Genomic DNA, 57671 nt, shown 5'->3' on the forward strand with positions numbered 1-57671 from the left:
TGCGCGGGGGCGACGCCGACCAGCGACGGCGTGACCTGTGCCGCGCGGATCACGTCGAGACCGAGCAGGGTGACGGGCCGCCTCCCGATCGTCGCGCGCAGGATGACGACCGGGCTTGCGTCCGCGACGCCGGCCGCGGTCGCGACTCTGGGATAAAGCGCCTCGTCGAAGCCGAGCGGGCTGGTCGCGTTGACCTGAAGATCCGCGCTACCCTTGACGGTGCGCAATGCGCCTTCGAACGACGACAGCGCCGATCCGTTGACGAGGTGGACCGCGAAGCCGAGCGCGACACCGATGGCGATCGCGATCGCGGTGAGGGCAAGCCGCGCGGGATGGGCGCGCCACTCGCCACCGATCATCCAGCCCAGCGCGAGCCGCGCCGACAGGATGCTCATCGCGCGTGTTCCAGCCCGCTTGCGGTCAGCGTCAGACGTCGTCGGCGATCGCGGCGGCGGCCGCCGAGTGGGTGACGATGATCGCGGCGACGCCCTGTTCGCGAACCGCGTCGGAAAACAGCGTCAGTATCTTCGCGGCGGTGTCGGGGTCGAGATTGCCCGTCGGCTCGTCCGCGAGGATCAGCGCGGGACGATGGACGAGCGCGCGCGCGATCGCGACGCGCTGCAGCTCGCCGCCCGACAGGTCGCGGGCATAGCCGTCGCCGCGGGTGCCGAGCCCGACCCGCGCGAGCATCGCCTGTGCCTGGTCGGCGATCGCGCGGCGGTCGGTCGACACGAGCGCGAGCGGGAGCGCGACGTTCTGGCGCAGGGTCAGATAGGGCAGGACGTGGAAGGCCTGGAACACGAACCCGATCCGCGTCGCGCGCAGCCGCGTCAGCGCGGCCTCGTCGAGCGTGTCGAGGATCGTGTCCTCGATCGCGACATGCCCCGCATCGGGCGCGTCGAGCCCGGCAAGGATGTTGAGCAGCGTCGATTTGCCGACGCCGCTTTCGCCGACGATCGCGATCAGCTGGCCGGCACGCGCGGTGAGGTCGAGTCCGCGGAAGAGCTGACGGCCGCCGGGGACCGACTTTTCGAGCGCGGTGACGCGGAGCAGGGCGCGGTCTTGCATGGGGGGCTCATGCCACGGTGCGCGGCCGGGGGGACAGCGCGGCGGTGTTGCCATGGGTTGTCTTGGGGGCTGGTTTTAGTGGGAGCGTGGCTGCGAAGGGGTGAGCTTTGGGTTGGCCGATACCGCGTGCTCCCGCGGCGCCCTTAATAGCGCCTCCCCGGCGGAGGCCGGGGTCCAGTTGGAGAGGTGGGAGTAACGAAAGGCGACGCCTGCCATAACCGTCCCCCAACTGGGCCCCGGCCTTCGCCGGGGAGGTGTCTTTGGGTAGGCATGCGCGTCTTTACTGGGCGTTGGAACAGGCCAGCGCCGCGGCAAAGCCGCGGCGTCGGACGGGGCTTTTGGCCCCGCCGGCCGGGCCTGACGCGGGTCCGCGCCGGAGCTTGTGCTCCGGCTTGGGCGTCAGGCCGCGAACTGGTTCATCGTGTTGTGGACGCCGCCGGCCTTCAGCGCCGCCTCGCCCGCGAAATACTCCTTGTGATCGTCGCCGAGATCGGAGCCCGACATGTTCTGGTGCTTCACACAGGCGATGCCCTCGCGGATTTCCTTGCGCTGGACGCCCTTCACATAGCCGAGCATCCCTGCATCGCCGAAATACTCCTTGGCGAGATTGTCGGTCGAGAGCGCCGCGGTGTGATAGGTCGGCAGCGTGATCAGGTGGTGGAAGATCCCCGCGCGCTTCGCCGAATCCGCCTGGAAGGTGCGGATGCGCTCGTCCGCCTCGTCGCCGAGCGGCGTGCCGTCATAGTCGACACTCATCAGGCGCGTCCGGTCATAGGCCGACACGTCGCGGCCGGCTTCGCTCCATGCATCGAACACCTGCTGGCGGAAGTTCAGCGTCCAGTTGAAGCTGGGCGAGTTGTTGTAGACGAGCTTCGCGTTGGGAACGACCTCGCGGATGCGGTCGACCATCCCGGCAATCTGTTCGATGTGCGGCTTCTCGGTCTCGATCCAGAGCAGGTCGGCGCCGTTCTGCAAGCTTGCTATGCAGTCCATCACACAGCGATCCTCGCCGCTGCCGGCACGGAACTGGAACAGGTTGGAGGGCAGGCGCTTCGGGCGGAGCAGCTTGCCGTCGCGGTTGAGGATGACGTCGCCATTCTGCGCGGTCGCGGGGTCGATCTCCTCGCAATCGAGATAGGAGTTATACTGGTCGCCGAGATCGCCGGGCGTCTTGCTGACTGCGATCTGCTTGGTCAGGCCAGCCCCGAGCGAGTCGGTGCGCGTGACGATGATGCCGTCCTCGACGCCGAGCTCGAGGAATGCGTAACGGCAGGCGCGGACCTTGGCGAGAAAGTCCTCGTGCGGGACGGTGACCTTGCCGTCCTGATGCCCGCACTGCTTCTCGTCGCTGACCTGGTTCTCGATCTGAAGCGCGCAGGCGCCCGCTTCGATCATCTTGCGCGCGAGCAGGTATGTCGCCTCGGCATTGCCGAAGCCTGCGTCGATATCGGCGATGACGGGGACGACGTGCGTCTGGTGGTTCTCGATCGCGTTGAGCAGGCGCTTCTCCTCGATCGCGTTGCCCGCCGCGCGCGCCGTATCGACGTCGCGGAACAGCATGCCGAGTTCGCGCGCATCCGCCTGGCGCAGGAAGGTGTAGAGTTCCTCGATCAGCGCGGGGACGCTCGTCTTCTCGTGCATCGACTGGTCGGGAAGGGGCCCGAATTCGCTGCGGAGCGCGGCGACCATCCAGCCCGAGAGGTAGAGATAGCGGCGGTCGGTGGTGCCGAAATGCTTCTTGATGCTGATCATCTTCTGCTGCGCGATGAAGCCGTGCCAACAGCCGAGCGACTGGGTGTAGTTCGCCGGGTCGGTGTCATAGGCGGCCATGTCGCGGCGCATGATCCCCGCGGTGTAGCGGGCGATGTCGAGACCCGAGCGGAAGCGGTTCTGCGCGCGCATCCGGGCGACCGATTCGGCGGAAATTCCGTCCCAGGTGCCGTTCCGCGCGGCGATCAGCTGGTCGATCTGGGTAAGGTCGGTCTGGAAGGTCATGCTGCATCCTCGTTCCGCGTTTGATGACGGATCGGTACACAAAATGACAACGAACTGCCCGGGTCGAGGGAGTAGCTACAGCGTCGCGCTGTCAAACTCCTGCGCGTGCCTGAGTCTTCTTGTCACGTTTGTGACAGCACGCGGTTATGCCGTGGCGGCCTGTGCCGTGCCGGCGCCGTGCAGTGCCGGGTCGAGCAGGCCCTGCCGCTTGGCGACGATCGTCGGGACGAGCGCCTGCCCGGCGACGTTGACCGCAGTACGGCCCATGTCGAGGATCGGGTCGATCGCGAGCAGCAGGCCTGCGCCCTCGAGCGGGAGGCCGAGCGTCGACAGCGTGAGCGTCAGCATGACGACCGCGCCGGTCAACCCTGCGGTGGCGGAGGACCCTAGCACCGACACGAGCACGATCAGCACATAGTCGGCGGCATGCAGCGGAATGCCGTAATATTGGGCGACGAAGATCGCCGAGACCGCAGGATAGATCGCGGCGCACCCGTCCATCTTGGTCGTGGCAGCGAGCGGCACGGCGAAGGCGGCATAGGTGCGGGGGACGCCGAGGCCGCGTTCGACGACATCCTCGGTCACCGGCAGCGCGGCGATCGACGAGCGCGACACGAAGCCGAGCTGGATTGCGGGCCAGGCGGCGGCGAAGAACCGCCGCGGGCTGAGCCCGTTGGCGAGCAGGAGCAGTGGGTAGACCACGAACAGTACGATCGCGAGCCCGGCATAGACCGCGATGCTGAACGCGCCGAGCGCCGACAGCGATTGCCAGCCATAGCGGACGATCGCGTTGCCGAGCAGTGCACCCGTACCGATCGGCGTCAACCGTATCACCCAGCGCAGGATGCGGCGGAAAAGCGCGAGCGCCGATGCGTTGAAGGCCAGGAACGGCGCGCCCGCATCGCCGATCCGGACCGCGGCGATCCCGATCGTGATCGCGATGACGATGATCTGCAGGACGTTGAACGACAGCGCAGTCCGCGCGGTCTCGTCGGTCAGCTTGGTCGACGCCTCGAGCCCGAGGATATTGGCAGGGACGAGCCCGCGCAGGAAGTCGAGCCACGACCCGGCGGTCGTCGGCGCGACCGCGCTGGCGGCACTGACCCCCGCGGTCACGCCGGGCTGGATCACCAGCGCGAGGACGATGCCGATCGACACCGCGATCAGCGCGGTGATCGCGAACCAGGCGAGCGTGCTGATGACCAACCGGCGTGCATTGTCGAGATCGCGCAGCGCGGCGATCGACGCGATGATCGCCGTGAAGACGAGCGGGACGACAAGCGTCTTGAGCAACTGCACGAAGATCTCGCCGACGATGCGCAGCGTCTCAGCAAGGCCCGATCCCGCGCCGGTCCCGCGCGCGACGAAGCCGAGCGCGAGCCCGGCGATCATCCCGATCAGAACCTGTAATCCGAACGATCGCCGTAATGTCTGCATGGCCGCTGTCCCGTATGAACCGGACGAAATACAGCTTCTGCACGGTGCGGTGCAACGAAGACGCTGTCCGTGCCGGGATAGCCGAGCTTGTCGATCGCGCGGCGCGCCAATCAGCGGATGATCGGGAATTCCTCGCGAAACCGGTCGACGAGTGTCTCGATCCGGTCGATGTCCTCGGCACTGCCCGAGGGCGTGACCGACCAGTTGCAATGCGCGTGCGTGTCGGTCGAATAGACCCGGACCTCGCCGACCGCCATGCGCCAGCGACGCCGGTCGCCGAGATGGTCGCGGGTCAGAACGGTCACGAGCCGATCGCGCAATTCGCTGGCGGTCAGCATCGCGGTGCGAAGCGGGTAACGGGGCAGGGCAGGTGGAGCAGCATGGCACGGGCGTTACCGCGCCCGTCGCGTCGTGGCACCCCCCAAAGGGCTATCAGGTCGGATCGCTTTCCTCTGAAATCGAAACGACCGGCAGCGGGGCGCCGCCGCCAAGCACCGGGCCGGCATGTGCCGAACCGATATGAATGCGGACACCCGACGCCAGATGCACGCGTGGTGTTGCGGCGGAGGACTCAGATGGTGTCGACAGCGCAGTCTCCACCCCCGGCATGGTCCGGCCGCGATGGACGGTGACGCCGGATCCCGCCGTACCGGGTTCGGTGGAGGCGGACGGGGACGCGGCGAGGATCGTATCGGGCGCAGCAACGCGCGTCGGTTCGACGCCCGCATAGGTCTGGCGGAAGCTCAGCGCGCGCTCCATCGCGCCGCGCCAGCGATAGAAGATATGGGCGCCGACCGCGCCGACCCGGCTGAGGCTTGGCGCCCACCAGGGCAGGATCGAAGCGGCGTGGTAGGAGGTCGAGGCGCCGACCGGGGCGAAGACGCTGCCGTCGAACGCGGCGCGCGCGACCGATGCGGCCCTTGCCCAGGCGGCACCGTCGCGGGGGTGGTTCATCGAACCGTCGCAGGTGAAGCTGAACTGGCAGCCGGTGCGCCGTGTCGACCCCTGATAGACGACCCCGCAGACGCTGTGCGGAAAGGCACGGTCGCGCACGCGGTTGAGCACGACCTGTGCGACCGCGCGCTGGCCATCGGTCGGTTCGGATCGCGCCTCGTAATAGACCGCGGCGGTCAGGCAGGCGATCGCGCGCTGGCGGTCGTCGTCACTTTGCGCGGCGCCGGGAAAAGCGGGCGCGGCGGCGAGGGTGCGCGGGGTGTCGTCGGTGGAGGCTGCAGAGCCGGCAAAAGCGCGGTCGAGCGGTTCGGCGGGCGCCTCGAGCGCGAGCCCGGCGAGCAGGTTGCGCGCTTCTGCTGCGTCACGGACAGGGACGTCCGCAAGCGGTCCAGCCACGCGCGTCGACGGGGGAACGCACGAGGTACTGGCGGCGATCGCGGCGAAACCGAGCACTGTTCTCTTGAGCATGGGGTAGGTCGCGCGTCGTGACAGGAAGCCTGCGCGTACCACCCGGATGTTAGATAGTGGTTAAGCCCCCGGCGTGGCGCCGACGAGGCTAAGTCCGACCGCCTCGGCGACCTTGATGCCGTCGACGCCGGCCGACAGGATCCCGCCCGCATAGCCCGCGCCTTCGCCGGCGGGAAACAGGCCGATCGTGTTCAGGCTCTGAAAATCGTCGCCGCGCGTGATCCGGACGGGGGACGAGGTACGCGTCTCGACCCCGGTGAGGACCGCGTCGGGGTGATCATAGCCGGGAATGTCGCGACCAAATACCGGCAGCGCCTCGCGCATCGCGGTGACCGCGAACTCAGGGAGGCATTCGGCGAGATCGGTGAGGTGGACGCCGGGGCGGTAGGACGGGATGACCGAGCCGAGCGCGCTCGACGGGCGGCCGGCGAGGAAATCGCCGAGGCGCTGCGCGGGGGCCTTATAGTCCGAACCACCCGCGACATAGGCGCGCGACTCCCAATGGCGCTGCAACTCGATGCCCGCCAGTGGATTGCCGGGATAGTCACGCGCAGGATCGATGCCGACGACGAGTCCCGAATTGGCGTTGCGCTCGTTTCGCGAATATTGGCTCATGCCGTTGGTGGCGACGCGGCCTTCCTCGGACGTCGCCGCGACGACGGTACCGCCCGGGCACATGCAGAAGCTGTAGACGGTGCGCCCGTTCGTGCAGTGATGCGACAGGCTGTACGCGGCGGCGCCGAGATCGGGGTGGCCGGCACAGGGGCCGAACCGCGCCTCGTCGATCCAGGATTGCGGATGTTCGATGCGGACGCCGATCGAGAAGGGCTTCGCCTCAAGGAAGACGCCGCGGTCATGGAGCATGTGAAAGGTGTCGCGCGCGCTGTGCCCGACCGCGAGCACGACATGATCCGCCTCGAGATAGTCGCCGGTATGCAGATGGAGCCCGCGGATGCGGCGCGTGCCGTCCGCATCGACCGCGATGTCGAGATCGTCGACGCGGTGCTCGAAGCGATATTCACCGCCGAGCGACTCGATCGTCGCGCGCATCGCCTCGACCATCGTCACCAGCCGGAACGTGCCGATATGCGGATGCGCCTCGGTCAGGATCTCGGGGGGAGCGCCGGCCTTGACGAACTCGGTGATGACCTTGCGGCCGAGATGGCGGGGATCCTTGATCTGGCTCCACAGCTTGCCGTCGGAGAAGGTGCCCGCGCCGCCCTCGCCGAACTGGACGTTGGACTCGGGGTTGAGGACGCTGCGGCGCCACAGACCCCAGGTGTCCTTGGTGCGTTCGCGGACCAGCTTGCCGCGGTCGAGGATGATCGGGCGGAACCCCATCTGCGCGAGGATGAGGCCGGCGAACAGGCCGCACGGCCCTGTTCCCACGACGACCGGGCGACGCGCGCCCGGCGTCTCGGGTGCCTTGGCGACGTGGCGGTAGCCGGTATCGGGCGTCGTGTTGACGTGACGGTCCTTGCGGAACCGCGCGAGGATCGTCGCCTCGTTCTTCGCGGTGACGTCGATCGAATAGACGAGCTGGATGTCCATCTTGTCGCGCGCGTCATGCGCGCGCCGCGCGACGGTATAGCGGATCAATTCGCGGGGGGGTGATGCGCAGCCGCTTGCAGACCGCGGCGGGGATCGCTTCGTCGGCATGGTTGAGCGGCAGCTTGAGTTCGGTGATGCGGAGCATGGGGCCCTGTAACGCGGGCCGCGTGGTTTCGCCATGAGCTGTGGTACCGAAGCGCAGACCGTGCAGGCCTTGCCCTGGAACGGCCCGGACTGCACGGTATCGGCATCCGGGAACAAGGGAGCTAGCCGATCAACAGCGCCGTCGTCATCGTCGCGATGCTTGCCTATGGCACCGCGTTGTTCGGGATCGCCTGGGTCGTCGATCGGCGCGGGCTTTCGCCGCGCATGGCGCGGATCGCCTATCCCTTGTCGCTGGCCGTCTATTGCAGCAGCTGGACGTTCTTCGGCGGCGTCGGCACCGCGGCGACGCGCGGCTGGGATTATCTGTCGATCTATCTCGGCCCGGCGCTGGTGTTCCTGCTCGCGCCGGGATTCCTGACGAAGCTCGTCCGGCTGGCGCGCGACGAAGGGTCGAGCTCGATCGCCGACTTCATCTCGGCGCGTTATGGTCGCAGCCGGAGTACCGCGGCGATCGTCGCGGGAACCGCGCTGGTCGCGTCGATCCCCTATATCGCGCTGCAGCTGCGATCGGTGACGCTCAGCTTCGGCGCGCTGGTCGGGATCGGCGGATCGGTGCTGGTCGGGCCGCTCGTCGCGCTGCTGCTGGCGACGTTCGCGATCAGCTTCGGCGCGCGACGCTATGAAGTGGCGGGTGGCAATACCGGCGTGGTCGCGGCGATCGCGGCGGAGTCGCTGATCAAGCTGCTCTGCTTCGTGGCGCTCGGCGGATTTGCGCTGACGCTGCTCGCGACGATGCCGGCCGCGCGGATCACGCTGCCGCTGACCGGGTTCGTCGAGGGTTTCGCGCCCGGCGCGCTGACCCCCGACTTCTTCGTCCGCACGCTGCTATCCGCCTGCGCGATTCTGTGTCTGCCGCGTCAATTCTATGTCGGGATACTAGAAGCGAGCGGCCCGGCGGCGGTGCGGCGCGCGCGCTGGCCGTTCATCGCCTATCTCGCGGTGATCTCGGTGATGGTCCTGCCGCTCGTGCTCGCGGGGTTGGCGGTGCTGCCCGCCGATACGCGACCCGACCTCTATGTGCTGGCGGTCCCGCTGGCGCGCGACAACGATCCGATGGCGCTGCTCGCGTTCATCGGCGGGTTTTCCGCCGCGACCGCGATGGTCGTCGCCGAGACGATCGCGCTGTCGACGATGGCGACCAACGACCTGCTGGCCCCATTACTGCTGCGGCGGCAGACCGATGGCGGGGAGGGCGATCTGGGGCGGCGGCTGCTGCGTGTCCGGCGCGTGATCATCGCCGCGATCGTCGCCGCGGCTTTGTGGTACGGCACGAGCATCGGCGACGAGCTGTCGCTCGCATCGATCGGGCTGATCGCGTTTGCCGGCGTTGCGCAGTTCGCGCCCGCGCTGATCGCAACCGTCGGCTGGGGCTTTGCCGATACCCGGGCGGCACGCGGCGGGTTAATCGGCGGCGTCGTCGTCTGGGCCTATTGCCTGTTGATGCCCTCGGTATTGGGTGGTTTCGGCGCCAGTCTTGCGAAAGCGAGCGGCGGACTGCTCGACCCCGATGCGCTGATGCGGGTCGCGCTCGGGTCCCCACTGGTCAACGGCACGATCTGGAGCCTGGGCGTGAATATCGCGCTGATGGCGGGGCTGCACCTGTACGCGGCGCGGCGGCGGGTGTTCGGGGGACGGCACAGCGTGCTGGATCACGTTACGACCTTTGGCGAGCTGAAGATCCTGGTCGCGCGCTTCGTCGGCGATGCCGAAGCCGCAGAGGGGCTGGACCCGCTGTCACGCGATCCGGGCGCGCCGATCGACGGACGCGCGGCCCGTCAGGCGGAGCGGCTGATCGCGGGCGTGATCGGCGCACCCTCGGCGCGGCTGATCGTGACGTCGAGCCTGGCGGGTTCGGCGATGGACGTAGGCGACGTCGTCCGGCTGCTCGACCAGCGGGGGCGCAGCCTGCGCTTCTCGCGGTCGCTGCTGTCGGCAACGCTGGAGACGATCGACCCGGGCGCAGCGTGATCGACGCCAATCTGAGGCTGGTCGCGTGGAATCCGCGCTATGTCGAGATGTTCGACTATCCCGAGGACTATGTGATCGCCGGACGGCCGATCGCCGATCTGATCCGCTACAATGCCGAGCGCGGCGAATGCGGGCCGGGTGGCGTCGAAGCGCATGTGTCGCGCAGGCTCGCACATCTCGAACGCGGCCTTCCGCACAGTTTCGAGCGGCTTCGACCGTCGGGGCGGTGGATCAAGACAGTGGGTCAGGCAATGCCGGGCGGCGGCTATGTCCAGAGCTTCACCGACATCACCGCGGAGAAGACCGCGCAGGCGGAATTGGAGGCCCGGGTCGAGGCGCGGACGCATGATCTGGCGCAGTCGAATACGATGCTCGACGAGGCGCGGCGGCATGCCGAGACCGCGACGCGCGACAAGACCCGGTTCCTCGCGGCGGCAAGCCATGACCTGCTTCAGCCGCTTCATGCCGCCCGGCTCTTCTGCGCGGCGCTCGACGAGGGCAAGGCGCCGCACCAGGCCGACCTGGTCCGCGCGATCGATGGCGCGATCGGGTCGGCGGATACGCTGCTGCGGGCCTTGCTCGACGTGTCGCGGCTCGATGCGGGCGGGGTCGTGCCGAAGATCGAGCAGTTCGTGCTCGGGGACCTGATCGAGGAACTGGCCGCCGAGTTCCGGCCGCTTGCCGGCGAACGCGCGTTGAACCTCGCCTCGCACCCGGGGGCGCACATCGTTGCCACCGACCGGTCGCTGCTGCGCTCGATCCTGCAGAACTTCCTATCAAACGCGGTACGCTACACGCCGTCGGGGCGGATCTGGATCGGCGCGCGGCGGCGCGGCGGTGACGTCCTGGTCGAGGTGCGGGATAGCGGGCCGGGCATCGCGGCGGGTGACCGTGAACGGATCTTTGCCGAGTTCGAGCGGGTGGAGAGCAAGGGCAGCGCGGGCGGCGGTGTCGGCCTGGGGCTGGCGATCGTGCAGCGGATCGCGCAACTGCTCGACCTGCGGATCGAATTGCGGTCGCAGCCGGGTGCGGGATCGACCTTCGCCGTTCGCGTTCCGCTGGCGGCGCATGCGACGCTGCCCGACCGTGCCAGGACGGCCCCGGTCCTGCGCGACCTGCCGCCGGGGCTGCGCGTGCTGTGCCTCGACAATGATGCCGCCATTCTCGCGGCGCTCGACGCGGCGCTCCGGTCGCGGCGCTGCGTCCCGCTGCTGGCGGCGACGATCGAGGAGGCGATGACACTGGCGGCGGACGAGGAGCCCGACGTCGCGCTGATCGATTTCCATCTCGAGGTGGCGCAGGACGGACTGGACGTTGCCGAACGCCTGTCGGCGATGGCGCCGGCGCCCGCGATCGCGCTGGTGACCGCGGACCGCAGCGCGGCGGACGATCCGCGCTGTGCCGGGATCACCGTCCTGACCAAGCCGGTGGTGCCAGGCGAGCTATGGGCATTCCTCGAACAGGCATCAGCGGCCGCGGCTGCGGTTTGAGGTGCTGACCCAGCGCGCCTATTTGGTCGGGGCGCTGGTGAAGTCGATCTTGATGCGGACCCAGGCGCCGATCATCTTCTTGCCGCCGACCCGGGGCGGCAGCACGCGGAACTGCCATGCGGCCTGGCGCATTGCGCGGGCCAGCCCCGAGCCGACCGGGGATTCGCCGAGCGACCGGCAATTCTCGACCCTGTAATTCTCCGCGGTCCGACAGGCGATGAGCGCCCAGCTGCCCGGGGGGGCGCCATTGGGAACATAGCCCGCAAGTTCGGCATGGCTCGGTTCGGTATACCATTCGGCATTGTAGAGCCGCTCGCCACTTGGACCTTCGCCTGGGCCGTAGGCAGAGCCGCTGTCCTTGCCGGCGCCCGCGCCATCGGTGTCGGATCCGCCAGCCTGGCGATCGCCCGGGTGCGACGGGATTTTCGATATGTCCGCCGAATCGAACAACTCCATGCCGCCCGCCAGCATCTTGGGGAAGGCCGGGGCAGGCGTGACGGGGCGCGGGTCGGATGCCGGCGCGGTCGATGGCGGGCGGGGCGATCTGGGCGAGGCGCCGCCGGCGACCTTCTTCGCCTTTTCGATCACCGGGCGTTGCGGGGTCTCGGGTTTCGTCTCGCGGTCGGGTAGCAGGCGGAAGCTGCTGGGCGGGGGCGTCGGCTCGGGCTTGGTCGGCGTTGGCGCGAGCCGCAGCAGCAGGAGAATGACGACGACATGCGCGGCGATCGCCAGCAGGAATGACGCGCGCGCCGCCAAAGCGGCTGGCGCGATCGGTTCGACGCGGACAGGTAGGCGTCGAAGCCATTGATGGTCGCCTAGACCGCGCAGGAGGGTGTCGCAAGACGTCGATTGCCGTGCGGCTAGTCTTGCGAGTGGGAGGCGGTCGGCTAGTCGGCGAAGCGAATGTCGAGCGCGCGCGCGGCAAGCACCGCCTGGGTGCGGTTCTGGACGCCGAGCTTGCGCAGGATCGCGGTCATGTGGCCCTTTACGGTCGCCTCCGACACGCCGAGATCGAACGCGATCTGCTTGTTAAGGCGCCCCGCAAGGACGCCGAGCAGCACTTTCAATTCGGTCGGGGTAAGGCTGGCGACGCGATTGGAGATGTCGTCGGCCGGTAGGGCGGCGACGGGGGCGTCGCGGTCGCCCGCCAGCGCGCGGGCGACCGCATTTTCGAGCGTGGCGAGATCGGCGGTCTTCGACACGAAGCCGACCGCGCCATAGGCGCGCGCGCGCGGCGCGGCCTCCGCCTCGTCGGCGGACGAGATGACGACGATCGGCGTGTCGGGACGCTCAGCATGCAGCAGCGCGACACCCGCAAAGCCCTCCGACCCCGGCATCCGCAGATCGAGCAGGATGAGATCGAGGCGGGCGGCGCCGCGCGCCGCCTCGATCGCCTCGCCGAGCTGCCCCGCCTCGAGGATCGTCGCATCGGGGGCCGCGCGACCGACCGCCAGCTTCAACGCCTGGCGAAACAGCGGGTGGTCGTCGGCGATCAGGATCGTGCTCGCGGTCATGCGAAGGCGGCGGTGGCCTTTTCGCGACCCGTGATCAGCGCGTCGACGACCGTCGGATCGGCGAGCGTCGAGGTATCGCCCAGACCGTCGAGCTGGTTCTCGGCGATCTTGCGCAGGATCCGGCGCATGATCTTGCCCGAGCGCGTCTTGGGCAGGCCGCGGGCGAACTGCAGGACATCGGGCGTCGCGATCGGACCGATCTCGCGGCGGACCCATTGCACGAGTTCCTTGCGCAGCTCCTCGCTGGGTTCGGCATTCGCGTTGAGCATGACATAGGCATAGATGCCCTGGCCCTTCACGTCGTGCGGCATGCCGACGACCGCGGCTTCGGCAACCTTCGAATGCGCGACCAGCGCGCTCTCGACCTCGGCAGTGCCCATGCGGTGGCCGCTGACGTTGATGACGTCGTCGACGCGGCCGGTGATCCAGTAATAGCCGTCCGCGTCGCGGCGGCAGCCGTCACCGGTGAAATACTTGCCCGGATAGGTCGAGAAATAGGTCTGGAAGAAGCGCGCATGATCGTTCCACACGGTCCGCATCTGCCCGGGCCAGCTGTCGGCGATCACGAGATTGCCCTCGACCGCGCCGTCCAGCACCTTGCCGTCGGCATCGACCAGCTCGGGCACCACGCCGAACAATGGCTTGGTCGCGCTGCCGGGCTTGAGCGCGGTCGCGCCGGGGAGCGGGCTGATCATGTGTCCGCCGGTCTCGGTCTGCCACCAGGTGTCGACGATCGGGCAGCGGCCTTCACCGACGACATTGTGATACCAGTTCCAGGCCTCGGGGTTGATCGGCTCGCCGACCGACCCGAGCAGCCGGAGCGACTTGCGGCTGGTCCGCGTGACCCAGTCGTCCCCTTCGCGCATCAGCGCGCGCAGCGCGGTCGGCGCGGTGTAGAGCGTGCTGACCTGATATTTGTCGACGATTTGCCAGAAGCGGCTGTGGTCGGGGTAATTGGGGACGCCCTCGAACATCACCGTCGTCGCGCCGTTGGCGAGCGCGCCGTACAGCGAATAGGTGTGCCCCGTGACCCAGCCGACATCGGCGGCGCACCAGAAGACTTCGCCTTCTCGGTAGTCGAACACATATTCATGCGTCATCGACGCCCAGATGAGATAGCCGCCGGTGGTGTGGAGCACGCCCTTGGGCTGGCCGGTCGATCCGCTGGTGTAGAGGATGAACAGCGGATCCTCGGCGTTCATTGGCTCGGGCGCGCAGTCGGTCGACTGGTCCGCGACGCACTCGTGATACCAGCAATCGCGGCCGTCGGTCATTGCGATGTCGCCGCCGGTGCGGCGGACAACGATGACCGTCTCGACGCCGAGATCGCCCTGATCGAGCGCGGCATCGACATTGGCCTTCAGCGGAATCGTCTTGCCGCCGCGCAGCCCTTCGTCCGCAGTAATGACGACGCGACTGTCGCAATCGTGAATCCGGTTGCACAGGCTGTCGGGCGAGAAGCCGCCGAACACAACCGAATGGATCGCGCCGATCCGTGCGCAGGCGAGCATCGCGAACGCGGCTTCGGGGATCATCGGCAGATAGATCGTGACGCGGTCGCCCTTCGCAACGCCGCGTGCCTTCAGCGCATTGGCGAGCCGCGAGACTTCGTCGCGCAGCTCGGCGTAGCTGATCGTGCGCGAGTCGGCGGGGTCGTCGCCTTCCCAGAGGATCGCGGTCGCGTCTGGGCGTGTATCGGCGTGGCGATCGACGCAATTGGCGGCGACGTTGAGCTGGCCGTCCTCGAACCAGCGGATGCGGAAATCGGCCTCGTCGAACGATGTGTCCTTGATCTTGGTCGGGGGAACGATCCAGTCGAGCCGCTGCGCCTCTTTCGCCCAGAAGGCATCGGGATCAGTCGCGGCCTCGGCATACATCCGGTCATAGGCGGCGGCATCTATCCGTGCGTCCTTGGCCCATGCTGCGGGAACGGGATAGCTGGCCTCGGTCATCACACTCTCCTTTTGCCGCCGTTCTAGACGGTCGCGCGGTACGCGGCACCCCCAACCAAAGTCAGGGATGATCCCGCCCGGGCGATCCGCCATCGTCGTGTTGCTTGCATCTACGCGTCAGACCGGTGGAGCAACCAGGAGGTCGGGATGAGACGATCGGTATTCACGACGTTGCTGCTGGGCACGGCCCTTGCCGGGCTGACGCCGGGCGCCGCCTTCGGCCAGACCGCGCGAGAGGCGGAACTCGAAGCACGGCTCAAGGCGCTCGAAGCAGCGGTCCAGGACCTTCGCGGTGAGTTGACCGCAGCGCGTGCAACCGCCGCCGCGGCCCCGACTGTGCCCCCACAGACCGCCGTCGCTGCGTCACAGGTGACGGCGCCGGCCGCATCGCCCGGCGGATCGCCCGGCGCGACCAATGTGGCCCAGGCCAAGCCTGTCGCAACAAATTCGGCACCGACCGATGGTTTTCGCATGGGGAACACGACGGTCAAGCTGGGCGGCTTCGTTCGCCTCAACGCCATTGCCAGCCGCTACAGCGGTGGCGAGGTCGCGGTCGGGGGGCTGGGCAAGGAGTTCTTCCTGCCGCAGCAGATTCCGGTCGGCGGCGGGTTCTCCAGCCAGGACCTGTTGCTCTCCGCGCGCCAGACCCGCCTGCAGTTCAGCACGGCAACCCCGATGAACGGTACCGACATAAAGACGCTGGTGGAGTTTGATTTTGCGCTCGCGACGGCGCCGGTCGGTGCCCAGCGCGCGACCAACCCCTACACGCCCACTTTCCGCCGTGGCTTCATCGAATATGGCAATCTGCTGGTCGGGCAGGAATGGTCCACCTTCCAGAACATCGCGGTGCTGCCCGAGACGACCGATTTCGTCGGCCCGCTGGATGGCACGGTGTTCAACCGCCAGGCGCTGATCCGCTACTCCATCCCCTTGCGAACCGGGCTGACGTTGCAGGTCGCGGTTGAGAATCCCGAAACGGAAACGGCGCTGCCCGCCAATGCGGCGCTGGTCGACACGGATGACGACCGCCTGCCGGACGTGGTGGCACGGCTGAACTGGAAGTCGACACTGGGCGATTTCGCACTGGCCGGCATCGCGCGCGAATTGCGCACCGATACGCTGGGCCGCGGCGATACCGCCTTTGGCTGGGGCGTTTCCGGGTCCGGGAAAATCCCAATCGGCAAGCGTCACGACCTGCGTTTCATGGCGACCTACGGCCAGGGCATCGGCCGGTATCTGGGATTGGGATATGTCCCCGACGCGATCTACGGCGGCACCGCGACGCAGCTCGAGCGGATCGACAATTTCGCGGGCTTCGCGGCACTGCGTATCGGCTGGACCGATGCGATCCACTCGACGCTGATGGGCAGCTACCAATCGGCCGATTATCCGGCGGCGTGATCGTCACGGGGCTGGCCAATGCCAAGTCCTATGGCGGCGCTGCAACCTGTTCTGGTCGCCGGGCAAGGGCTTCGACATCGGCGTCGAATATCGCCACGCCGTCCGCGAACTGGTTTCGGGTGATACCGGTGCGCTCGACCGCATGGAATTCGCCTTCAAATACGGGTTCTGATCGCCCGACGCTTAAAAATACCACCGCTCCACTTGAGAGGATACCGCCATGGCAACGACAACAGGGGACGCATCTCCCCTTGGTCACGTGAAGCAGAGCCAGCCACTGATCATTATCGCATCGTCGCTCGGCGCGGTGTTCGAATGGTATGACTTCTATCTCTACGGGCTGCTCGCGACGATCATCACCGCGCAGTTCTTCTCGGGCGTCAACGAGACGACCGGGTTCATCTTCGCGCTCGCGGCGTTCGCAGCGGGGTTCGCGGTGCGGCCGTTCGGTGCGCTGGTATTTGGGCGGATCGGCGATGTCGTCGGGCGCAAGAACACCTTCCTCGTCACGATGGCGATCATGGGCCTGTCGACGTTCCTCGTCGGCCTGCTCCCGAGCTATGCCTCGGTCGGCGTCGCCGCGCCGATCGCGCTGGTCGTGCTGCGGCTGCTGCAGGGCCTCGCGCTCGGCGGCGAATATGGCGGTGCTGCGACCTATGTCGCCGAGCATGCGCCCGACAAGAAGCGTGGGCTGTTCACCAGCTTCATCCAGACCACGGCGTCGCTCGGTCTGTTCGCCGCCCTGCTGATCGTGATCGGCGTGCGCACGCTCGTCGGCGAGGAGGCGTTCGCGGCTTGGGGCTGGCGCATCCCGTTCATCGTCTCGATCGCGCTGCTCGCAGTGTCGCTCTGGATCCGGATGCAGCTCGAGGAGAGCCCGGTGTTCCAGAAGATGAAGGAAGAGGGCAAGACTTCCAAGGCACCGCTGACCGAGGCGTTCGCCAAATGGGGCAACCTCAAGATCGTGCTGATCGCGCTGTTCGGTGCGGTCGTGGGGCAGGGCGTCGTGTTCTACACCAGCCAGTTCTACGCGCTGTTCTTCCTCGAGAAGAACCTGCGTGTCGACGGGCCGACCACCAACATCCTGATTGCGATCGCGCTGCTGATCGCGACGCCGGCATTCATCTTCTTCGGCTGGCTGTCGGACAAGGTCGGGCGGAAATGGATCATCCTGACCGGCTGTGCGCTCGCCGCACTGACCTATATGCCGTTGTTCCACGCGCTGTCGAAGGCGGCCAACCCCGCGCTCTATGCCGCGCAGCTGTCGTCGCCGGTCAGCGTCGTCGCCAACCCCGACGAATGCTCGGTACAGTTCGATCCGGTCGGCAAGAACAAGTTCGACAGCAGCTCGTGCGACATCGCCAAGTCGTATCTGGCCAAGGCGGGCATTTCCTACACCAACGTCGTCGCACCGGCGGGCACGGTCGCACAGATCCACATCGGCGGCGCGACCATTCCGGTCGTCAATCCGGCGATCGTGACAGGGGCCGATCGTACTGCAGCGATCAAGGCGTTCGGGGCCGAGGTGAAGACCGCACTGACCGCGGTCGGCTATCCCGAAAAGGCGGACCCGGCGCAGATCAACAAGCCGATGGTCGTCGCGATTTTGGTCCTGCTCGTGCTGTACGTGACGATGGTCTATGGCCCGATCGCCGCGCTGCTGGTCGAATTGTTCCCGACGCGAATCCGCTACACGTCGATGTCGCTGCCCTATCATATCGGCAATGGCTGGTTCGGCGGGTTCCTGCCGACCGCGGCCTTCGCAATGGTCGCGGCGACCGGGGACATCTATTACGGGCTCTGGTACCCGATCCTGGCCTGTGCGGTCACCGCATTGGTCGGTCTGGTCTTCCTGCCCGAGACGTTCCGCCGCTCGCTGCACGGCTGAACGCAAGTATCGAGCAGTCCCGGGGTGCGGCAGCCGCCGCACCCCGGACCTGTTTCAGAAGAGCGTCTTGAACAGTCCGGCATTGGTCTTGCCGAGTTCGATGATCGAATCCCCACGACCACTCATCACCGCTTTCGCCATATAGAGCGTGAAGCCCTTCATCTGTTCGAGCGTGATCTTGGGCGGCATCGACAGTTCGGTGCGCGCGGTGACGGCATCGAGCAGCGCAGGGCCCGGATGCGCAAGCACCTCGCGGACGCCCGCCTCGACCTCGCCAGGGTCGGTGACGCGAACGCCGTGGAGTCCGATCGCGCGCGCCATCGCGGCGAAATCGGGATTGTCGAGCGCGACGCCGGTCTCGATCATCCCCGCCGCCTTCATCTCCATTTCGACAAAGCCGAGCGTGCCGTTGTTGAAGACGATGATCTTCACGGGCAGGCCGAGCTGCCGAACGGTCAGCAATTCACCCATCAGCATCGCGAGGCCACCGTCGCCCGACAGGCTGACGATCTGACGGCCGGGATAGGCGGCCTGCGCGCCGATCGCCTGGGGCAGGGCGTTTGCCATCGAGCCATGGTTGAACGACCCGATCAGTCGGCGGCGGCAGTTCATCTCGAGGTAGCGCGCTGCCCAGACGGTCGGGGTGCCGACATCACATGCAAAGACGGCGTCGTCGCTTGCTAGGTAGCTGACGACGCGCGCGACATGCTGCGGGTGGATCACGCCGCTGCCCGGGGTGCCGGTCGCGAGCTCGTCCAGGCCTTTGCGCGACTTGGCGTAATCCTCGCGTGCGTCGCGCAGGAAGGCGCCGTCGCGCTCGCGTGTCAGCAGCGGCAGGACATGGTCGATCGTCGCGCCGACGTCGCCGACCAAGCCGAGGTCTATCGCGGTACGGCGGCCGAGATTTTCGGGCCGCAGGTCGATCTGCGCCACCTTCGCCTTTTCCGGATAGAATTGGCGGTAGGGAAAATCGGTGCCGAGCATCAGCAGCGTGTCGCAAGCCATCATCGCGTCATAGCCGGACGAGAAGCCGATCAGCCCGGTCATGCCGACATCATAGGGATTTTCATATTCGACGAATTCCTTGGCGCCGAGTGCATGGACGACCGGTGCCTGGAGCACGCCGGCAAGCGCGACGAGTTGCGCATGCGCCCCCCGACAGCCGCGACCCGCAAGGATCGTCACCTTGCCGGCGTCGTTCAGCAGCGCGGCAAGGCTGGCGAGCGAGGCCTGATCGGGGATGATCGTGGCCGCTTCGGGCAGCAACGCGGTGCGGGATCGGGCGATAAGGCCCGTGGTCGTGCGCAATGCAACATCGCCCGGCATCGCGACGACCGCGACGCCACGATGGCCGACCGCGGCACGGATCGCTGTGTCGAGCGTGCGCGGCATCTGATCGGCATCGGAGATCGTCTCGCAATAGACGCTGCATTCGCGGAACAGCGCTTCGGGACGGGTTTCCTGGAAATAGTTGGAGCCGATTTCGGCGCTCGGTATCTGCGCCGCAATTGCGAGCACGGGGACGCGGGTCCGGTTGCAGTCGTACAGCCCGTTGATCAGATGCAGGTTGCCCGGCCCGCAGGACCCGGCGCAGACCGCGAGCTTGCCGGTCAGTTGCGCTTCGGCGCCGGCCGCGAAGGCCGCCGCTTCCTCGTTGCGAACGTGCACCCATTCGATCGTTCCGCTCCGCCTGAGCGCTTCGGTGAGGCCGTTCAGGCTGTCGCCGGCCACGCCATAGATTCGCTCGACGCCGGCAAGCTCGAGCGTCTCGACGAACAGGTCGGCGATCAGGGTCTTGGGCATCGGGCGTCTCCGGGTCTCGAAAAAGGGTGAAGGTCGAGGCCTCAACGCGTCCCGGCGGCAAGTGACGCGGCGAAATCGCGGAATCGAACCTGGGAGCGGTACGGCCGGATCGTTGCAGAAATGTAACAAGTTCAAATTTTCGGTTGGAAAACGCGCGCAGATACGATCTCGTTACCCTGAATAGGTTGCATTCAAAATTTGGAGACCCGAGCATGCGCAACGGATCCCGGCAACATGCCGGGCCCATGACAAAGGATTGATTTCGGCACGGCCAGTATTGCGTGAGCAAACGACGTAAATCGTCGATGGACTTGGGGGAAGGATCCGAAAAGGCGCTCACCATTCGGGGGTAGCCTAATGAAGATCGCTCATCATATCTCGCGTCACGCCTTGATCGTTGCCGTTGCTGCTGGGGGGCATGTTTCGGCCAGTGCCCAAGAGCTTGCCCAGACGACAAACCCCGCCACGGTAGGATCGGCCAGCCCGCCGACAAGTGATGCGTCCGCCGACATCCCCGACGACATCATCGTGACGGGGACGCGTGTGACCGGTATTACTGCCGCCGAAAGCGCGGCGCCGATCAAGGTGCTTGATGCCGACATGATGAGCCATGTCGGCCAGCCCAATCTGAACCAGATCCTGACGCAGCTGGTCCCGTCCTTCACCGCGCAGGCATTTGGCGGCGACACCGCGAACCTGACGCTTTCCGCGCGGTTGCGCGGGCTGAGCCCCAACCACACACTGGTGCTCGTCAATGGCAAGCGCCGGCATGGCACCGCCAACCTTGCGGTGCTCGGCGGGCCCTATCAGGGGGCCGCGACCGCGGATCTCGACCTGATCTCCCCCTCGTCGATCAAGCGGATCGAGGTTCTGGAAGACGGCGCGGCGGCGCAATATGGCTCGGATGCGATCGCCGGGGTGATCAACATCATCCTCAAGGACGGCGGTACGGGCGGCGATGGCTATGCGACCGCGGGCGAGAATTACCAGACGGGCGGGCGGACCTATGCCGGGACGCTGCATCTCGCGACCAAGATCGGCGAGGACGGGTTCCTCAACGTGACCGCATTTCACCGCTATCACGACTTCACGCAGGTCGGCGGGCTCGACCGGCGGGTGACGGACGGTGATGGCAAATTGCTGACCGGCACGACGTCGCCGGCGCTAAGTCCCCTGCAACAGCAACTCTACCCCAATATTTCGGGCTTTCCGTACGTCAATCGCATCAACGGCGATGCGCAATCCCGCCTTACCAACCTGCAATTTAACAGCGCCTACGACTTCGGCGCGGCGGAGGTTTACAGTTTCGGCACCTATTCGAAGCGGATCGCCAGCGCGTACGAAAATCTGCGCGTACCGACGCGGGTCTCGCGGACGGTCGGTGGGGTCACGACCTATTTCGATCCTGACGGCGACAGCCCGGTCAACGGCTTTTCACCGCGCGAAAAGATCCGCGAGGACGACATGGCGTTTACCGGCGGGGTTCGCGGACTGCTGAGCGGTTTCACTTACGACCTGTCGACCAGTTTCGGGCAGGACAAGAACCTGATCTACACCGTCGATTCCGCCAACGCCTCGCTCTACGCGGATACCGGATTTACGCCGACGAGCTTCTATAACGGCTTCTTCAAGGCGACCGAGTTCACCGCGAACGCCGATGTCACCCGCGAGATCGCGGTGGGCATGGCGGCCCCGCTGAACCTCGCATTCGGCGCGGAGTATCGAAAGAACGTGTACGAGATCGGCTCGGGCGATGCCGCATCGATCTACAAGGAGGGCGGGCAATCCTATCCCGGGTTCCGGCCATCCGATGCGGGCGTGAACGGCCGCAACAGCCAGGCGGCCTATGTCGATGTCGCGATGATGCCAATCGACGGGCTGAAGGTCGATGTCGCCGGACGCTATGAACATTATTCCGATTTCGGCAGCAAGTTCATCTACAAGGGGACGAGCCGGTACGACTTTTCGGGTGCGTTCGCGCTTCGCGGCACGGTCTCGACCGGGTTCCGGGCGCCGACGCTCGCGGAGTCCTATTATTCCGCGACCAATGTCTCGCCGACGTCCGCGTTCGTGCAGCTGCCGGCCAATTCCGCCGCGGCCAAGCTCCTGGGGTTTGCCAATCTCAAGCCGGAGAAATCGACCAATTTCAGCCTTGGGACCGTGCTGCGCCCGGCACCACGCCTGACGATCACGATCGACGCCTATCAGGTCAAGATCCGCGACCGCATCCTCGGGACCGGCTCTCTGTACGGCAGCGGTGGTGCGACGAACTTCCCGATCGTGACCGCGGCCATTCGGGCGAACGGCAACATCCTCGACCCGACCGTCAACCAGACCGGGATCAACATTTTCACCAACGGCGCGGACACGCGGACGCGCGGCATCGATCTGGTGGCAAGTTACGTCACCGATCTTGCCGACTATGGCAAAGTGAACTGGATGCTGTCGGGCAACTATAACGAGACTAAGGCGCTCAGGCTGAATGCGGCGCCGGCGACGCTCGGCGGCATTCCGCTCTTTGACCAGGAGGCGATCAGTTATCTCGAGACGGCGTCGCCCAAGACCAAGGTGATCGGTTCGATCGTCTATGCGCTCGACAAGTTCGGCGCGACGCTGCGCGGGACCGTCTACGGCAAGACGACGGCGTATCTGACCCCGGATGGCGGCGCATATTATAAGCAGACGGTCGGGTCGGCGTTCATCGGCGATGTCGAACTCAACTACGATCTCACCGCCGCACTCAAGCTGTCGGTCGGTGCCAACAACCTGTTCAACAAGCGGCCGCCGACCGTCGGGCTGGTGCCGGGGTCGACCAACTCGCTGGTCAACGACGCCACTGTTCTCGACGGGCCGCTGACGTTCAGTCCCTACGGCATCAACGGCGGCTATTATTACGCGCGCTTCAATATCACCTTCTGACGAGATCGGGCGCGGCGCTCGGCGGCCGCGCCCGAACCTGCCTGCACGTCAGGCGGGGGCCATGACCGACAGGATATCATCGACCTGTGCGGTGGCGAACGCGGTATATTCGTCGCCGATCGCATAGGGCAGCAGGATGCGGCGCCCCTGCAACAGCCCGCCACAGCTATAGGTGACGTTCGGCACATAGCCGCCACGCTGCTCCGCGCTCGGGAACAGGAGCGGGGAGGGCGTGCGCGCCAGCACACGGCTGGGGTCCGCCTTGTCGAGCAGGCACGCGCCGATGCAATAGCCGCGGACCATGCCGACGCCGTGGGTGAAGACCAGCCAGCCCTCGTCGATCTCGATCGGGGATCCGCAATTGCCGAGCTGCACGAACTCCCATGGATATTTCGGCGCCATGATCGGCGTCCCGCGCTCCCAGGTGTAAAGATCGTCCGAGCGGAGCAGCCAGATCGTCTCGCTGTCCTGCCGCCCGAGCATCACGAACTGGCCATCGATCCGGCGCGGGAACAGCGCCATGCCCTTGTAGCCGGTCATGGCGCCGGCGAGGGGGCGCATTTCGAAGGTCCGCATGTCGACGCCGCGGAGCATTTCCTGCTGAACCTTGCGTCCGTCGAACGCGGTATAGGTCCCGATGATGCTGCGAACGCCGTCATGATCGGTGAAATTGACGAGGCGGAGATCCTCAACGCCCTGGCGCTGACTGGGCAGCACGGGAAAGATGACCGTTTCCGACGCGTCCTGGCTGTCGTCGCACAAGAGCCGGACCCAGCCATCCTGGTTGCGGTCGATTCGTGGCGGCACACCATGCGGGCTTGCCGGATCGATCACGAGGCGATCGTCGGGGCCCCATTCGCCAGTCCGGAACGTGACCGAGGAGATATGTCCTTCGCCGATGCCGCGCAACGACAGCACGAACTTGACGCTGCCCGTAGCCGATGCGGGTTCCTCGTCGATCCGCGCGATGCTCGGATTGAAAAGGGCCGCCGACTCGAACGCATATTCCTGACTGAAATAGGCGCCCAGCAGCAGGGCCTCGTCGGCGTCGATGTCGCCGATATCAAGCTCATCTTGAACCTCGGCAAAGCGGCGGCGGAAGACCTCATCGGCATTGCGATGCCGCTCCTCCATCGGTTTTGCGAGCAGTTCGACCATGCGTTTGCGCAGCGCGGGGTCGAGTGCCATCACCCGCTGCGCCACCGTTTGCGCGCGCGATGGACGGTTGGCCGCAAATGCCTCGGGATAGCTGAAGCTGAACGGGCGGATCACCGTTCGCGAAGGATCGGGCTTGAGTTCGATCTCAAGCTTCTTGAAGACGTTGGCAGCTTCCATGCGCGGACCTTTCATCGGGCGGCGTCCTGCATGCGCACACCCTTGCCCCGTTCAGCGATAGACCGCGCGTTTATATCCATGGATCGCATCGCCGCGGCGGATTTCCCCGTGACCTGCTGCTCTCGGACCTGACCGGAAATCGTCCAACAACTTTGCTATTGATAACCACTCGCAAACTTCTGTAGGGCATGACCATGCAGGCCACCCCGCAGCGCACGCCGGACCTAGGGCGAACGGCAACGTCGCCGCGGCGTCGGTTGCGTCCTGCGGTCGTGCCGATGATTGCCCGGATCGGGACCGCGCTGGTCGGTGGCTATGTTCTTGCCTCGGCGGTCGCCACGCTGATCGCGCGGCTGCTGCCAGTGGACCGTGCCGAGGCGACCAGCTGGGGAATGATCCTCTCGTTCCTGGTCTACGCAATCGCCGCGCTTTGGAGCTTTCACGGGCCACGCGTGATGCGCGTCATGCTCGGCATCTGGGGCGGCAGCGCGGCGATCGGCCTGGCACTGGCCTTGCTCGGGGTCCGCCCATGACGGCTGCCTTGCCGCTGCGGCAGAGCATGGCGTGGATCCATGGGTGGCTGGGACTGCTCGCGGGATGGCTGCTGTTCGCGATGTTCCTGACGGGGACGGCAAGCTATTTCCGGCCCGAAATCACTCAGTGGATGCAACCCGAAATCCGCGCGAGCACGGTGTCGCCTGCGCAGGCGGCGCAAGGCGCGATGACCTATCTGCAGCGGATCGGCGCGGGTGACGACGTCCAGTGGTTCCTCTATCTTCCCGATGCCCGCTCGGCAGTGACGCGCGTGTTCGAGCAGCGGAGTCCGACGTCGACGGCACCGCCACGTCCCGCCGAACTGACGCTCGATCCCCGCAGCGGTGAGCCGGTTCGTGCCCGCGAAACGCGCGGCGGCGAGCATTTCTATCGGTTCCACTTCCAGCTTCAGCTGCCCTATCCCTGGGGGCGCTGGCTGGCCGGACTGTGTGCGATGGTGATGCTCGCGGCGATCGTCTCGGGGGTGATCACGCACAAGCGGATCTTTGCCGATTTCTTCACGCTGCGCTGGAACAAGGGACAGCGCAGCTGGCTCGATGCGCATAACGTCTCGGCCGTGCTTGCGCTGCCCTATCACGCGATGATCACCTATACCGGGCTGATCACGCTGGTGGCGATGTACATGCCGTGGCCGGCGATGGTGAACTACAAGACGCCGCTCGATTACGGGGCGGTCGCATTCGGCATTCCGACCGAACGCGCCGCGACCGGCATTGCCGCGCCGCTGCTGCCGATCGGGCCGATGATCGAGAAGGCCGAAGCGGTGCTCGGCGCGCCTGCGACGCGGGTCGTGGTACGCCATCCGAATGATCGTGCGGCAACGGTGACGGTGTATCGGCATGCCGGCGTGTCGATCAATGCGCGGCTGCCATCGGTGACCTATTCGGGAAGCACTGGGCAAATGCTCGAGCGATCGGGCGGCACCGGGCCCGCGCTGATGACTGCGGGGGTGATGCTCGGTCTACACGTCGCGAGCTATGCGGGTACCGGGCTGCGCTGGGCCTATTGCCTGCTCGGCCTGACCGGCGCCGCGATGGTCGGTACGGGCCTGCTGCTCTGGACGACCAAGCGGCGGCGGCCGGGCGCGGCGCCGTTCCCGGGGCTGACGCTTGTCGAGCGCTTGAACATCGCGGTGATTGCCGGGCTGCCGGTCGGGATGGCAGCGTATCTCCTGGCGAACCGGGTGATTCCTGCCGATGCGGCCGGGCGCGCCGATGGCGAAGTCGCCGCGATGTTCTGGGCCTGGGGCGCGGTCGCAGTCATGCAGCTGGCCCGATCGCCGCGGCGCGCCTGGATCGAGAGCTTCGCGATCGGCGCCATCGCGTTTGCCGCAATTCCGGTCATCAATGCCGTAACGACCGCGCGCGGTCTGCCGGCCTCATTGCGTGGCGACGACCCGGTATTTGCCGGGTTCGACCTGACCATGCTCGCGATCGCCACCGTGCTGGCGATGGCGGCATGGCGTGTCGCGCAACTTCGTCCGGCGGCTCCGGTACGACGTCCTGCCCGTGGAGTGGTTCATGCTTGAAACGATCATCGTTGCACTGGCGGGCTGGATGCTGCTCGCGGCCTCCGCGTTTCGCTATCGCCGGGATCTCGGGATCACCGCACCCGGGACGATACGGCTGTTGCGGATCGCCGCCGCCGCCGCGCTGACGCTGGCGTTCCTGCGGTGCGGGGCGCCGGTCAGCGGCGAACGCGTCGTGCGGTTTCTGGGTGGTGGCTCGATCGCGGCGGTCATCATGGTCGCACGCTGTCGGTCGCGCCGATGTTCATTTTGCGGCCCGTCGTCCTGATCCTCGGCATGGCGCGTGCCCTACGACCTTCGAAAGACGAACACCGTACCGCTTCGGCCTGACGGCGGAAGCGGTACGGAGGGTGCCGGTCGTTCTCAATCGGCCTGAGGCCTCGATCCGCCACAGTTGTGGCGGATCGCAACCATCCTAGCGATTTACCGTGGCAGCCGGTGCGCGGGGTAGCGTTTGCGCGACGGGTGTGCCGACGGGTGCCGGTGGCGGCGTGACACCGGTTACGGATGGGGCGCAGCCTGGGACGGTGGACGGCGCCATTACACCGGGAGGGGCCAAGTTCGCGCCGCCCGGTGGCGGAGGCGGCGGACCATCGTGGCCGGGACCACCGGGGGCGCGAGGACCACCGGGGCCATGCGGCGGCGGCCCGCCCGCGACGATCCGCCCATTCGGATCGACCAGATAGGAGGCGCGCAGCTGTCCGTTGTCGTAGCGCCCCTGTACCGTCATCGTCGCGCCGGCGGTAACGCCATCACCGTTGCGGCCGGCATCGATCATCGTCCGCCCGGTTGCGTCCTGAAGGACGAAGCGGTCACCGAAGATCTCGACCACACGGCCCTTCACCGTCACCACGCCGCTCGTGCCCGACAGTCGGGCGATCGCGGTCGGCGTGGTGGGGGCCATCTCGATGCCGGGCCGCGTCAGCGATACGGCGCTGGCGCCGCCTGCGACGCCGACTGCGAGCAGGGCGGCAGCGGCGAGCCTCATCCGCGTTCCGCGGTTCAGTGTTTCCATCAAACGGGGCATTCATCGTCTCCTCTTCGTGTCGATGACCGGCTTCTAGGCGCCGCATCCCCACGCCCCGCTGAACTTCCCCGTTCAGTTTGGGTTTAGCGTGCACAGCTAGCGAGGTCGTCATGCGTATATTGCTCGTCGAGGACGATCCCGATCTCGGCCCCGCGCTGGCCAAGGCCTTGCGAGGCGAGAACTGCGCGGTCGATCTTGCCGCAAACGGCGTCGATGCGGGGCATCTGGGCGACACCGAGGCCTATGACGCCGCCGTGCTGGATCTTGGCCTGCCGGGCCGAGACGGCGTCACGATCCTGCGGGACTGGCGGGCGGCGGGGCGCGACCTTCCCGTGCTGATCCTCACCGCGCGCGACGGATGGTCGGACAAGGTGGCGGGGTTCAAGGCGGGGGCCGATGACTTCATGACCAAGCCATTCCGCGTCGAGGAATTGGTCATGCGGCTGCGTGCGCTGGTGCGCCGGGCGGCGGGGCATGGCGCCACGCGGCTCGAATGCGGCCCGCTCGCCTTCGAGACGCAGATCGGCCAGTTCGAGCTGGACGGTTTGCCGATTAAGCTGACTGCGCTCGAATGGCGGGTGCTCTCGGCGCTGATGCTGTCGAAGGACGCCGTGATCGAGCGGTTGGCGCTGATGGAGCGTGTCTATGAGGGCGATGCGGACGTCGATTCGAACAGCCTCGAGGTGATCGTAGGTCGCCTGCGCAAGAAGATCGGCGCGTCGCTGATCGATACCGTGCGCGGTCGAGGTTACCGGCTTGCGACGCCGATACCCCGATGACGCTGATCCCGCGGTCGATTCATGGGCGGATGCTCGGCCTTTCACTGCTCGCCACCCTCGTTGCTCTCGCGGTTGCGGGCGCGGCGATCGCCGGCGTGCTGCAGCGGTTCGTCACCCAGGGGCTCGACCAGCGGCTCGATGCCGAATTGTCCCTGCTTGCCGGTGCGGTCGATGGCGATGGGCGGATCGACCGGGCGCGACTGACACGGCTTCGTGGCCTGCTCGATGCCGGCCCTGGCTGGCAATGGCAGATCAGCGGTCCGGCACAAACAGTGAGTTCCGCCGAATTTCCGACGCTGCGGACGCCCGGCCCGGCACCGCGAGACGCGCTGCGCGGGGAAGGGGAGGCGCGTCCGCAACCACTGGAGGGACGCGACGGGGTCCATGCTCGACAGATTTCGATCGCGACCGACGCGGGGCCGGTGGTGCTGACCGCAGCGGCACCGCGCGACGTCGTCGCCCGACCGATCCAGGCGGCGGTGGTGCCGTTGCTCGCGACGCTCGGCATCCTTGGCATCTTGCTGGGAATTGCGACGCTGGTGCAGGTGCGGATCGGATTGCGACCGCTGCGCGCGTTGCGCGACGGTGTAGCCGCGATGCGCAGGGGGGCCGCCAGTGTGTCCGAAGCGCAGCCCGACGAGCTTCGTCCGCTCGCGATCGAACTGAACGCGCTCGCGCGGGACAATGCGGCGGCGCTCGCGACCGCGCGCGCGTCGGCGGCTAATCTGGCGCATGCGCTGAAGACCCCCGTCGCGACGCTTGCGCTAACGGTGCGTGACGATCCGGCCCAGGCGGCGCAGCTTGCACGGATCGACGCAACGATCCGGCATCATCTTGCCCGGGCACGCAACATCGCCGGCGGTCATGCGAGCCGCACCGCACTCGCCCCCGCGATCGCCGATCTGGTGTCGACGATCCGGCGGCTGAGGATGGAACGCGGCGTCGTGATCGATGCCGCGATCGATTCCGCGCTGCACGTCGCGGTCGATGCCGCGGATCTAGACGAGCTGGCGGGCAATCTGATCGACAATGCCGCGCGGCATGCGCGAACGACGGTGCGTGTCGCCGCGAGGGTCGATCAGGGCATGATCCGGCTCAGCGTCATCGACGATGGCCCGGGCATCGCGCTGGCGGACCGTCAGCGGGCGACCGCAGCCGGCGTGCGGCTCGACGAACGCGAGGATGGTCATGGGTTCGGCCTGGCGATCGCGCGCGAACTCGCGGCGCTGTATGGCGGCGTGCTGGTCCTCGACGATGCCGCGGGCGGCGGGCTCTCGGCTTCGGTCACATTGCCGATTGGTGCTGCCGTCTAGGATTAGACCACATGCGCGGCGATCAGGTCCGCGGCGTTCGGACGGCGCAGGATGCGGATGCCGTCATCGCGATAGTCGATCAGCCCCATCGCGACAAAGGCGTCGAACCAGCCCTGCATCGGCCACCAGCCCCACCGCGCGTGGAATATCGTCGCGTTGCGGACGATGTCGTCGAGATGCTGGACGGGCGGATCATAGCTGTCGTGATATTGATGACAGGCGATCGCACCGCCGACGAAGATTAGCGGGGTTTGTGCACGTTCGGCACGAAAGCCGAAATCGGTGTCTTCCGCGCCATAGCCGACGAAAGCCTCGTCGAAGCCACCAAGCGCATCGAACCGCGACCGGCGGATCGCGAACGCCAGCGACCAGAACAGGCCGGGATTGGTTTCGCGCCGCGTGCCCGTCGCGGGAAAACAGCGCACCGGATGTGGCCGCCCCGCCGCCAGCAGGACCTCTTCGTTCCACGTCGAACGCGCGTCGTCGGGTCCGAGATAGCGGATATCCGCGCAGAGCAACGCATCGTCCTCATCGAGTACCGCACCCATCCTACCGAGGCACTGCGCCATCGGGATACAGTCTACGTCGAGGAACAGCAGATGTGCAGACGTCGCGTGCCGTGCTGCAAGGTTGCGTGCGGCGGCAAGCGCGAGGGTGCCGGTCTGGAGCCGGTGGACGTGAACGGGGAAGGGCGCCTCCGGCTGCGCGACCGGGGTGCTGCTCATGTCGACGATGATCAGTTCGGCGGGGGCGACCGCGCTCCGTTTCAGGCCCTCGACCAGCTGGATCAGATGGGGTTCGCGGTCCTTGACGAGGGTCAGGACGGAGAGCGGCGTCATTACAGGCACCAGAGGTCGAGGCGGTACGCGTCTTTTCTTTCGGCGCGCTCGACCGCGACGCCGCCGAGCCGATCCCGTAGCTTGTTGACGGCTGCGTCGCCGGTCTGAGGATAGTCGGTATCGCCCGTCCAGTGCACGAGTATGATCCGGCAATCGGGCGTGGCGCTGGCGCGGATCGCGGCGGCTGCGCGCTCGATATCCGCGTCGTCCCAGTAATAAACGACCTCCGACAGCACGACGAGATCGAACGCGCCGTCGGGCGTCTGGGCCGGGAAGCTACAGCGGGTGATCGTGACATTGGGCAATGCGGCGCAGCGCGACCGGGCAAGCTCGACCGCGCGCAGGCTGATGTCGATCGAGGTCAGGATATTGCACAGTGGCGCAAGTTGCGCGGTCAGCACGCCGTGGGCGCAGCCGATCTCCAAGGCCGAACGATAGCGTCGATCGTCGATCGCGGCGATCGTCGCATCAAACTTGGCGGCCTCATACGGGCTCGAAGCGAGCGACCAGGGATCGTCGTCGCCGGTGAAGACGTCGTCGAAATAGCGCGCGTCGAGGCTATGGTCGGGTCGCATATCGGTTCGCTAGATAGAGGAGATCGGTGCCCGGCATGCGCTGTTGCGCGCGCGGCAGGCGAAAGCCGTCGCCCATCAATCCGGTCAACTGGCTGCGGTGCGCGCGAAGCGCGGCGCTGCGCCGGCCGGTCGGCATCGCCGCGGTGCGGACGACGCGCTTGCCCGCGGGGCGTTCGCCCCAGACGGCATATTCGAAGATCGCGACCGGCCTGCGCGCCGCGTACGCAGCATGCACCGCAAGCGTGAAGCACGCGGCATGATCGCAATGCGGCTCGCCTGCCGCGGTGGTCGCAATCGCGTTGACCGCGTGCCGGCGCAACAGGGCCGCGAGTTGCCGCACGGACCGACGGAACGCGGCGCTTCCGGGGCGGTGCGGGTTTGCATCGTGCCAGTCGAGAAACCGCGGGACGATCCGCCGTTCGCCGGTCAACAGCGCGACGGCATGTCGTGCCTCACTGCGCCGTCGCCGGATAAGCGCGCTACGATCCGCCGGCGTCGGGCAGGGATGCGAACCCGATCCGTCGGTCAGGATCATCACCCCGGCAAGGCGATTGCGCGCCGCCGTATCGACGATCAATGCCCCCGTGCCGAGCGTTTCATCATCGGCGTGCGGCGCGAGCACCAGCCACCGCGCGCTGCGCCAGGGACTTCGGCTCAGTGCAGTCGCGGGGGTCACCACAAGCGGTCACCGGCGCCCCAGACGTCGCGGTCGAGCCAGGCGAGCGCCGCCTGATCGCGCGCATAATCAGGGCCTGCCTGACGCAGATAGAGGCTAAGGTCGCGGCTGATCTTGTCCGCACGCTCACCATCAAACGCGCTGCGCGTACCGAGCAGACGGGCGGCGGCTTCCATGACGTCAAGCGCGGCACGCTCGACGACACCGCGCGTCATCTGGACGAAGACGATGGCGTCCGCCTCCTCACGCGCGGCACGTCCCGCAGCCTCACGGACCCAGAGGTAGGCGGTGCGCGCGGCAACTACCGCCTCGGCGAAGCGCGCACGCTGGACGGGGTCGCCGCGCGCGGCGTCGGACAAGGCGCGCCGGGTCTCGGTCAGCAGCCCCTCCATGCCGCCAAGCTGGACCGCCAGGAACCGCCATGCGCCCGCGGTGAACCGGGGTTCGCGGTCATAGTCGCCTGGTGCTCCCAGGGTCTGCATGACGCCGGCGGGATAGCCCGAACATTCATAGCGACCGCTCATGCTCGCACGCATGCCGCGTACGCGCCAGCGGGACGCGTCGGTACGCAGGGGATCATTGGCCGGGATGACGACGACCGGACGCTGGCCCGTTGCCGGACGCGCGGTGACGATTGCGTAATCCATACCGCCGGCTCCGCTTGCGAAGTGCTTGGCCCCATCGAGCACAGGGCCGTCAGGACTGCCGACCACTGCGACGCCGGGCGGGGGTTCGGTCGCCCAGACGCCGAACCAGGCGCCGCGGTCGAGTTCGGTATCGAGCCAGGCGAGCTGATCCGCCGATGCATACCAGTCGAACAGCGCGAGCGCGTTGACATGGCCTTCGAACAGCCGCCCGACGCTGAGGTCGCCGCGTCCGACCGTCCGCAACGCATCGAGCAGCTCGTCCGGTGCACAATTGGCCTGCCCACCGAGCGCCCGCGGGGCGAACCGCCGGTGCAGGCGTGGCGGACCAGTGCGGCCATGCTGTCCGCGGGAAACATCGGGGCGGCATCATAACGCTCGCCGCAGGACGCGAGCGTCTCGACGAGGTCGAGGGACGGCGTCGCGGCGGCCGGCCGTGCAGTCGGGCCACTCATCGGTCGAGCCCCAGCGGCATGTCGCAGCGCATTGGCGGGAGCAGGGGTTCATCGCGCGCGACCCCGGAATCACCACCCGGCTGGTCGCGCCGCATCCGTCGCCACGCCGCGCGTGCGCGCCATTGATCGAACGACGGCAGAAGGGTGGGCTCGCCGCGCGCCACCCGATCGGACAGCGCCTGCATATGGTCCGCCATGCCCCCGGTCGCGCGACCGATGGTGCGCGCGGACACACGGGTCCACACGCTCATCGGATGGCCAAGGCGACCACCTGCCGCGACCGCCGCCTCGACCAGTGCACGGTCTTCCCCGGCGGGGATAGCGGGGACACCGCCCGCCGCACGGTAGAGCGGGGCAAGAATCGCCAGGCTTGCGCCGGTATGGTCGCCGTGACGGGGCGCCGGATCCCAGCGGCACGGATCGATGTCGTCCTCGATCGCGCGAACACAGGCCCAGTAGCGGTCGAGCTTGACCTGCATCGCATCCATGTCCGCGGCGAGCGGTTCGGCATCGTCGACGACGATCCGGCCGCCGACGATATCAAGCCCCGCGTCGATCGCGCGAAGCATCGCCGAGATCCAGTCTGACGGCGGCCGGGTATCGGCATCGGTGGAGATGAGAACGCCGCGATCCGGATCGATGCGTGCCAAGCCAGCCTCCATCGCCAGGCGTCGTGCGGTGCCGGCATGCGCACGCTCGGGCGGAAGATCGTGGCACGCTACGGCGAGATGCAGTCGCTCGCCCCAGGCGGCCTGTGCCCGGGCCACCGCGGCGACGCTGTCATCGACGGTGTTATTGATCAAGATCGAGACGCGGATCGGCCCATCCACGTCCTGTCGCGCGAGGGCGTCGAGCAGAATTGGCAGGCGGTCTGCCTCGTCACGCGCGGGCACGCATACGCAGAAGCGGGCGTCCGTCATGCCGCCCCCGCCAACGTGATTGGATAGTCAGACGCGCCGCCCCGTGCGGCGTGCCGTGTCGGCCGGATCATCTCTTCGTACAAATCCTCATAGCGGTCGATCATGACGTCGGCGTCGCAGATCGCCTCGGCACGCAGGCGGCAGGCGCGGCGGTCGAGCAGCACCGCCCGCCGCGCGGCGTCCGCGAGCGATGCGACATCGTCCGCGCGTGCGAGCGTGCCACAGGACTCGTCGAGGAGCGCCGGAATCGCGCCGCGCGCAAAGGCGGCGACGGGCGTCCCGGACGCGAGGGCTTCGGCGACCACCAGCCCGAACGGTTCCTCCCAGCGAGGCGTACAGAGGAACGCACTCGCGCCGCCGACGAGCGCACCGAGTGCCGCATGCTCGAGATGGCCGACATGCGTGACGTCGGCGCCGAGCCGCGGCAGGATCTCGGCCGCATAATAGTCCGGATCGGAGATCGGTCCGGCGATGCGGAGCGGATAGCCTGCCAGCCTAGCCGCGTCGATCGCCAGATGAAGGCCCTTTTCGGCGACGATCCGCCCATACCAGATGAGATAGCGGTCGGGATCCGCGGCACGTCGGAAGGGGAAGCTCGCAAGGTCGATACCGTTCGGGATCGTCCGGTCGATCGGCGTCACGTGGCTCCACAGACCACGGATCGTATCAGATACGGCAACGAACCGCATCGATGGTGACTTGCAGAGGCGGATGCCGCTTTCCAGCCAGCAGAACGGGGGGTGTGTGCAGCGTCGTGACCATCGGCGTATCGAGCGTTTCCGCCATCGAGACGGGAAGATAGTGGAGCGAGTTGTTGTGGATGACGTCGAACCGTCGATTTCTCAGCATGCTCATCAGCCGCAGATAGGCATGGTGTTCGCGGAAGAACGTCACGTCCTGCGCTTCGGCGGTGCCGGTTTCGAGAAGCGAGGTTTCGTCGCAGATTGCCTCGAGCCCCATTGCCGGATCGGATTTCATCGATGCGAATACTGTGACCGCATGTCCACGTCGGCGTAACGCGGTCGCCAACAGGTGCGTATGCATCTCAAGGCCACCGGCAAAAGGCTCGCGGATGGCATATTTGAGATGCGCAATAATCGCGATTCGCATTCCGACCCCTTCACCAGCGATCACGATCTAGGTCGCGTCGATTCGGTGAGAAACGCATCAATTCGGCTTTTATGTCCGCTACTCGGACCGGGTTTGTGCTAATCTATATCAATACTATAGTAGGTCGCGGTCGGGCTGCATGTCGGGATGTGCAGCGGCGAAGGCCGGCAGGGTCGCGGCGTTCGCGGCGGCGGTGGCCAGACAGGGGTAGCGTGAGAGATCGACGGCGAAGCGTTCGGCCGCATAGACCTGCGGCACGAGATAGCAGTCGGCCAGCGTCGGCGTGGCGCCAAAGGCATAGCCGCCGCCATAGCGAGCGATCTGTGGCTCGATCGCATCGAATCCCGCGGTCATCCACCGCGCGATCCAGGCCGATACCTGATCGGGCGTCGCGGCGAAATCTGTCCTGAGTGCATCAAGGATCCGCAGATTGTTGACCGGATGAATGTCGCACCCGATCGTCGCCGCAATGCCGCGCACGATCGCGGCCTCGGTCGGATCGGCGGGCAATAGCGGCGCCGCCGGATAGGTCGCGTCGAGCCATTCGAGGATGGCAGGCGACTGCGTCAGGATCGTGCCGTCGCCGATCTCGAGCGCAGGTACCAGCCCTTGCGGGTTGAGCGCGAGATAGGCCGCGTCACGCTGCTCGCCGGTCCTGAGGTCGTGCGTGCGTTGCTCATAAGCGCACTGCTTCAGGTTCAGCCCGATCCGCACACGGTACGAGGTTGTCGACCGCCAATAGCCGTGCAGGATCATGCCGGCAGCACCGCCTTGGGGAAATCGGCCCAGACAGCGTCATAATCGAGCTGGGCATGCTCCAGCGCATGCGGCGTCGGTCGGTAGGGCCAGCAGCTCTCGACCATGAAGGCCATGGTCCCGTCGATCTTGTGCGGCTTGAGATCGGCGTTGGTCGCGGCAGTCCAGCTATCGAGGTCGGGACCGTGGCCTGCCATCAGATTGTGCAGGCTCAGACCGCCGGGCGTGAAGCCGGCCGCCTTGGCGTCATAGCGCCGTGGATCAGCCCCATCGCCTCGGACATGACGTTGCGGTGGAACCAGGGCGGGCGGAACGTGTCCTCGGCGACCATCCAGCGCGGCGGGAAGACGACGAAATCGGCGTTCGCGCGCCCGGGTACGTCGGAGGGCGAGGTCAGAACGGTGAAGATCGACGGATCGGGATGGTCGAAGCTCACCGTGTTGATCGTGTTGAACCGCGCGAGATCGTAACGCCACGGCGCCAGATTGCCGTGCCACGCCACGACGTCGAGCGGACTGTGCTCGAGCGTCGTGCACCACAGCGCTCCCATGAATTTCTGGATAACCTCGAACCGCGTGTCGCGATCCTCGAACCAGGCGACCGGCGTTTCGAAATCGCGCGGATTGGCCAGCCCGTTCGCGCCGATTGGACCTAGATCGGGCAGACGGAACAGGGCGCCATGGTTTTCCGCGACATAGCCCGTTGCTTGCCCATCGGGTAGCAAAGCCCGGAAACGAACACCGCGCGGGATGAGCGCGATCTGGCCGGGCGCGACCATGATCCGCCCGAGCTCGGTCAGAAGTTCGAGCCGCCCCGCCTGGGGGATGAAGAGCAGTTCGCCATCGGCATCGACAAAGACCCGCGCGGTCATGTCGCGGTTGGCGGCATAGAGGTGGACCGCGACGCCCTCCAGATCCGCAGGATCGCGGGTGGCGAGCATCGTCGTCATGCCGTCGATCAGGTCGGTTCCCGCTGGCGGCGGCGCGCTCGGGTCCCAGCGCAGCCGATTGGGCGCCAGTGGACCGTTATGCGCGCCCGCGGCAAAGCGGGCGGCGCCGTCATATCGGACATAGGGCGGATGTTCGGCGGTGGGACGCATGCGGTACAGCCAGCTCCGCCGGTTCTCGTGACGCGGTGCGGTGAAGGCCGTGCCTGACAGCTGCTCGGTGTACAGCCCGAAGGGCGGTCGCTGTGGCGCATTGCGCCCGACGGGTAGCGCGCCTGCGACGGCCTCGGTCGCGACATGGTTGCCGAAACCCGAAATATAGCCGGTGGCGGCCGGGTCATTGGCCATCGTAACACTCTCCTCGCGCACCCCTGTTCGACGTGCCGTGGGGGCCGGGGGGTTTCAAGAAGGACGATGGCCCCCGACCAATATGGTGTCAACTGTTACCAGTTTGTGCCGCTTTCGCCTCCTGCCGGAAGCGGTGGAGCAGGGGTTCGGTATAGCCGTTCGGCTGACCAAGCCCTTCGAAGACGAGCGCGCGCGCGGCGCGATAGGCCAGGCTGGTCGCTTCGTGCCCGACCATCGGCCGATAGTGCGGATCGGAAGCATTCTGCGCATCGACCTTGGCCGCCATCTTCACGAAGGCGGCATCGACCTCGGCGGGTGTTGCGATGCCGTGGAGCATCCAGTTCGCCATATGTTGCGAGCTGATCCGCAGGGTCGCGCGATCTTCCATCAGGCCGATGTCATGAATGTCCGGCACCTTCGAGCAGCCGACGCCTGGTCGATCCAGCGCACGACATAGCCGAGAATGCCCTGCGCATTGTTCTCGAGCTCGTCGCGGATCTCGTCGGGGGACCAGTTATGGCCGTGTGCCAGCGGGATCGTCAGCAGCTTCTCGAGCGGCGTGACGGGCTCGCTCTGTCGTGCCGCCTGCCGCGCGAAGACGTCGACGCGGTGGTAATGCGTCGCGTGGAGCGTCGCCGCGGTGGGTGAGGGGACCCAGGCGGTGTTGGCGCCGGTCATCGGGTGCGCGATCTTCTGGTCGAGCATGTCCGCCATGCGATCGGGCGCGGCCCACATGCCTTTGCCGATCTGAGCGCGACCGCTGAGGCCACAGGCGAGGCCGATCTGGACATTGCGATCTTCATAGGCGGCGATCCAGGCGCTCGCCTTCATCTCGCTCTTGCGGATCATCGGTCCGGCGCGCATCGCGGTGTGCATCTCGTCGCCCGTGCGATCGAGGAAGCCCGTGTTGATGAACACGATGCGGTCCTTCACCGCGGCGATACAGGCAGCCAGATTGGCCGAAGTGCGGCGCTCCTCGTCCATCACGCCGACCTTGATCGTGTGGCGGTCGAGGCCGAGCAGATCCTCGACCGCGTCGAACAGCCGATTGGTGAAGCCCGCTTCGTCGGGGCCGTGCATCTTCGGCTTGACGATGTAGATCGATCCCTGACGGCTGTTCCGGAAGCGGCCGGTGCCGTTCAGATCGTGCAGCGCGATCAGCGCGGTCATGATCCCGTCGAGAATGCCCTCGGGCGCTTCCGTCCCATCGGGCAGATGGATCGCGGGCGTGGTCATCAGATGGCCGACATTGCGGATGAACAACAGGCTGCGTCCCGGCAGGACGATCTCCGACCCGCCCTGCGCGATGTAGCGCCGGTCGTCCTCCAAGGACCGGGTCAGCGTCCGGCCTCCCTTGTCGAACTGCGCCTCCAGATCGCCCTTCATCAGCCCCAGCCAATTGGCATAGGCCGCGACCTTGTCGTCGGCATCGACCGCTGCGACCGAATCCTCGAGGTCGACGATCGTCGTGAGCGCGGATTCAAGCCGGACATCGGCAAGTCCGGCGGGGTCGGATGCGCCGATCGGATGGTCGCGATCGATGACAAGTTCGATATGCAGGCCATTGTGGCGCAACAGAATCGTGCTGCCGGCACGGCCGCGGAGCTGATCCGGTGTTGCCAGCACGGGCGGGCTGCCGTCCCAATCGGTCCATGAGCCCGACGCAAGCGGCACGCTGGAATCAAGGAACGCCTTGGCCCAGGCGATAACCTGCGCACCGCGGTCCGGATCATAACCCCGACCCGACGGCGTTCCGGGGATCACGTCGGTGCCGTAAAGCGCGTCGTACAGGCTACCCCAGCGTGCGTTTGCGGCGTTGAGGACGAACCGGGCATTGAGGATGGGCACGACGAGTTGCGGGCCTGCCAGACGTGCCACCTCGTCATCGACGCGGGTCGAGGTCGCCACGAACGGCGCAGGCTCCTCAACGAGATAACCGATCTCGTGAAGAAAGCGCGCCTGCGCGTCCGGATCGACGGGGCGGCCGCCAAATGCGTCGTACCAGGCGTCGATCTTCGCCTGCAGCGCATCGCGGCGAGCAAGCAGATCGCGATTTTCGGGTGCGAAGCGGGCGTAGATGTCGGCCATTCCGGACCAGAAGGCGGACGGGTCGACCCCCGTGCCGGGCAGCGCCTGGTCTTCGAGGAACCGTGCCAGCGGTGCGGCGACACGCAGCCCCGCCTTGTCGATCATGCCGTCTGACGTCGCGCTCATCGCTCTCTCCCTATCTGACGATCATTCTATACGACCGCCAGGCTGTTCGGTAGACGATCAAGTGTTGAAGCTGTCGATCACCGGGGGAATGAATGGATCCGGATGCCGCCTTGTTCGTCGACGTCGTCGCGGCAGGAAGCCTGAGCGGGGCTGCCCGCTTGCGCCGCATCTCTCCGGCGATGGTGTCAAAACGGATCGTCCGGCTCGAGACGCGGCTCGGGGTGCGTCTGCTCAATCGTACGACACGGCGGTTAGAGCCGACGGCGCGGGGCGAGCGGTACCACGCCGACATGGTGGCGATCCTTGCCGCGATCCGGGAGGCCGAGGGGCGGGTCGGCGACCGGGCCGCCGGGCCGAGCGGTCCGCTTCGCGTCAGCGCGCCGACGTCGTTCGGGCGCTTGCATATCGCACCTCGGCTCAAGCCCTTTCTCGATGCGCATCCCGACATCGCGCTCGAACTAAATCTGTCAGACGGTTTTTCGGACCTGCTCGGCGAAGGGATCGACCTCGCGATCCGGATCGCGCCGACGGTCGAGCCGGGTTTTGACGCGCACCGGCTGGGCGACAGCCGCCGGGTCTTGTGTGCCGCACCCGCCTATCTCGAGACGGCGGGAATTCCCGGCAGCGCGGCGGCGCTGGGTGATCATCGCCTGCTCGCGGCGCGCGGCCAAATGCCGTGGCGGCTGACGGGGCCTGACGGCGATTTCACGATCGATGCCGCGAGCTATGTGCGCACGAATTCGAGCGAGGTCGTAAGAGAACTCGCGCTGTCGGGCGTGGGGATCGCGCTGCGGTCGCTGTGGGACGTTAGCAGCGATCTGGCGGCGGGGCGGCTCGTTCGCGTCCTGCCGGCGATCGAGGGGAGCGCGGATGTGGGGATCTTCGCGCTGCACCCGCGCGGTGCAGTGCCGTCGTCGGTCGTTGCACTGCTCGACTATTTGCGGACGCTGTGGACACCGTCACCGCCCTGGGCCGGCTGATCGAGCGCGCTGGTCACCGCGTCGATCCGGCGGAGCATCGCCGTGAATGCAGCGACTTCGGCCGGGTCGAACTGCGCAAAGATCCGCGCCTCCAGATCGCGCGCCTTGGGTGCGACCGCAGCGTAAAGCGTGCGACCGGCATCGCTGAGCATCAACAGGTGCGAGCGACGGTCGCTGGCATTGGCGCGCCGTTCGAGAAGGCCTCGCTCGACCAGCGCGATCGCCGCGCGGCTTACCGTAACCTTATCCATGCGCGTACGATGACCGATTTCCGCCTGCGTAATGCCGCCGGTTTCGGCGATGACGGCGACCAGCCGCCATTCGGGGATCGAGAGGCCGAACAGCGATTCATAGCTGCGCGCGATCGTGTCGCTGACGAGGTTCGACGTGAACGACAGCCGGAACGGGATGAAGTCGTCGAGCAGAAGTGGGCGGTCGGATGAAGCGGTCATGGCACGGGATAGTATCAGTTGACACGATCTGCGCAAACGCGCAGTTGGTATCCAACGATACTATAAAGCTGTGAGAGGCTGTCGCATCATGGAGCATATGGACGTCAACCCGATGGGGTTGGATGGTTTCGAGTTCTGCGAGTTCACATCGCCCGATCCGGCGGCGATGGGCAAACAGTTCGAGCAATTGGGTTTCGTGCCCGCGTCCCGGCATCCGACCAAGGCAGTGACCCGCTACAAACAGGGTCGCATCAACCTTCTGCTCAATGCGGAGCCGACGGGGCAGGCCGCGTCGTTCCGCGCCGACCATGGTCCGTCGGCCAATGGCATGGCGTTCCGTGTCGCGGACGCCAAGGCGGCCTTCGACGCTGCGCTGGCACGCGGTGCGAAGGCGGCCGATGCATCGCTCGGGGCGCTGGGCGACGAGAGCTACGCGCTGGAGGGGATCGGCGGATCGTTGCTCTATCTCGTCGACCGTCATGGCGGCGCGGGCAGCCTGTACGATGCGTGGGATCAGATCCCGGGTGCGGCGGAGGCCGAGGCAGAGAATTCGGTCGGTCTCGATCTGCTTGACCATCTTACCCACAACGTAAAGCGCGGGCAGATGCGGACCTGGTCGACCTTTTACGGTCAGATTTTCGGGTTCGAAGAGCAGAAATATTTCGACATCAAGGGCAAGGCGACGGGCCTGTTCAGCCAGGCGATGATCGCGCCCGATCGCGCGATCCGGATCCCGCTGAACGAGAGCCAGGACGACCACAGCCAGATCGAGGAGTTCATCCGCGATTATAACGGCGAAGGCATCCAGCATCTCGCGCTGACCACCGACGATATCTACACGACCGTCGAGAAACTGCGGGCTCGCGGCGTCCGGCTGCAGGACACGATCGAGACCTATTACGAACTGGTCGACAAGCGTGTGCCGAACCATGGCGAAGATCTCGAGCGGCTGCGGCGCAACCGGATCCTGCTCGACGGCAATGTCGGCGAAGAGGGGCTGCTGCTCCAGATCTTCACCGAACCGCTGTTCGGGCCGATCTTTTTCGAGGTCATCCAGCGCAAGGGCAATGAGGGGTTCGGCAACGGCAACTTTCAGGCGCTGTACGAATCGATCGAACTCGACCAGATCCGGCGTGGGGTGATCACGGTCGACGCGTGACGACGTCATGACGGACATGCAGGGCCAGCCGGGCGACGACAGTGCCGTGAGCGATGCGCCGTCGCCGGTGCGGCTGTTCGCCACGCCGGCCGGTATCGCGCTCGGGTCGATCGAGGCGATCGCACCCGGCCAGTCGAGAGGCTATGTCGTGCAGATGCGCGCGGGGCGGTTCCACGGTTTTGCGGTTCGGCGCGGTGACGGGGTCGTCGGCTATGTCGACCGCTGCCCGCACGCCGGACTGCCACTGGCGCGCGCCCTCGACGACTATCTGAGCCCGAATGGCGACTTGATCGTCTGTGGGTGGCATTCCGCACTGTTCAGAATCGACGATGGCCGCTGCGTCGGCGGCCCCTGCGTGGGTCAAGCGCTTGCGGTCTGGCCGATCACGGTCGTAGACGGCGTGATCACGACGCTCGGCGCGACGGCTGCGGTCCCTGACCCTCGCTGAGCATCGGGCGAGAACGGTAAAGAGAACAGCCCGGCAAGCCACGGGAACAATACGGTAAGGAGAGTTTCGTGACGCCAGATTTCGACTTCGCGCTGGGCGAAGCCGCGGACATGATCCGCGACACGACGCAGCGTTTTGCGAAGGAGAAGATCGCTCCGCTGGCTGCGAAGATCGATGCGGACGACTGGTTTCCCCGCGAGCTCTGGCCGGCAATGGGCGAGCTGGGGCTTCACGGCATCACCGTCGAGGAAGAGTATGGCGGGCTCGGGCTCGGCTATCTCGAGCATGTCGTTGCGGTCGAGGAAGTATCGCGCGCATCGGCGTCGATCGGCTTGAGCTATGGCGCGCATTCCAACTTGTGCGTCAATCAGATCCGCCGCTGGGGCAATGCCGAGCAAAAGGCGAAATATCTGCCCAAGCTGGTGTCGGGCGAGCATGTCGGAAGCCTCGCGATGTCCGAAGCCGGGGCGGGATCCGACGTCGTGTCGATGAAGCTGAAGGCGGTGAAGACTGAGCGCGGCTATGTCCTGAACGGCACCAAATTCTGGATCACAAACGCGGCCTATGCCGATACGCTCGTCGTCTATGCGAAGACGGGGGAGGGATCGAAAGGGATCACCGCCTTCCTGATCGAGAAGGACATGCCGGGTTTCGCGATCGGGCAGAAAATCGACAAGATGGGCATGCGGGGCTCCCCGACCGCCGAGCTCGTCTTCACCGATTGCCACGTGCCGTTCGACGCGGTGATGGGACCGGAGAATGGCGGCGTCGGTGTGCTGATGTCGGGCCTCGACTATGAACGCGCGGTGCTTGCGGGCATTCAGCTCGGCATCATGCAGGCCTGTCTCGACGTGGTCATCCCCTATGTCCGTGAACGCAGGCAGTTCGGGACCGCGATCGGGCAGTTCCAGCTGATCCAGGCCAAGATCGCCGACATGTATGTCGCGTTGAGTTCCGCGCGCGCCTATGTCTATGCCGTCGCGCGTCGTGCGATGCGGGCAAGACGACGCGGTTCGACGCGGCGGGCGCGATCCTGCTGGCGAGCGAGAGCGCGGTGAAGGTCTCGCTGGAATCGATCCAGGCTCTGGGTGGCGCTGGCTATACCAAGGACTGGCCGGTCGAGCGTTTCATGCGCGACGCCAAGCTGCTCGACATCGGCGCGGGAACGAACGAGATTCGCCGGATGCTGATCGGACGCGAACTGATCGGTGCCGCACCCAAGGTGATGCAATGAGCGTGCGGATCAGGTCGCTGCGGGGTGAACGGTGAGCGGGCCCGTCCTCGATACGAAGCTGTCGGTCGACGCCGAAACGTTCCAGGCGAATGCGGCGCACAACCGCGCGCTCGCCCAGCGCCTGCGCGACGACGTTGCGCGCGTCGCGCTCGGCGGGGACGCCCGTTCGCGCGACCGGCACGTTGCGCGTGGCAAACTGCTTCCGCGCGACCGGGTCGAGCGCTTGCTCGATCCGGGTTCGCCGTTCCTCGAGATTGGTCAGCTCGTCGCCAATGGCCTGTATGACGACGCGGTCCCCGGCGCGGGAGTGATCGCGGGGATCGGCCGCGTTGCCGGGCGGCAATGCATGATCCTGTGCAACGATGCGACGGTGAAGGGGGGGACCTATTTCCCGCTGACCGTCAAGAAACACCTGCGAGCGCAGGAAATCGCACAGGAAAATCGTCTGCCGTGCATCTATCTCGTTGATAGTGGCGGGGCGAATTTGCCCCATCAGGCGGAAGTGTTTCCCGATCGCGAGCATTTCGGGCGTATCTTCTACAACCAGGCGCAGATGTCGGCGCTGGGGATTCCGCAGATTGCCTGCGTGATGGGAAGCTGCACCGCGGGCGGCGCCTATGTCCCGGCAATGTCCGACGAGACGATCATCGTCCGCGGGCAGGGCACGATCTTCCTTGCCGGGCCGCCGCTGGTCAGGGCGGCGACGGGCGAGGTGATTTCCGCGGAGGACCTCGGCGGCGCGGACACGCATGGACGACGGTCGGGCGTCGTCGATCATGTCGCGGAATCGGACGACCACGCGCTGACGATCGTTCGCGACATCGTCTCGACTTTGCCGCCACAGGTCCCTGTCACGGTGAACCGGCAACCGGCACGCCCGCCGAAATACGACGCTGAGGGGCTTTACGGTGTCGTGCCGTCCGATGTGCGCGCACCCTATGACGTGCACGAGGTGATCGCACGGCTGGTCGATGGTAGCGAATTCCATGCGTTCAAGGCGCTTTATGGTACCTCGCTGGTGTGCGGGTTCGCACATATCCACGGGCTCCCCGTCGCGATCCTCGCCAACAACGGCGTCCTGTTCAGCGAAAGCGCACAGAAGGGCGCGCATTTCATCGAGCTCGCCTGCCAGCGCAAGGTACCGCTGTTGTTCCTCCAGAACATCTCGGGTTTCATGGTCGGCGGGAAGTATGAGGCGGAAGGCATTGCCAAACATGGTGCAAAGCTCGTGACGGCAGTCGCGACCGCGACCGTGCCGAAGATCACGGTGCTGATCGGCGGCAGTTTCGGCGCCGGCAATTACGGCATGTGCGGACGCGCCTATTCGCCACGTTTCCTGTTCAGCTGGCCGAACAGCCGGATCAGCGTGATGGGCGGCGAGCAGGCGGCCTCGGTCCTCGCCACCGTTCACCGCGACGCGGACGACTGGACGGCGGAGGAGGCGGAAGCGTTCAAGGCGCCGGTTCGTCAGAAATATGAGGACGAGGGGAATCCCTGGTACGCGACCGCGCGGCTGTGGGACGACGGGATCATCGATCCTGCGCAGACCCGCGACGTTCTCGGCCTCGCGCTCGCCGCGACGCTCAACGCTCCTATCGCCGAACGCCCCGCGTTCGGTGTGTTCAGGATGTAAGCCGATGATCCTGCTATCGTTTCTGCTGGCCGCGGGTCAGGTCACACCGGTCCAGCCGATCGTCAAGGGCACCGGCTTGCCGCCAGTCGTGGTGACCGAGGAGGCTGGCGTCATGGTGCCGATCGACGCGATGTTCGCTGCGTTGGCCACCCGCGATGGCCAGGCACTGCTCGCACAGGTACGCCCCGAGGGGGGTGCTACGGCAGTGGAAGAAATGGCCGACGGCACGCGCATCATCCGCCGGACCGGCTGGTCCGACTTCGCCGCCCGTCTGAAGCCCGGACCGGAGCGATATGCGGAACGCCTGACGGATCCCGCCGTGGATATCGATGGCGATATCGCGATGGTATGGTCGCCCTATGTCTTCACCATCGACGGCCGGGTCGCGCATTGCGGGACCGACCATTTCGACATGGTGCGCGACGCGGGCCGGTGGAAGATCCTCAACATCACTTGGTCTAAGCGGACCACCGGATGCCCCGCGCAATGATCGAATCACTGCTCATCGCCAATCGTGGCGAGATCGCCTGCCGCATCATCCGCACAGCTCGGGCGTTGGGAATCCGCACGATCGCGGTCTATTCCGATGCCGATGCGGGCGCGCTGCATGTCAGGCACGCGGACGAGGCGGTGCATATCGGTGCGAGCCCGGCGCGCGAGAGCTATCTGGTCGGAGAGCAGATCATCGCCGCCGCGCTCGCCACCGGCGCTGAGGCTATTCATCCGGGGTACGGGTTCCTGTCCGAGAATGCGGACTTCGCGCAGGCCGTGCTTGATGCAGGGATCCTGTGGGTTGGCCCCGATCCCGACAGCATCCGCGCGATGGGGCTGAAGGATGCCGCGAAGCAGCGAATGATGGCGGCCGGGGTCCCGGTGACGCCAGGCTATCTGGGGGAAGACCAGTCGCCTGATAGGCTCCAGCGTGAGGCGGATGCCATCGGCTACCCGGTCCTGATCAAGGCCGTCGCCGGCGGCGGCGGCAAGGGTATGCGCCGCGTCGACGCGTCCGCCGACTTTGCCGACGCGCTCGCGTCGTGCCAGCGCGAAGCTTCCGCATCCTTCGGCAATACCGACGTGCTGATCGAGAAATATATCCTCTCGCCGCGGCATATCGAGGTGCAGGTGTTCGGCGACCGTCAGGGTAACGTTGTCCATCTGTTCGAACGCGACTGTTCGTTGCAGCGCCGGCATCAGAAGGTGATCGAGGAGGCCCCGGCGCCCGGCATGGATGATGCGACGCGCGCGGCGATCTGCGCGGCGGCGGTGCGCGCGGCACAGGCCGTGAACTATATTGGCGCGGGTACGATCGAGTTCATCGCCGATGCGAGCGAAGGCCTGCGCGCCGATCGGATCTGGTTCATGGAAATGAACACCCGGTTGCAGGTCGAGCATCCCGTCACCGAGGAAATCACCGGACAGGATCTGGTCGAATGGCAGCTGCGGATTGCCAGCGGCGAGGCGTTGCCGCTGCAGCAGCATGATCTTGCGATCCGCGGATGGGCGATCGAGGCGCGGCTCTATGCGGAGGATCCCGCCAAGGGTTTCCTGCCGTCGATCGGGCGGCTCGAGGCGTTCGATCTGGGTGATGCGGCGCGGGTCGATACGGGCGTCGAACAGGGGGCGGACATCTCGCCCTATTATGACCCGATGATTGCCAAGGTGATTGCCTGGGGCGACACGCGTGAAGCCGCGCGCGAGACGTTGGCGGAGGCGCTGGACAAGGCGGTCGTCTGGCCGGTCCGGTCGAATGCGGGGTTTCTCGTCCAGGCGCTCGACCATTCGGAATTTGTCGCGGGAACGCTCGATACCGGGCTGATCGCCCGCGAAGGTGCGGCGCTGATGCCCCCGGCGCAGCCCAGCGAGGAAGCGCTGATCGAGGCCGCGCGCACGCTCGTACGCGCCGAGCCGATGGCGGGCTTCCGTCTCAACGCGGCCCCTTTGAAGGCCGCGCGGTTCCTGCTCGACGACGACGCGGTGACGATCGATCTCGACGGTCGCGGCGTCCATGAACCGGTCGATGCCGCCCTCGTTTCCGATGCCGGGCAGACCTGGCAGTTGCGGCCCTGGCGTGCGTCTGGCGCGGCGATGGGGGCGGCAGCGGATGGCGCGATCTTATCACCGATGCCGGGACGGATCATCGCGGTCGACGTGGCTGTCGGGGACCGTGTCGCAAAGGGGCAGAAGCTCGTGACGCTGGAGGCGATGAAGATGGAGCATTCGCTCGTCGCGCCGTTCGACGGGACGGTTGCCGAACTGACCGCGATCGAAGGCGGGCAGGTGAGCGATGGCATGGTGCTCGCGCGTATCGAGAAGGATGACTGATGGCCGGCCGCTATTTCGACCGATGGGTAGTCGGCGACCGGATCGTCCATGAGATCCGCCGCACCGTCACGGAGACGGACAACCTCCTGTTTTCGACGATGACGCACAATCCGCAGCCGCTGCACCTCGACGCGGAGGCGGCGAAGGCGAGCGAATTCGGCCAGATCCTCGTCAACGGCACCTTCACCTTCGCGCTGATGGTCGGCCTGTCGGTGGGGGACACGACGCTCGGGACGCTCGTCGCCAATCTCGGTTACGACAAGCTCGTGCATCCAAAACCCGTCTTTATCGGCGACACGATGCGCGCCGAGACCGAGGTCGCCGAGCTCAAGCCCAGCCGGTCGCGCCCGAACGCCGGGATCGTCACATTCATGCACCAATTGATCAACCAGCGTGACGAGATCGTCTGTCAGTGCCTTCGCTCGGCGCTGCTGCTGCGGACGTCGGCATGAGGTTGCGCTCGCTGCTATTCGTGCCCGCAGACCGGCCCGAGCGTTTTGCGAAGGCCGCAGCGAGCGGGGCCGATGCATCATCCTCGATCTGGAGGATTCGGTCTCGCTCTCCCGCAAGGCTGTTGCCCGCGAGGCGGTCCGGGCCGCGTTGCAGGACCACACCGACGTCGTGCGGATGGTCCGGATCAATCCCGTCGACTCGGGGTGGCTGGACGACGATATCGCTGCGGCGAGGGGCGCCGATGCGATCATGCTGCCCAAGGCGACCGGACCCGCGACCGTCCTCGCGCTGGTCGAGGCTTATGGCGATGACTGTCCGCCGATCCTGCCGATCGCGACCGAAGTGCCCGCCGCGATCTTCACACTGGGCGAATATGCGCGGGTCAACGGCCGGTTATGCGGCCTGACCTGGGGCGCCGAAGACCTGCCCGCGGCGATCGGCGCGGCGACCAGTCGGGAGGACGACGGGTCCTATACCGAGCCCTATAAGCTCGTACGATCGCTGCTGCTGTTCGGCGCGCATGCGGCGGACGTAGCGGCGATCGAAACGGTCTATCCAGCAATCGCGGACATTGACGGGCTGGCAGCCTATGCCGCGCGCGGCAGCCGCGACGGCTTCACCGGCATGATGGCGATCCACCCGTCGCAGGTCGCCACGATCAACGCCGCGTTCACGCCGGATGCGGCGAGCGTGGCACGTGCGCATGCCGTCGTCGCAGCGTTTGCGGCGGCTCCCGAGGCCGGCGCGCTGCAGCTTGATGGACGGATGATCGATGCGCCGCACCTGCGCCAGGCGCGGGCGATCCTCGCGAGACTCTAGGCCCATTGGCGGCAGGAATTTTCTGCGCTACCGTCGCCCCGCGAAACCGGTGAAGGCCGGGGTCGCAGATCGCGTCGGTGCCCCTCGGGGCTTCAAAGGGAATGCGGTGCGGGAGGCGAGCCTCCTCATGCCGCGGCTGTCCCTGCAACTGTAAGCGGTGAGCGCGGTGCGCATGTTCCTTCGTTATGAGGGGACGACCACTAGGCCTGAGCGTAAGCGCAGGGCCCGGGAAGGTCGCGTACCGGGCGTCGACCCGCGAGCCAGGAGACCTGCCGGCGCTCGGTCGCTCTTGCCATGGTCCAGGGGATGGCCGCGGCACGGTACTCCGTCTGAGCGACGAACCATGCGGCGGGGGCCGCATCGGCGCGCGTGGCGGGTGCGGTTCGGCGTGCACCCCAAGTGTTGCGCCGGCTGTCCGTAGCATCGGACGGCAGGCCCCGGCCGGTCGCTCGTGACGCCGGGGGTATCGTTTCATGACTAGAATTTTCGTTTCGCTTGCGGTTCTCGCGACCGCCACGGCCTTTGCATCGCCGGCCGCGGCCGAGCCCGATCCGATTGCCGCGGCGACGGGCGAGGCGGCAGGGGGCGACGCCGAGCTGGTGGTTACCGCATCGCGATCGGGGGACGCGGTTCCCGCCGATCAGCTCGGGGCGTCGGTGACAGTGCTCGACGCCGCCACGCTCGACCAGCGGCAGACCCGGATCGTGTCCGACGTGCTGCGCGACGTCCCCGCGCTGGCGGTCAGCCGGACCGGCGCGGTCGGGGGGGACGACGCAGGTCCGGATCCGCGGATCGGAGGGCAATCACGTGCTGGTGTTGATCGACGGGATCGAAGTATCCGATCCCTATCAGGGCGAATATGATTTCGGCACGCTGATTGCCGACGAGGCGGCACGGGTCGAGGTGCTGCGCGGCCAGCAATCGGCGCTGTACGGGTCCGACGCGATCGGCGGCGTCATTCAGTATCTCACGCTCAGCGGCGCGGAAGCCCCGGGCGTATCGCTGCGGGCCGAGGGGGGATCGTTCGGCACGTTTTCGGGCGGCGCGCGGGTCGCAGGCGTAGCGGGCAATCTCGACTACGCGCTGTCGAGTTCGACCTATCTCACCGACGGCACGCCGACCGCACGGGGCGGATCGCGCGACATTGGCGCGAAGAGCGTCGGCGCGACGGGCAAGCTCAGCTGGTCGCCCACCGACACGCTGAAGGTCACGGGCGTCGGGCGCTACAGCTATACCGATGCCGACAGCAACGACACGGCATTGAGCGGCCCGCAGTTCGGCACGATCGTCGATACGCCAGGCGCGCGCAGCACGGTCGAGGCGCATTACGGGCTCATCCGCGCGGAGTTGGCGCTGGCGGATGGCCGCTGGACGAATGCGCTCAGCGGCCAGTTTGCCGATACGACACGCCGGGCGCTGGCCGACGATGCCTTGAGCTTTGGCAACAAGGGACGACGGTACAAGGGATCGTTCGAAAGCGCCTTCCGGTTCGGCACTGATAGCATCCGGCATCGGCTGACCGCCGCGGTCGATGTCGAGCGCGAGGAGTTCCAGACGCTTAGCGCGGCTCCTTCGGAGTTCGTCTTTACGGGACGGCGGCATACCGACAATGTCGGGTTCGTTGGCCAGTATGACGTTGTCGTCGACGATGCGCTCGCGATCGGCGGATCGGTGCGGCGCGACGAGAATAACCGGTTCGATGACACCACCACTTATCGCGCGCAGGCGAGCTACCGGTTCGCGACCGGGACGCGGGTGCGCGGCGCCTACGGGACGGGCGTGAAGAACCCCGGCTATTTCGATCTCTTCGGCTATTCCGACGGTCGTTACATCGGCAACCCCAACCTCAAGCCGGAAAAGTCAAAGGGGTGGGAAGCCGGGGTCGAACAGGCTTTCGGGGGGGATCGTGCGACGATCGGCGCGACCTATTTCGACAGTCGGCTGACGAACGAGATCTTTACCACCTATCCTGCCCCCGACTTCGTCGCGACGCCCGGCAACCGCAATACGCGATCGACGCAGCATGGCGTCGAGGTGTTTGCCACCGCCCAGCCGATTCCGCAGCTGCGCTTCGACCTCGCCTATACCTATCTGAAGGCGCGCGAGGACGGGGGCGTGGAGATCCGGCGCCCCAACCATATCGGCAGCGTCAACATGACTGCGTTCAGCCGCGACGAGAGCGCCTCGGCGACCCTCACCGTCCGGTATAATGGCCGGCAGCAGGACGATGCCTATACCGATCCGAGCTATGTCCCTGTCCGCGTTTCGCTCCAGGAATATGTCCTCGTCAACCTGAACGCGGCGTACAAGCTGACGCCCCCGGCTATCGGTCTTCGGTCGGGTCGAAAACCTGTTCGACGAGCGGTACGAGGAGGTGTTCAGCTATGTTGGCCAGGGGCGTGGCGCCTATGCCGGCGTGAAGGCAGCATTCTGATGCGGAACGAGGCGGAGCACACGGCGCGGATGGCCAAGAAGAAGGTCGTCCAGGACAAGATCGTCGCGGCCAAGACGATCGAAAAGGGCCTGCTCATGGTCCACACCGGGCCGGGCAAGGGTAAGACCACCGCGGCGCTCGGCATGGCGGTGCGGATGATGGGGCACGGGCGAAAGGTTGGGATCGTACAGTTCGTCAAGGGTGCGATGACGACCGGTGAGAAGGTCATCTTTGACGCCTTTCCCGATCTGGTCGAGTTCAAGCCGATGGGCGAGGGCTTTACCTGGGATACGCAGGATCGGGCCCGCGATATCGCCGTGGCGCGCGAAGGGTGGGACGAGGTCCGCCGAATGATCCTCGACCCGAGCTATGCGATGGTCATCGCCGACGAGATCAACATCGTCCTGCGCTATGACTATCTGCCACTCGACGAGGTGCTTGCGGGGTTCGCGGCGCGACCGGCGATGACGCATGTCGTGGCGACGGGACGCAACGCGCCCGAGGCGTTGATTGCCGCGGCGGATCTCGTCACCGAGATGGGGCAGGTCAAGCATCCGTTCCGGGGCGGGGTCAAGGCCCAGGCCGGCGTTGAGTTCTAACGGTCGCGGCGAGGACCAGCCGGACGGGGCGTGCGCAACTGCGCCGCGAGGCTTTGCGCGGCCAGCACATAGGCGGGACCTCCGCAGACGGTCCACGCCTCGGGGATGCGCAGACGGGGAATCCCGTCGAGAATCGGATGATGCAGCATTTCGGTGCCCTGATCGGTCACGTGGTCGGTGGCGCTTTCGACTATGAGATAGTCCGGGCGTGCGAGCGCCATCTGTTCGAGCGACAGTTGCGATAGTGCCGGTTTGCCGAGCCGGGTCGCGAGATTGGCCAGCCCGAGACGCTGCATCAATTCGTCGACGAGCGTGCCGGTGCCGGTCAGGAAACCCCGACGCTGATAATAGGCCGCCGTATGACCACCTCCCGGCGCGCGCGGCAATCGTGCGAGCGCGGTGTCCATCCGGCGGATCAGCGTTTCGCCGCGATCGGGGTGCCCGATGGCGGCAGCAACCTGACGGACTTGCCTCACGATCGCGGCATAGCTGTCCGCGGGGGGCAGATCGAGCGTATCGACGTGCCGTCCGGCCAGCACGGCCGTGACCGTCTGGCGTCGGAACGGCGAGGCGATCACGAGATCGGGGCGGAGCATCAGCACGTCTTCGGCGCTGCCACGGCTGACTGGCATGGTACGCGCGGCGTTGGCGGCTGCGGACATGTTCGGATCGCGCGCGAACCGGGTGAGCGCGACGATCTGCGCGGGGTCGGCCAGCGCCAGAAGATACTGGTCAGCGCATAGGTTAAGCGAAACGATACGCGCCGGCGGTCGAGGCGCTGCCGCCGGAGCAGGTGCACCGGCGGCGGCGATCATCAGGATGGTCAGGAGACGGCGGCCGCGCATGCGCAAAGCCCTGCCGCAGCGGCCGCTTATGCGCTAGGCGGAAATCGATGCGGTGGGATCTGGCACTATGGAACGCGTGACGCGTGCGCGATTGGTCGGTGGCCTCGCGCTGCTTGCGCTGTTGGCCGGCGCCGCGTCGGTCGCGGTGGGTAGCGCGGCGATCCCGCTGGCGCATGTCGTGCGGGCGCTCAGCGGGCAGGGCGATCCGATCGAACGCGCCATCCTGTTCGAACTTCGTCTGCCGCGCGCGATCCTCGGGCTGGCGGTCGGCGCGATGCTGGGGCTTTCGGGTGCCGCGCTGCAGGGGTTCCTGCGCAATCCGTTGGCCGAGCCATCGGTGCTGGGTGCGTCGAATGGCGCATCGCTGGGCGCGGTGATCGCGCTGTATTTCGGGCTGGCGGAGCTTTACCCGGCGATGCTGCCGATTGTGGCGATCGCCGGGGCGTTCGCGGCGCTGGGGTTGCTGTTCGTGCTGTCGGCGGGGTCGCAAAGCGCCTTGTCACTGATCCTCGCGGGGATCGCGGTCGGAACGCTGGCCGTCGCGGGGGTCAGTCTTGCGCTCAACCTGTCCCCGAACCCGTTTGCGGCGATGGAGATCATGACCTGGTTGCTCGGGTCGCTCGAAGACCGGTCGTTCAGCCATGTCGCGCTGGCGCTGCCCTGTATCACACTCGGCATGGTGCTGGTCGCCTGGGACAGCCATGCGCTCGACGCGCTGACGCTTGGCGAGGATGGCGCGCGCGCGCTCGGCGTCGATCTGCGTCGGACGCGCGTTCGGATGCTGGTCGGGGTGGCGATCGGGGTCGGCGGCGCAGTCGCGGTATCGGGCGCGATCGGGTTCATCGGCCTGATCGTCCCGCATCTCGTCCGGCCGATGACAGATCGTTCGCCGTCGGCGATCCTGCTGCCCTCCGCACTGGGCGGGGCCGCATTGCTCACCTTTGCCGACGTGCTGGTCCGGGTGATCCCGACGTCGAACGAACTCAAGCTCGGGGTCGTCACCGCGTTTCTCGGCGTGCCGGTGTTCCTCGTCCACCTCATGCGCGAGCGGCGGCTGTGGTAGCCCTCTCCGCGGACCGCCTCAACGTCCGCCGTGCACGGCGGGTCGTGGTCGACGATGTCAGCTTCGCGGCAGAGGGCGGCGCGCTCATCGGGATCGTCGGCCCCAATGGGGCGGGCAAATCGACGCTGGTCCAGGCGCTGCTCGGGCTGGTTCCCGCTACGGGGGCGATCCTGCTCGACCGCGTTCCGCTGGCGGAGCGCTCGCGACGCGAGATTGCGCAGACGGTCGCGTATCTGCCGCAGGGTCAAAATCTTCATTGGCCGCTGAGCGTCGAACGTCTCGTCGCGCTGGGCCGATTGCCCCATCTCGCACCGCTGTCCCGCATCTCACGGGACGACCATGCCGCGATTGCCCGTGCGATGGCGGCGGCGGACGTGACCACGCTTGCGGCGCGTGTCGCGACCGAGATTTCGGGGGGCGAGCGGGCCCGCGTCCTGCTGGCAAGGGCGCTCGCGGTGGAGGCGCCGGCGCTGATCGTCGACGAGCCACTCGCGTCGCTCGATCCCGCGCATCAGATCGCAGTCATGGAGATCCTGCGGGCGCAGGCCGCGCGGGGTGTCCTGGTGATCGCCGTCCTGCATGATCTGGGGCTCGCCGCACGCTATTGCGATCGCATCCTCGTGCTAGACGCGGGCCGGCTCGTCGCCGACGGCGCGCCGTCGGCAGTGCTGACGCCGGCGCGGCTGCGTGAGACCTATGGTGTTCGGGCGTGGTTCGGATCGATCGAGGGCGTACCGGTCGTGGTACCGCTGACGCGTGACAGCGCGCAGGGCGATTGACCCGGGCCGCTCGCCCGGCCTATCCCTCTGACCGCGACAGGTTCCCCGGCGACGGGGGATGAAAAGGGAACGGGGAGAACCCCGGCTGCCCCTGCAACTGTAAGCGGCGAGCCATCGTGCCATCATGCCATTGGGATCCCGGTCCCGAGAAGGCGGCGCGAAGGGCTGTGACCCGTGAGCCAGGAGACCTGCCCGTCGCAGTCGTCTTTCGTCCGGCCAGGGTGCGCCGAGCGGACGGGGGTAAACCCGCGCGACGACATAACCAGCCTGCGGCCTGTGCCGCGGGCGCGTATGTCATGGGGTTTCAATGCCGAATCTACTGGTTCCCGCCGAAGACGGTGCGGCCGTCGTCGCCTGCAGCACCTGCCGCGCGTCCACCGATGCGAAGGACGATGCCGAGGGCATGCGCGGCGGTGCGAGACTCGTCGCGGCATTGCAGGCGGTCCAGGCGAGTGATTCGCGCTATGCCGGGATTGCGGTGCAGGCGATGCCGTGCCTGTTCGCCTGCCAGGACTTCTGCACCATCCACGTCCGCGGGCCCGCGAAGATCGGCTATGTGCTGGGGCGCTTCACGCCTGATGAGGAGGCGGCACGGGCGATCCTCGATTACGCCGTGCTGCATGCGGAGAGTTCGGAGGGGCAGGTGCCGTTTCGGCAGTGGCCTGCGGGGATCAAGGGGCATTTCATCACCCGGACGCCCCCCGCCGGCTATGTCGCGCAGTGACGCTGTTCCCGACGGTCGCGGCGTTCGAGGCGGCGCTGGAGGCCCTTCCCGTGGCAGACGACGCCGCGCGAGGGGCCGCATCGCTGCGGCAAACACAGTTGACCAAGCCGCCCGGATCGCTCGGCCGACTTGAAGACCTCGCGGTCTTCATGGCGGGCTGGCAGGGGCGCGAGCGGCCGCGGTTCGAGCGTGCGCGGGCGGCGATTTTCGCCGGAAATCACGGCGTTGCGGTGCACGGGGTGAGCGCTTTCCCGGTCTCCGTGACCGCACAGATGGTCGAGAATTTCCGTCGTGGGGGCGCGGCGATCAATGCGCTGGCGGATGCCGTCGGGCTCGAACTCGTCATCGCTGACATCGATCTGGAAACCCCCACGGCGGATTTCACGACGGGGCCGGCGATGGACGAAGCCGCGTGCTCGCCGCACTCAACATCGGTGCCGACGTCGTCGTGCCTGGGCTCGACATACTCGTCGTGGGTGAGATGGGGATCGGGAATTCTACGTCGGCCGCAGCACTGTGTCTGCGCAGTTACGGCGGAACCGCCGCCGACTGGGTTGGCCCGGGGGACGGGGGGTTGATGTGGCGGGAATCGCGCGGAAAATCGCGGTCGTCGAGGCGGGGATTGCGCGGCATGCTGATTTCCCGCGTACGCCGTTCGAGACGTTGCGGCGGGTGGGGGGGGCGTGAAATCGTCGCGATCGCTGGCGCGGTGGTGGCGGCGCGGCTGGCGGGGGTGCCGGTGATGCTGGACGGATTCATTTCGTCGGCGGCGATCGCACCGATCGCGGCGGCGTATCCTAGCATTACAGAGCATTGCATTGCCGGGCATTGTTCGGCCGAGCCGGGGCATGAGCGATTGCTTCAAGCGCTGAAACTCGAGCCTTTACTGAGACTTGGGATGCGGCTGGGGGGAGGGAAGCGGGGCGGCGGTTGCGGTGGGAGTGATCCGGTCGGCGTTGGCGGCGCATGACGGGATGGCGACGTTTGCCGAGGCGGGGGTGTCAGTGGCGTGAGTGGGGCGGTCCTGCTCCACCTGTTGCGGCATGGTGCGCCTGAACTGACCGGGCGGATGCTGGGGCGGACCGATAGCCCGGTTACGGCGGGGGGGGCTGGCGGCCTGTGTGGCGCGGGTAAAGTCACTGGGTTTCAAACAGATCGTCTGTTCTGATCTCATGCGATCGCAGGCTATTGCGGATGCGATCGGGCGGGAGCGGGGGATGGCTCCAACGACCGATGCGCGGTGGCGGGAGCTGGATTTCGGCGATTGGGACGGGCTGGCTGCGGCGGAGATCGACGCTGCGGCGTTGCAGCCGTTTTGGGACGATCCGGATGGTGCACCGCCACCGGGTGGGGAACGGTGGAGCGATCTGGTCGCGAGAATTGCCGATGCAATAGAAGATCTTAAATCTGAAACCTCATTGATCGTGACACATGGCGGGGCGATCCGGGCGGCGCTGAAATCACTGTGCGGGTTCGGGTTGCGCGAGCTCTGGGCGTTCGATTTGCCCTATGCAGCGTTGATTACGTTGCGGATCTGGCCGGACCGGACGGCGCAGATCGTGGGGCTGCAGACGGATCCGGTTTCGTGACGCGGCTGATCGTCGCCTTCGGCTTCCTGACGCGCGTGCCGATGCCGCAAGTCGCTGCGGACGCTGAGGATTTTGCTGCGGCGATCCGGTGGTATCCGGTCGTCGGGGCGTGCATCGGGGGTGGTCGTCGCGGCGGCGGGGTGGGTCGGCGCGCAGGTCGATCCGTGGACCGGTGCGCTCGCCGCGCTGACAATTTGGGTAGCGATTACAGGGGCTTTGCACCTGGATGGGCTGGCGGATCTGGCAGACGGGCTGGGTGCCGCGCATGGCGATCGCGACAGGCTGATCGCGGTGATGGCGGATCCGCATATCGGCAGCTTCGGCGTTGTGATGATCGCCCTGCAACTCCTTGCAAAACTTGTCTTACTGCATGCTGTCTTCGCGCAGGGATGGGCGGTCGTGATCGTCGTCCCGATGCTCGCGCGGATCGGGCCGTTATGCTGGGCGCGGTGGGTGCCGCTGCTCCGGGGAGGGCGGGGCTGGGAGGGATGGTGGCAGGGAAGATCAGGGTGCACGATCTGGTCTTTTGGGGGTGCGTAACAGGGTGTTTAGGGGTGCCTGTGCATGCCGTTGCAGGGGCCCCTGCACTGATCGCGCTATTCGGCTGGTGGCTGGTCCGGCGGGTCGGGGGCGTATCGGGGGATTGCCACGGCGCGGGGATCGAATTCGTCGAGACCGGGATGCTAGTCGCGATAGCCATTGCCGGCCGCGTCTGAGCCCGCGAGCTTCGACAGCGCGATCAGCGCGTCGATATCGAGATGGCGTTCGAGTGTTTCGGCGATCGCATCGAGCGCGGCGTCGATCGACGCGCCATGGTCGGCCGACCGCACCGACACCGAGCCGGCTGAGCCAGGCGCGACGCTGATCCGCGAGGCCGAGCAGGCCGTGGACATAGCTGCCAGAGACGAGCCCGTCGGGACTGACCGCGCCGTCGCGGCGGCCATCGTCGCGGGTCGTCAGCGCGCGCGCGGTGTCGGGGCCGGTGGTTTCGCCGATATGGATCTCATAGCCGTCGAACCGTGCGCCGATCGCGGTGCCGGCGACGCGCTCGAGCGTCTTGGCGGGGGACAGGATCGTCGTGACGTCGAGCAGGCCGAGCCCGGGGGCGATACCGGCGGGACCCTCCAGCCCGTCCGGATCGGCGATGCTGCGGCCGAGCATCTGATAACCGCCGCAAAGACCGAGCACCGGGCGGCCGTGGCGGCGATGCGCGTGGATGTCGATGTCCCAGCCCTGCGCGCGCACAAAGGCGAGGTCGGGGATCGTCGCCTTGGAGCCGGCGAGGATGATCATGTCGCGTCGGGGATCGGTTCGCCGGGCGCGACCATGACCAACGTGACGCCGGGGTCGAGCCGCAGCGGATCGAGATCGTCGAAATTGGCGATGCGCGGGGTGATCGGACAGGCGATGACGACCTGGCCGTCCTGCCGGTCGTGACCGGTCCCGCGTTCGAGGATGACCGCATCCTCGCTCGGCAGGCGGGCGGCCTCGGGCAGCCAGGGGATGACGCCATAGCCGCGCCAGCCCGACCGCGCCTCGATCGCG

Annotated in this window: 45 protein-coding genes, 10 pseudogenes and 2 riboswitches (1 of these 57 running past the window's edge); of the genes and pseudogenes, 29 read left to right on the forward strand and 26 right to left on the reverse strand. The window is 66.8% G+C overall.

Annotated elements, in window-relative coordinates; all coding sequences use genetic code 11:
* The 7 genes and pseudogenes from NI18_RS22100 to NI18_RS05915 all read right to left on the reverse strand — a co-directional run.
* Window positions 1–395: pseudogene (locus NI18_RS22100) on the reverse strand (ABC transporter permease); the annotation flags it as partial.
* Window positions 396–426: 31 nt separating this feature from the next.
* A complete protein-coding gene (locus tag NI18_RS05890; RefSeq protein ID WP_037528733.1) occupies window positions 427–1068 on the reverse strand; it encodes an ABC transporter ATP-binding protein in 642 nt (213 codons plus the stop codon).
* Window positions 1069–1467: 399 nt separating this feature from the next.
* Window positions 1468–3063, reverse strand: a complete 1596-nt coding sequence (locus NI18_RS05895) for an isocitrate lyase (RefSeq protein WP_037528735.1) — start codon at window positions 3061–3063, stop codon at window positions 1468–1470.
* A gap of 144 nt (window positions 3064–3207) precedes the next feature.
* Complete coding sequence (locus NI18_RS05900) at window positions 3208–4500, reverse strand: dicarboxylate/amino acid:cation symporter (RefSeq protein WP_037528736.1); 1293 nt, start codon at window positions 4498–4500, stop codon at window positions 3208–3210.
* A 110-nt stretch (window positions 4501–4610) separates the two neighbouring features.
* Window positions 4611–4838 carry a hypothetical protein gene (locus NI18_RS05905; protein WP_051916613.1) on the reverse strand — a complete coding sequence of 76 codons (228 nt, stop codon included), beginning with the start codon at window positions 4836–4838 and terminating at the stop codon, window positions 4611–4613.
* Window positions 4839–4932: 94 nt separating this feature from the next.
* Window positions 4933–5922 carry a cell wall hydrolase gene (locus NI18_RS05910; RefSeq protein ID WP_084215055.1) on the reverse strand — a complete coding sequence of 330 codons (990 nt, stop codon included), beginning with the start codon at window positions 5920–5922 and terminating at the stop codon, window positions 4933–4935.
* A 60-nt stretch (window positions 5923–5982) separates the two neighbouring features.
* Window positions 5983–7618: pseudogene (locus NI18_RS05915) on the reverse strand (NAD(P)/FAD-dependent oxidoreductase).
* Window positions 7619–7773: 155 nt separating this feature from the next.
* Here NI18_RS05915 and NI18_RS26565 point away from each other — a divergent pair.
* Window positions 7774–9606 carry a hypothetical protein gene (locus NI18_RS26565; RefSeq protein ID WP_306286253.1) on the forward strand — a complete coding sequence of 611 codons (1833 nt, stop codon included), beginning with the start codon at window positions 7774–7776 and terminating at the stop codon, window positions 9604–9606.
* The gene (locus NI18_RS26570; RefSeq protein WP_306286254.1) at window positions 9603–11096 is read left to right on the forward strand and encodes a PAS-domain containing protein; all 1494 of its coding nucleotides are present in this window, start codon (window positions 9603–9605) and stop codon (window positions 11094–11096) included. The genes NI18_RS26565 and NI18_RS26570 overlap by 4 nt, the downstream gene beginning before the upstream one ends.
* Before the next feature lie 18 nt (window positions 11097–11114).
* Here the strand turns inward: NI18_RS26570 and NI18_RS05925 are convergent, their stop codons facing one another.
* The 3 genes from NI18_RS05925 to acs form a co-directional block, all read right to left on the reverse strand.
* Window positions 11115–11852, reverse strand: a complete 738-nt coding sequence (locus NI18_RS05925; RefSeq protein ID WP_037528738.1) for a hypothetical protein — start codon at window positions 11850–11852, stop codon at window positions 11115–11117.
* Between the two features lie 131 nt (window positions 11853–11983).
* Window positions 11984–12610, reverse strand: a complete 627-nt coding sequence (locus NI18_RS05930) for a response regulator transcription factor (protein WP_037528739.1) — start codon at window positions 12608–12610, stop codon at window positions 11984–11986.
* Window positions 12607–14562, reverse strand: a complete 1956-nt coding sequence (acs, locus tag NI18_RS05935; protein ID WP_031439090.1) for an acetate--CoA ligase — start codon at window positions 14560–14562, stop codon at window positions 12607–12609. The genes NI18_RS05930 and acs overlap by 4 nt, the downstream gene beginning before the upstream one ends.
* A 147-nt stretch (window positions 14563–14709) precedes the next feature.
* Here acs and NI18_RS05940 point away from each other — a divergent pair, with 147 nt between their 5' ends.
* Both NI18_RS05940 and NI18_RS05945 read left to right on the forward strand, forming a co-directional pair.
* Window positions 14710–15963 (forward strand): porin, encoded by a 1254-nt coding sequence (locus NI18_RS05940; RefSeq protein WP_306286255.1) that lies wholly within the window; start codon window positions 14710–14712, stop codon window positions 15961–15963.
* 220 nt (window positions 15964–16183) lie between these two features.
* Window positions 16184–17851: an MFS transporter gene (locus NI18_RS05945; RefSeq protein WP_031395000.1), complete on the forward strand. Its 1668-nt coding sequence runs from the start codon at window positions 16184–16186 to the stop codon at window positions 17849–17851.
* A gap of 54 nt (window positions 17852–17905) precedes the next feature.
* Here NI18_RS05945 and poxB read toward each other — a convergent pair whose 3' ends face one another.
* Window positions 17906–19654, reverse strand: coding sequence for a ubiquinone-dependent pyruvate dehydrogenase (poxB, locus tag NI18_RS05950; RefSeq protein WP_037528740.1), 1749 nt, complete (start codon window positions 19652–19654; stop codon window positions 17906–17908).
* Window positions 19655–20011: 357 nt separating this feature from the next.
* Between poxB and NI18_RS05955 the strand changes: the two genes are divergently transcribed.
* Window positions 20012–22573, forward strand: coding sequence for a TonB-dependent receptor (locus NI18_RS05955; RefSeq protein WP_037528741.1), 2562 nt, complete (start codon window positions 20012–20014; stop codon window positions 22571–22573).
* Window positions 22574–22621: 48 nt separating this feature from the next.
* Here the strand turns inward: NI18_RS05955 and NI18_RS05960 are convergent, their stop codons facing one another.
* A complete protein-coding gene (locus NI18_RS05960) occupies window positions 22622–23908 on the reverse strand; it encodes a glycoside hydrolase family 130 protein (RefSeq protein ID WP_037528743.1) in 1287 nt (428 codons plus the stop codon).
* Between the two features lie 194 nt (window positions 23909–24102).
* On the opposite strand from NI18_RS05960, the gene NI18_RS05965 reads away from it, so the two are divergent.
* From NI18_RS05965 to NI18_RS05975, 3 genes are read left to right on the forward strand one after another with little or no spacing between them, the layout of a single operon-like run.
* Window positions 24103–24441, forward strand: coding sequence for an iron transporter (locus NI18_RS05965; protein ID WP_128082093.1), 339 nt, complete (start codon window positions 24103–24105; stop codon window positions 24439–24441).
* Window positions 24438–25991, forward strand: a complete 1554-nt coding sequence (locus NI18_RS05970; RefSeq protein WP_037528746.1) for a PepSY-associated TM helix domain-containing protein — start codon at window positions 24438–24440, stop codon at window positions 25989–25991. The genes NI18_RS05965 and NI18_RS05970 overlap by 4 nt, the downstream gene beginning before the upstream one ends.
* On the forward strand, window positions 25984–26259 hold the full coding sequence (locus NI18_RS05975) for a hypothetical protein (RefSeq protein ID WP_128082094.1): 276 nt from the start codon (window positions 25984–25986) through the stop codon (window positions 26257–26259). The genes NI18_RS05970 and NI18_RS05975 overlap by 8 nt, the downstream gene beginning before the upstream one ends.
* Before the next feature lie 147 nt (window positions 26260–26406).
* Here NI18_RS05975 and NI18_RS24145 read toward each other — a convergent pair whose 3' ends face one another.
* Window positions 26407–27018 (reverse strand): hypothetical protein, encoded by a 612-nt coding sequence (locus NI18_RS24145; RefSeq protein WP_128082095.1) that lies wholly within the window; start codon window positions 27016–27018, stop codon window positions 26407–26409.
* Window positions 27019–27128: 110 nt separating this feature from the next.
* On the opposite strand from NI18_RS24145, the gene NI18_RS05985 reads away from it, so the two are divergent.
* Complete coding sequence (locus tag NI18_RS05985; RefSeq protein WP_031439081.1) at window positions 27129–27797, forward strand: response regulator transcription factor; 669 nt, start codon at window positions 27129–27131, stop codon at window positions 27795–27797.
* Entirely contained in the window at window positions 27794–29110 is a 1317-nt protein-coding gene (locus NI18_RS05990; RefSeq protein WP_037528750.1) for a sensor histidine kinase, read from the forward strand. The genes NI18_RS05985 and NI18_RS05990 overlap by 4 nt, the downstream gene beginning before the upstream one ends.
* A gap of 2 nt (window positions 29111–29112) precedes the next feature.
* Here NI18_RS05990 and NI18_RS05995 read toward each other — a convergent pair whose 3' ends face one another.
* From NI18_RS05995 to NI18_RS06035, 10 genes and pseudogenes are all read right to left on the reverse strand, one after another.
* Complete coding sequence (locus tag NI18_RS05995) at window positions 29113–29949, reverse strand: glycosyltransferase (protein WP_037528753.1); 837 nt, start codon at window positions 29947–29949, stop codon at window positions 29113–29115.
* Complete coding sequence (locus tag NI18_RS06000; protein ID WP_037528755.1) at window positions 29949–30524, reverse strand: SAM-dependent methyltransferase; 576 nt, start codon at window positions 30522–30524, stop codon at window positions 29949–29951. The genes NI18_RS05995 and NI18_RS06000 overlap by 1 nt, the downstream gene beginning before the upstream one ends.
* Complete coding sequence (locus NI18_RS06005; protein WP_306286256.1) at window positions 30508–31146, reverse strand: PIG-L family deacetylase; 639 nt, start codon at window positions 31144–31146, stop codon at window positions 30508–30510. Before NI18_RS06005 ends, NI18_RS06000 begins: the two co-directional genes overlap by 17 nt.
* Window positions 31147–31196: 50 nt before the next feature.
* Window positions 31197–32090, reverse strand: a complete 894-nt coding sequence (locus NI18_RS06010) for an acyl-CoA dehydrogenase family protein (RefSeq protein WP_306286257.1) — start codon at window positions 32088–32090, stop codon at window positions 31197–31199.
* A gap of 205 nt (window positions 32091–32295) precedes the next feature.
* A complete protein-coding gene (locus NI18_RS06015; protein WP_037528757.1) occupies window positions 32296–33219 on the reverse strand; it encodes a glycosyltransferase in 924 nt (307 codons plus the stop codon).
* A complete protein-coding gene (locus NI18_RS26575; protein ID WP_306286258.1) occupies window positions 33216–33908 on the reverse strand; it encodes a glycosyltransferase in 693 nt (230 codons plus the stop codon). The genes NI18_RS06015 and NI18_RS26575 overlap by 4 nt, the downstream gene beginning before the upstream one ends.
* On the reverse strand, window positions 33886–34353 hold the full coding sequence (locus NI18_RS26580) for a glycosyltransferase (protein WP_306286259.1): 468 nt from the start codon (window positions 34351–34353) through the stop codon (window positions 33886–33888). The genes NI18_RS26575 and NI18_RS26580 overlap by 23 nt, the downstream gene beginning before the upstream one ends.
* A 90-nt stretch (window positions 34354–34443) precedes the next feature.
* On the reverse strand, window positions 34444–35085 hold the full coding sequence (gene maiA / locus NI18_RS06025) for a maleylacetoacetate isomerase (protein WP_037528759.1): 642 nt from the start codon (window positions 35083–35085) through the stop codon (window positions 34444–34446).
* Window positions 35082–36379: pseudogene (gene hmgA / locus NI18_RS06030) on the reverse strand (homogentisate 1,2-dioxygenase). The gene maiA and the pseudogene hmgA overlap by 4 nt, the downstream one beginning before the upstream one ends.
* An 88-nt stretch (window positions 36380–36467) precedes the next feature.
* Window positions 36468–38572: pseudogene (locus NI18_RS06035) on the reverse strand (malate synthase G).
* A gap of 113 nt (window positions 38573–38685) precedes the next feature.
* On the opposite strand from NI18_RS06035, the gene NI18_RS06040 reads away from it, so the two are divergent.
* Window positions 38686–39573 (forward strand): LysR family transcriptional regulator, encoded by an 888-nt coding sequence (locus NI18_RS06040; RefSeq protein WP_037528761.1) that lies wholly within the window; start codon window positions 38686–38688, stop codon window positions 39571–39573.
* Here NI18_RS06040 and NI18_RS06045 read toward each other — a convergent pair.
* The gene (locus NI18_RS06045) at window positions 39528–40025 is read right to left on the reverse strand and encodes a MarR family winged helix-turn-helix transcriptional regulator (RefSeq protein ID WP_031439069.1); all 498 of its coding nucleotides are present in this window, start codon (window positions 40023–40025) and stop codon (window positions 39528–39530) included. The genes NI18_RS06040 and NI18_RS06045 overlap by 46 nt on opposite strands.
* Window positions 40026–40113: 88 nt before the next feature.
* Between NI18_RS06045 and hppD the strand changes: the two genes are divergently transcribed.
* From hppD to cobO, 11 genes and pseudogenes are all read left to right on the forward strand, one after another.
* Window positions 40114–41184, forward strand: coding sequence for a 4-hydroxyphenylpyruvate dioxygenase (gene hppD / locus NI18_RS06050; RefSeq protein WP_037528764.1), 1071 nt, complete (start codon window positions 40114–40116; stop codon window positions 41182–41184).
* A gap of 46 nt (window positions 41185–41230) precedes the next feature.
* Window positions 41231–41632 carry a Rieske (2Fe-2S) protein gene (locus NI18_RS06055; protein WP_031439067.1) on the forward strand — a complete coding sequence of 134 codons (402 nt, stop codon included), beginning with the start codon at window positions 41231–41233 and terminating at the stop codon, window positions 41630–41632.
* Window positions 41633–41742: 110 nt separating this feature from the next.
* A pseudogene (locus NI18_RS06060) lies at window positions 41743–42866 on the forward strand (acyl-CoA dehydrogenase family protein).
* Window positions 42867–42897: 31 nt separating this feature from the next.
* Window positions 42898–44499 carry a carboxyl transferase domain-containing protein gene (locus NI18_RS06065; RefSeq protein WP_031439065.1) on the forward strand — a complete coding sequence of 534 codons (1602 nt, stop codon included), beginning with the start codon at window positions 42898–42900 and terminating at the stop codon, window positions 44497–44499.
* Window positions 44500–44503: 4 nt separating this feature from the next.
* Window positions 44504–44989, forward strand: a complete 486-nt coding sequence (locus NI18_RS06070) for a nuclear transport factor 2 family protein (RefSeq protein WP_031439064.1) — start codon at window positions 44504–44506, stop codon at window positions 44987–44989.
* Window positions 44986–46821, forward strand: a complete 1836-nt coding sequence (locus tag NI18_RS06075; protein WP_031439063.1) for a biotin carboxylase N-terminal domain-containing protein — start codon at window positions 44986–44988, stop codon at window positions 46819–46821. The genes NI18_RS06070 and NI18_RS06075 overlap by 4 nt, the downstream gene beginning before the upstream one ends.
* A complete protein-coding gene (locus NI18_RS06080) occupies window positions 46821–47273 on the forward strand; it encodes a MaoC family dehydratase (RefSeq protein ID WP_031439062.1) in 453 nt (150 codons plus the stop codon). The genes NI18_RS06075 and NI18_RS06080 overlap by 1 nt, the downstream gene beginning before the upstream one ends.
* Window positions 47270–48093, forward strand: a pseudogene (locus tag NI18_RS06085) (CoA ester lyase). Before NI18_RS06080 ends, NI18_RS06085 begins: the two are co-directional and overlap by 4 nt.
* 58 nt (window positions 48094–48151) lie before the next feature.
* Window positions 48152–48385: riboswitch (cobalamin riboswitch) on the forward strand.
* A gap of 181 nt (window positions 48386–48566) precedes the next feature.
* A complete protein-coding gene (locus tag NI18_RS26585) occupies window positions 48567–48956 on the forward strand; it encodes a hypothetical protein (RefSeq protein ID WP_306286260.1) in 390 nt (129 codons plus the stop codon).
* A pseudogene (locus NI18_RS06090) lies at window positions 48907–50349 on the forward strand (TonB-dependent receptor); the annotation flags it as partial. The gene NI18_RS26585 and the pseudogene NI18_RS06090, both read left to right, overlap by 50 nt.
* 171 nt (window positions 50350–50520) lie before the next feature.
* Window positions 50521–51126 carry a cob(I)yrinic acid a,c-diamide adenosyltransferase gene (gene cobO / locus NI18_RS06095; protein ID WP_037528767.1) on the forward strand — a complete coding sequence of 202 codons (606 nt, stop codon included), beginning with the start codon at window positions 50521–50523 and terminating at the stop codon, window positions 51124–51126.
* Here the strand turns inward: cobO and NI18_RS06100 are convergent.
* Window positions 51123–51941, reverse strand: coding sequence for an ABC transporter substrate-binding protein (locus NI18_RS06100; RefSeq protein ID WP_128082098.1), 819 nt, complete (start codon window positions 51939–51941; stop codon window positions 51123–51125). The two genes, cobO and NI18_RS06100, sit on opposite strands and share 4 nt — an antisense overlap.
* Window positions 51942–52038: 97 nt before the next feature.
* Between NI18_RS06100 and NI18_RS06105 the strand changes: the two genes are divergently transcribed.
* The 7 genes and pseudogenes from NI18_RS06105 to NI18_RS27845 all read left to right on the forward strand — a co-directional run bounded on the left by NI18_RS06105 (window position 52039) and on the right by NI18_RS27845 (window position 56842).
* A complete protein-coding gene (locus tag NI18_RS06105) occupies window positions 52039–53034 on the forward strand; it encodes an iron ABC transporter permease (protein WP_037528769.1) in 996 nt (331 codons plus the stop codon).
* The gene (locus tag NI18_RS06110) at window positions 53028–53813 is read left to right on the forward strand and encodes an ABC transporter ATP-binding protein (protein WP_037528771.1); all 786 of its coding nucleotides are present in this window, start codon (window positions 53028–53030) and stop codon (window positions 53811–53813) included. The genes NI18_RS06105 and NI18_RS06110 overlap by 7 nt, the downstream gene beginning before the upstream one ends.
* Window positions 53814–53834: 21 nt before the next feature.
* Window positions 53835–54024: riboswitch (cobalamin riboswitch) on the forward strand.
* 96 nt (window positions 54025–54120) lie between these two features.
* A complete protein-coding gene (locus tag NI18_RS06115; RefSeq protein WP_037528773.1) occupies window positions 54121–54537 on the forward strand; it encodes a DUF1636 domain-containing protein in 417 nt (138 codons plus the stop codon).
* Window positions 54534–55550, forward strand: a pseudogene (gene cobT / locus NI18_RS06120) (nicotinate-nucleotide--dimethylbenzimidazole phosphoribosyltransferase). The gene NI18_RS06115 and the pseudogene cobT overlap by 4 nt, the downstream one beginning before the upstream one ends.
* A gap of 56 nt (window positions 55551–55606) precedes the next feature.
* Window positions 55607–56126 (forward strand): annotated as a pseudogene (locus tag NI18_RS06125) (histidine phosphatase family protein).
* Window positions 56127–56246: 120 nt separating this feature from the next.
* Window positions 56247–56666, forward strand: a complete 420-nt coding sequence (locus NI18_RS27840; RefSeq protein WP_347574807.1) for an adenosylcobinamide-GDP ribazoletransferase — start codon at window positions 56247–56249, stop codon at window positions 56664–56666.
* Window positions 56615–56842, forward strand: a complete 228-nt coding sequence (locus NI18_RS27845; RefSeq protein ID WP_347574808.1) for an adenosylcobinamide-GDP ribazoletransferase — start codon at window positions 56615–56617, stop codon at window positions 56840–56842. The genes NI18_RS27840 and NI18_RS27845 overlap by 52 nt, the downstream gene beginning before the upstream one ends.
* Here NI18_RS27845 and NI18_RS06135 read toward each other — a convergent pair.
* Window positions 56810–57671, reverse strand: a pseudogene (locus NI18_RS06135) (cobyric acid synthase); it runs 626 nt beyond the window's last position. The gene NI18_RS27845 and the pseudogene NI18_RS06135 sit on opposite strands and share 33 nt — an antisense overlap.

Source organism: Sphingomonas sp. Ant20, assembly GCF_000783375.1.
Classification (GTDB): domain Bacteria; phylum Pseudomonadota; class Alphaproteobacteria; order Sphingomonadales; family Sphingomonadaceae; genus Sphingomonas; species Sphingomonas aerolata.

Bases quoted from the DNA above. Each gene is read 5' to 3' on its own strand.
- NI18_RS06105 (WP_037528769.1), top strand. From the start codon at position 52,039: ATGGAACGCGTGACGCGTGCGCGATTGGTCGGTGGCCTCGCGCTGCTT.
- NI18_RS06075 (WP_031439063.1), top strand. From the start codon at position 44,986: ATGATCGAATCACTGCTCATCGCCAATCGTGGCGAGATCGCCTGCCGC.
- NI18_RS05975 (WP_128082094.1), top strand. From the start codon at position 25,984: ATGCTTGAAACGATCATCGTTGCACTGGCGGGCTGGATGCTGCTCGCG.
- acs (WP_031439090.1), bottom strand. From the start codon at position 14,562: ATGACCGAGGCCAGCTATCCCGTTCCCGCAGCATGGGCCAAGGACGCA.
- NI18_RS05955 (WP_037528741.1), top strand. From the start codon at position 20,012: ATGAAGATCGCTCATCATATCTCGCGTCACGCCTTGATCGTTGCCGTT.
- NI18_RS06000 (WP_037528755.1), bottom strand. From the start codon at position 30,524: ATGCGACCCGACCATAGCCTCGACGCGCGCTATTTCGACGACGTCTTC.
- NI18_RS05900 (WP_037528736.1), bottom strand. From the start codon at position 4,500: ATGCAGACATTACGGCGATCGTTCGGATTACAGGTTCTGATCGGGATG.
- NI18_RS05890 (WP_037528733.1), bottom strand. From the start codon at position 1,068: ATGCAAGACCGCGCCCTGCTCCGCGTCACCGCGCTCGAAAAGTCGGTC.
- NI18_RS06070 (WP_031439064.1), top strand. From the start codon at position 44,504: ATGATCCTGCTATCGTTTCTGCTGGCCGCGGGTCAGGTCACACCGGTC.
- NI18_RS24145 (WP_128082095.1), bottom strand. From the start codon at position 27,018: ATGCCCCGTTTGATGGAAACACTGAACCGCGGAACGCGGATGAGGCTC.
- NI18_RS05905 (WP_051916613.1), bottom strand. From the start codon at position 4,838: ATGCTGACCGCCAGCGAATTGCGCGATCGGCTCGTGACCGTTCTGACC.
- hppD (WP_037528764.1), top strand. From the start codon at position 40,114: ATGGAGCATATGGACGTCAACCCGATGGGGTTGGATGGTTTCGAGTTC.
- NI18_RS05970 (WP_037528746.1), top strand. From the start codon at position 24,438: ATGACGGCTGCCTTGCCGCTGCGGCAGAGCATGGCGTGGATCCATGGG.
- NI18_RS05910 (WP_084215055.1), bottom strand. From the start codon at position 5,922: ATGCTCAAGAGAACAGTGCTCGGTTTCGCCGCGATCGCCGCCAGTACC.
- NI18_RS26585 (WP_306286260.1), top strand. From the start codon at position 48,567: ATGACTAGAATTTTCGTTTCGCTTGCGGTTCTCGCGACCGCCACGGCC.
- NI18_RS06080 (WP_031439062.1), top strand. From the start codon at position 46,821: ATGGCCGGCCGCTATTTCGACCGATGGGTAGTCGGCGACCGGATCGTC.
- NI18_RS05945 (WP_031395000.1), top strand. From the start codon at position 16,184: ATGGCAACGACAACAGGGGACGCATCTCCCCTTGGTCACGTGAAGCAG.
- NI18_RS05930 (WP_037528739.1), bottom strand. From the start codon at position 12,610: ATGACCGCGAGCACGATCCTGATCGCCGACGACCACCCGCTGTTTCGC.
- NI18_RS26575 (WP_306286258.1), bottom strand. From the start codon at position 33,908: ATGCGGTTCGTTGCCGTATCTGATACGATCCGTGGTCTGTGGAGCCAC.
- NI18_RS26565 (WP_306286253.1), top strand. From the start codon at position 7,774: ATGCTTGCCTATGGCACCGCGTTGTTCGGGATCGCCTGGGTCGTCGAT.
- NI18_RS05965 (WP_128082093.1), top strand. From the start codon at position 24,103: ATGCAGGCCACCCCGCAGCGCACGCCGGACCTAGGGCGAACGGCAACG.
- NI18_RS06045 (WP_031439069.1), bottom strand. From the start codon at position 40,025: ATGACCGCTTCATCCGACCGCCCACTTCTGCTCGACGACTTCATCCCG.
- NI18_RS05995 (WP_037528753.1), bottom strand. From the start codon at position 29,949: ATGACGCCGCTCTCCGTCCTGACCCTCGTCAAGGACCGCGAACCCCAT.
- NI18_RS05940 (WP_306286255.1), top strand. From the start codon at position 14,710: ATGAGACGATCGGTATTCACGACGTTGCTGCTGGGCACGGCCCTTGCC.
- maiA (WP_037528759.1), bottom strand. From the start codon at position 35,085: ATGATCCTGCACGGCTATTGGCGGTCGACAACCTCGTACCGTGTGCGG.
- NI18_RS05990 (WP_037528750.1), top strand. From the start codon at position 27,794: ATGACGCTGATCCCGCGGTCGATTCATGGGCGGATGCTCGGCCTTTCA.
- NI18_RS06015 (WP_037528757.1), bottom strand. From the start codon at position 33,219: ATGACGGACGCCCGCTTCTGCGTATGCGTGCCCGCGCGTGACGAGGCA.
- NI18_RS06100 (WP_128082098.1), bottom strand. From the start codon at position 51,941: ATGATCGCCGCCGCCGGTGCACCTGCTCCGGCGGCAGCGCCTCGACCG.
- NI18_RS06040 (WP_037528761.1), top strand. From the start codon at position 38,686: ATGGATCCGGATGCCGCCTTGTTCGTCGACGTCGTCGCGGCAGGAAGC.
- NI18_RS27845 (WP_347574808.1), top strand. From the start codon at position 56,615: ATGGTGGCAGGGAAGATCAGGGTGCACGATCTGGTCTTTTGGGGGTGC.
- NI18_RS05960 (WP_037528743.1), bottom strand. From the start codon at position 23,908: ATGGAAGCTGCCAACGTCTTCAAGAAGCTTGAGATCGAACTCAAGCCC.
- poxB (WP_037528740.1), bottom strand. From the start codon at position 19,654: ATGCCCAAGACCCTGATCGCCGACCTGTTCGTCGAGACGCTCGAGCTT.
- NI18_RS05985 (WP_031439081.1), top strand. From the start codon at position 27,129: ATGCGTATATTGCTCGTCGAGGACGATCCCGATCTCGGCCCCGCGCTG.
- NI18_RS05895 (WP_037528735.1), bottom strand. From the start codon at position 3,063: ATGACCTTCCAGACCGACCTTACCCAGATCGACCAGCTGATCGCCGCG.
- NI18_RS06115 (WP_037528773.1), top strand. From the start codon at position 54,121: ATGCCGAATCTACTGGTTCCCGCCGAAGACGGTGCGGCCGTCGTCGCC.